The following is a 55965-nucleotide window of genomic DNA, read 5'->3' on the forward strand; positions in this document are numbered from 1 at the left end:
CTCGTGCACTATCCGCCGAAGGTCGCCCTGTCCAGGCTGGTCGGCTCCCTCAAGGGCGTATCCGCCCGCAGGCTCCGGCAGGAGTTCCCCGCCCACATCCGCAAGCACCTGTGGGGCGATCACTTCTGGTCGCCGTCCTACTTCGCCGCGTCCTGCGGCGGCGCACCGCTCAGCATCATCCAGGAGTACATCGAGAACCAGAAACGCCCCAGCTGAGGTCAACAGTGCAGACCCGTGCGCCCATGCAGGTCAGAGCAACCCAGCGAAGCGCTTCCTCCCAGGCGTGAACGCCTGGGGTTCCGCGCTAGATCACGCTGAACATGAGTTGCATCTGTTCTTCTCGCCGACTCGCGACGAGCTGGAATGGGCGGTCGAGGCGACGGACAGCGGCGGGACAGCAGGCATCCGGCCAGCGCGGCGGCGAGGCCGGCCAGCCCGGCCGCCGCGAAGCCGCCCGCCGGCACGGAGACGTCGATCGCCACCCCGACGATCGGGGATCCGAGCGCGAAACCCGCACTCTGCGCCGAGGATTGCAGACCTGTCGCCTCACCCCGCACGCCGGCCGGCGCCAGTCGGCTCACCGCGTCGGCCACCGCGGAAAGGGTCGGCGCGGCGAGAAACCCGGTGCCGACAACGGCCACGCACAACCAGGCCCAGTCGTGGGCAAGCCCTGCGGGAATCGTCACGAGCCCGAGCAAGCCGAGCAGCAACCACGTGGGCAGCGACCGGGACAGCGCGCCGTAGATCAGCCCGCCGGCGACAGAGGTCACGCCGAGCACAGCCACGACCAGGGCGGCCCAGGACACCTGACCCGCTTCTTCGAGCGTGGCAACGATGGCGAGGTCGACGCCGCTGAGCAGCGTCGTCGTACCGAACGCCATCGTCAGTACGGCAATCATGCCGACGCTCAGCCACTCCTTTCGCGGGGGCCGTCCGGCCGCGCCGGCATCCGCCTCGTCCTCGGCGCGCAGCGGCGGGTTGAGCAAGGCGATCCCGGTTCCGCCGGCCACGATCGCGGCGCCGAGCGCCCACGCCACCACACCGGGGGACACCTTCGCGGAGCACAGGATCACGACCGCCGGGCCCACCATGTACGACAGCTCGCCCTGCACCGACTCCAGCGCGAACGCGGCCCGGCGCTGTTCCGCCGTCGTCCTCGCGGCGATCGCCTGCCTGGTCACCGGCTGGGCCGGCACCGTCAGCAGACCCGCCGCAAAAGCGGCGCCCAGCAGGATCCTGTACGGCAGGATCGGCACGCTCAGCCAGAACACGAGCTGCGCTAGGACAGTTACCAGCAGCACGGTACGCAGGCCCCGCCGATCGATCATGCGGCCAAGCAGTGGCCCGCCCAGCGCCAGCCCGGCGGTCAGAGCCGCCGCGACACCGCCGGCCGCCACGTAGCTCATATTCAGGCCCAGCACGACATACATCGTCAGTGCCATCACGTCAGCCGTGATCGCGATCCGGGCAAGAAAGGAAACGCCCAACAGCGATGCCATCCCTGGCACGGCGAGTATCTGTCGGTATCCGGTCACTCACGTGACGCTAGATGCTCCGTCAGGTCATAGGTAGTGGTTCATTTGCTGCGACTGACATAATGAATCGTTATGGCCAGGGATCTAGAAACCGCATTGCTGCGGTCCTTCGTCACCATCGTGCAGGCGGGCAGCATCAGCCGCGCCGCAACCACGCTCGGACATACCCAGCCCGCGCTCAGCCAGCAGGTGCGCAAGCTCGAGAGGGTCATCGGCCGTCCACTGCTTCACCGATCGCCGTCCGGTGTCTCGCTGACCCGGGCGGGCGAGGAGCTCCTGCCGTACGCCGAACGCATTCTCTCGCTCTCCGCACAGGCACTCACCGAGACCGGGCGCACGCTCACCGGCCGCTGCGGCGTCGGGTTGCTCGAAGACCTCGCCGCGTCCCAGCTTCCGCAGGCCCTCGCCGACCTTGCCCGGCTGCACCCCGGAGCAACCCTGGAGGTGCTCAGCATGTCCAACGCCACGATGCGGGAGGCATACGACACGGGCCGCGTCCAACTCGTGCTCAACGAGGTGCCGGCCATTCCCGGACCGCCGCGCTGGACCGTACGCCGCCCGCTGGTCTGGGCGAGCGGCCAGGGTGTGGACGTGGCTGCCGATCCGCTGCCGGTGGTGCTGTTCTCGAACACGTGCTCCTGGCGTACGTCGGCGCTGGAAACCCTGGAACGCGCAGATCGGCCCTGGCGGGTGGCCTTCGAAAGCAACAGCCTGGTCAGTGTGCTCGCCGCGGTACGAGCAGGGCTCGGCATCGCGGCGCTCATGCCCACGAACCTTGAACCGGCCATGGCCTGCCACGACGCGGACGCCCTACCCGCCCTGCCGGACGTCGAACTCGGCCTCGCACGGCACTCACGATCCGAAGGTGATCCGCTGATCGATGCCGTTGAGACCGCGCTACGACGCATGATCTGAGTTTCGCGGCCGGCCAGCGCGCCGGTTTGCCTCCAACTGCCCGGCTGGACGGGGGTTCCAGCCGGGCTTGCACTTTGGGGGGCGTCCGCGCGTCGACGCGTGCCGGCCGGTCAGTGGTGGCCGTGGGCGGAGCTTGAGGCGCCGCCGAACAGCCGGGCCACGGCCCGGAACGGCAGCGTGACGACGGTGGCGATGGCCCCGCCGATGGATCGAAGAACAGCTGCGATTGCCGTCAACACGGTGGACCTCTCTCCTCCAGCGCAGAGCGCTCGACGGTCGCGATCGGGGGATCCCTAGGTGGACCGAGGGGCGCTGCGCCCGGCGCCGGCAGTCCTCCTGCTGGGAACGGAGGAGGGTGAGTGTGAGATCGATGCCTTCGATCTCGCCAACCCAGCCCTCGGCATCGGCGCGAACCCGGCGGGCGGGCGTCCCGACGCCATCGTTCCGGCTTCACGGCTACGTCAGGGGACTCGCGGACCAGTGACATCCCCTCTTGCCTTCGGGTCGAACAAGGCCGAAGGGCGCCAAAAAGGATCACGCAAGTGTTTGATATTTTGTACCGTCAGAAGACCACTGATCAGGGGGATTTCCATGTTTCGTCGTGTCTCACTGGCTGCCGCCGCGTGTGCGGCCGTCGGTTTCTCGCTTCTCACTGTTCCGGCTCATGCGGCTGGAGCCGAGGCTCCGCCCACCCAGGCGTCGCAGAAAGTGATGTCAGGGTCGGACCATGTCAAGTGCACCACCTTGACCAAGGGACAACTCTGCATCGCCATGAACAGCCGGCCCCAGTCCATCGATGTCTTCTTCACCAAAAAGGGTGGCTCGAACATCAAGGCGCAACTCGGATATCTGATGGGTGGTTCGTCGTCGTACGACAGGCTGGAGACCATCAGCGACGGCGACCGGGCCACCAGTACCTGGAAGATGAGCTGGCCCTGCAAAAAGGCCGTCGGCGTGATCAAGGTCAAGGGGCAAGGGACCTTCAAAACCCCGGCGGCAGTGTTCCCGGGCTGCTGATGAGGTAGCACAGGACACCAAGGGGGAAGTGCGCTGGGGAGCAAGGCGGAGGAGTGTCCTCGTACTGGGCGTACTCGGGCGGCTCCGACAGCTCAGCGAGGCGCCGTAGCTGTCGTCGCGGCTCCGAGAAGATCGGTCGGATAGGGCTAGCACACGCCACCACCCCAAGGGGCCCGCCAGGAGCGGGCCCCTTTCGCATGTCCGCACGCGCCCGCCAGGAGCAGGCGCCCACCGCACCAGGAGTGCACCGGAAGCCGGCGTCCACTAGACGGCTGCCGCCTGACGTGTCACGAGCCCGAGCAGACAATCGGGCGGGCGGGCATGTCGTAGGTGGCTCCGTGGTGGGCGGCGGTGATGGCAGCCAGGCCGGGCATCTCTGCGGCGATCTGCGCTCACAGCCGTGCCGTCTCCTCGGCATCGGATGCGGCCTGCAGCGCGTCGGGTTGCGGGCGCAGCAGGTGCCTGCCGGGCGGGTGTCCGAGCGCTGGTCGGTGTAGTTGTCCTGCTCAGCGTGGGCGGCCGCGGCGGTGTGGGCCGTGAGCCAGGCGGTGCAGCGCTGGACGAGAAGGTGCTCGGCGGTGCGGCTTCCACGACGTCCTCAAAGGCCAGCTGCTGCAGACCCGTGCCGAGAGGTTCCGGCGGCTGGATGTCCTAGTTGTAGAGCAGGCCGCACTGGCCCGCACGCTGACTACCGGCGTGCGGGCCACCCAGGCTGCTCACCCCAGGGTTGACCACCACGCCGGCCGAAGTCGAACTGCTCCGGCAGCGTTGGCAGCCAGTGCCACCCGTCTCGGGCTCTGGCTCAACTTTCCCGGCCGTCGGCTTCAGCCCGGCGCGGCCACAGCAAGGCCGGCCATGTCGAGCTGACGACGCCGGTCAGCCGCCGCCGAGGCCACCACCCTGTCGAAAATGGGTCTCCGGCATCCGATTGTCGTGCTTCAACGGTTCCTTCGTCCCCAGGCGAGCCCAGACCAAGAACGCCCCCAGCCCCACAGCCAACAGACCGACCGGAACGAGTATCGCAAGAACCCACTCGGGCATGCCGCCCCCTCAATGTCCCCTGACCTTCCAAACACCGTGCCACCACGGTAGAGCCCACCACTGACAACAAACCCCAGAAAATCGAACAGCCCCTCAAACGACCGATGTCTCCTGCCGAGACGAAGGGGCTATGCCGGCTTGTAGTCCACGGTCGTGTCGGCGCAGGAGGCGGCTCCGTTGAGGGCCTTGCCCGCCCTGAGAGGATTGAGGCATGGCGGACTCACCTATGCGGATGAATGCCCTCATCGTCGATGCCACCGACCCCGCTCGGCTGGCGGCGTTCTGGTCGGAGCTGCTCGGCAGGCCGGTCGTGGGACGCACGGGACCGTACGTATGGCTGCGGCGCGAGAACGGCCTGGGTCTGGGTTTTCAGCAGACCCGCGAGCCTAAGTCGGGCAAGAACCGCATGCACTTCGACATCAGCTCGCCCGACCCAGCCGCCGAGCAGCAGCGGGTCGAGGCACTCGGCGGGCACAGGTTGGAGCAGTACGCCGATGGCGGGTTCCTGGTGATGGCCGACCCCGAGGGCAATGAGTTCTGCATCATCCCCGAGGGCCCGGTCGGGCTCGACGACGAGGGGCGGGCGCACTACCACAGCTGACCGACAAGCTGCCTTCGCCTGACACGGGCAACGGGCGGTGACCCAGAGAGTCTCCTCCGGGCCACCGCCCTGCCAACTGTGCGAAAAGGGGAAAGGCCCTGGCAGACTGTGCCCCTAAACCACTATCTGAAGTCCGCGTCCCTGGCCTTCTCCGCGGCCTGATGCAGGTCGCGCTCGGCCCACTGGGAGTGGCCGTTGCCGGTCTTCCGCTCCCTGTCCACGACACGGACCGCAGTCTCCTTCGCAGCACCTATCAGCTGCTCGGTCTTCGCAGTCATCTTGTCGGTAGCGGTCATGGTGACACTCCTCCTTGCGTCGGTGTGTTTCCCTGACGCAAGATCACCTGCCCCTCCCCATGCGGCACAAACAGGACTTACCGCAAGAGATTCTGTCGTCACCGCAATGGCTTAAGCGGTCCCTCTCACTGGGCGATGGGGCCCGCTGGCTTGCTCAGTGGAAGGTGACGTAGCCATTGCCGTCGCGGTCGTTTGCGCTCTTGGTGTAGGAGTGGACGTCTGCGCGGCTGCCGCCGGGCTTGTAGAGGTAGATGGTGTCGCGGTCGTTGTTCCAGAGGAAGTTGCAGTTGTCGCGGTAGACGACGTTGCCGCCGTCCGAGTCGGTGCCGTTGCCGCCGCGGAGGCTGATGTAGTCGCCGGGCTGCAAGTAGTGGTTCGCGGTGAACGTGAAGCGGTTGCCTGTGGCGTCCTTGACGACGTAGCCGCGGAGGTTGACGGTCGCCGTACGCGAGTAGTTCTTGATCGTCAGGTACTCGTTCCGGGTGTTGCCTGTGGAGCAGCTGTTGGAGTCGCGGCCTGGTGCGTCGTACTGAGCTCCGCGGACCTTCAGGGCGGAGGAGTACTCGGCGGCCTGGGCCGGGCTCGCGGTCACCGCGGCGAGCGTTCCAGCAGCAAGAGCAGCGGCAAAGGCTGCGGTACGGGTACGCATGGTGAGGTCCCCCCTCAAGAGCGCTGATGAGGGACAGGACACTACAGACATCACGAGCAGCTTGTTACGCTTTCAAACTTTCCGATCCCGGACATCGCGGGCGTGAAGCCGGTACACGAACCCCAACACCACAACCGCCGCAGCAACCCACCCACTATCAATGGGGGGACGGTTTCCAACGGAGGACAGGGTCTTGCCCGGGGATACCCGCTGCGGGAGGCAGCGCCTCACGAGTGGGCCGGAGTCCTGCGGGCGGGGGGGGGGGGGGGTCCCCCCCCCCGGGTGGCCCCCCCCCCCCCCCCCCGCCCGCAGTGATGACTACTCGTCCTCCGCCGACCGACGAGGGGCATTCACGGGCGGCAAGGCAGTCAGCCGCGGCAGCAGCTGCGCGGTGAGCAGGGTGGAGAGCGCCGAGGTGTCGGTGCCCGTACCGTCGGTGCGGACGACCACCGGCTGCGGGGCCTTGCCGGCGAGGATCGCACCAACTTCCAGCCGCCGGCGGGCCAGTTCGTACTGGAGCACCGCGCGGTTGTCGCGGTACGCCTGTGCGAGGCGACGTTGGGCGCGGGCCTCGTTCTCGGCGGAGATCAGTCCACTGCGGCCGCGGGTCTCGATCTCGAAGCGGACCTTCTGCGCGTTGGTCTCCTGCTCCTCCAGGAGCTGGGCCACCGCCTCACGGGCCTTGTTGAGTGCGGCCTTCACCTCGACGATGCGCGCGTCGCGCACCTTCTTCGCCCGCTCGATGTCCATCTGCAGACTGTCGATGCGGCGCTTCCGGGTCAGGCCCCACTCCTGCTCGTAGGCGGTCCGCTCCTTGGCGACCCGCTCCCGGGTGGCGAGGTGCTGCTGGTACTGGGCGGGCAGCTGGACGTCGGGGATGTTGGAGCCCGTGATGCGCACGCCGTACCGGGAGAGCTGGCGATTGAGCAGCTCCTGCATATCGGCGACGTCCGAGCCGCGCAGGTCGTAGGCACGCTCGGTCTGCACCTGACGACCGCGCTGGCGGATGGCGTCCTGCACCGCACTGGAGAGCACCAGGTCGAAGTTGCCCGCCCCGATGGTCCGTACGAACAGCACCGCATCGGTGATCTTGAACTTCAGGAAGAACTCGATCGACCGGAGCGGCACATTCTCGCGGGTGGGGCAGGCCACCACAGGGGCCGAGTACGGGATCTCAGTGGCGGTGTCCACCACGAAGTCCACACGCGACCACGGGTGCCACAGGTAGTGCCGGCCGGGGTCCAGAGTGCGGGTCACCGCGCCGTAGCGGGTGAGGACGCCGTTGGTGCCCTGCTCGATCTCCGCGATGGACGAGCGCCACCACCACAGCAGACCGGCGAGCACCAGGAGCGCCCCACAGACGTAGCTGACGGCGGCCAGAGCGCCGTAGGCAATGCCGGCCGCGCCGTCCGATGCACCGAGGTTCAGCATGAGACCGGTCAGCAGCGCGAACACCCCCAGCCACAGCAGCAGCAACCACCACAGCCTGCGGTGCTGGCGGGGGATGATGACAGGAATCAGCTTGCCCGCCTCGCCGCCGCGCAGCAGCTGGCGGATCTCACTCCACGGGGCCACTTCCTCGGAGATGACCGACCTGCGGTCGCGTGCCGTGCTCACTGCGCATCCCCCTCAGCTTCGTTCCCATGCTCCGGTCGTGCCGATGCCTGCTCTGGTTCTGCGGGCCCGCCGCCGACGGCGGGTACGGTCGGCCGTTCGGCCTCCAGCAGAGCGGCGATCTCTTCCTCGCGCCCGGAGATCCGGCCGGCGACCTCCGCCAGACGGGCGCGCGCGGCGGCCATGTCCGCATCCGAGAACAGCTCCGTGCCCCGCTCGCCGACCAACTCCCGTGCGAGCGCCAGGAAGTCCACCCCCGCAGCGCCGTCGGTACCGGACCCGCCACCGATCCGCACGAGCCGCGGCAGGTGATCCGCGATCTCCTCCAGCGTGTCCAGTACCTGCTGCTGGTAGCGGTACTCCAGAATCTCCGGGGCCTCGGCCGCGGTCACCGCGCGGATGTCCAGCGCCTGAGCCTCCAGCAGCGCCGCATTGGCCTTCGCTTCCGACTCGGCCTGCACATATCGCTGCCGGGCCAGCGCCTCGGCGCGGTTGGTCTCCCGCTCCTCGGCCGTATCCATCTGCGCCTGGTACTGCGCGATATCGGCCATGATCGCGGAGAGCGTCTCCTGGCGGGAGGCCAGCTCCTTGGTCAGGTCACCCTCGTCCTGCTCCTTGCGCAGGTGAAGCGCGTACTCATGGGTGTAGGCGTCCTTGGCCACCCGGACCATTTCCGGTGCCGCCAAGTCCATGCGATACGCACGGTCGGAGGGCTCGGCATGCGTGATGTTGGCGTTCGTCAACTCCACCGCGGGCCGGAACTGCTGGTTCAGCTGCTCCAGCAGCCGACCGGTGTCCTCGCCCACCATGTCGTAAATCCCCGCGGCCTCCTGCTCATAGATAAGGCTGCGGATGGTCTCGCTGACCGCATTGCTCAGCTTCTCCTCGAAGCCGCGCACCGCACCGAGCGTGTAGACGAACTCCACCGGGTCGCTGATCCGGAACTGGATGAACAGGTCGATGGAAGCCTTCACCCCACCCTTGGTCGGCGCCTCACGCACCGGCGCGTTGAACGGGTACTCGCGGGTCGTGTTGATGATGTACGAAACCCGCTTCCACGGGTTGAGCAGGATCACCCGACCCGGACCGACCACCTGCTCCAGCTTCCCGAAGCGGGTGATCAGCGCCTGACAGCCGTCCGGCACCATCACCATGCCCTGCCGCCACCACACGAAGGCGACCGCCGCCACCGACAGCACCCAGTAGTGGATCCCGAAAAGCGGATGCGTGAACGCACCGGCGCCGGCCGCGGCAACGACAGCGCTGCCCACCACTCCCAAAACCAACAGCAGCAACACCGGCAGCATGCTCAGGAACGAACGGCCACGCGGAATGACCATCGGACAGATCGCATGGACCTTCTGCCCGCCTTCGCGCCGCTGCTCACTGCGATTGAGCACCTCCCGCGCCTCATCCAGAGGCACGGTCTGCTGCGTCATGATCGTGTCGATGCCGCCGCCCTGCTCCCGGGCGGCAGGAAAGTCGGCGGGATCCATGCCGTCGACTTTCGACTCCCTCGCCTCACGCGAGGCGCCCGCGCCGCCGGACTCCTCCCTCGGCACGTCGGCGTCGAGTCCGCTGCGGCGTCGCAGCTCCTCCTCGGCCAGTCCCCGTAGTTCCTCGTTTTCGGACACCGCCCGTGCGAATCTCCGCACGCTCTGGCTCCCTGCCACAAATCCCCCTTTGATCTCTCCATGTGCGATCGGCTGCGCATACAGCGCCACCTCCATCACATCGCATGCCCAGTGGGCGGAAGGCGGCGGGTGTACCGCCCACCCTCACGTTGCTCGCGGGCCTGTTCATCACGACCGGCGCCCTGCAGGACCCCATCGGCAACGGCGTCATCAAGGAGGCTCCTTCGCCCTGGCGGACGCGATCGCCGACAACCCGACATGGACGGCAATAGGCGACAGGCCCGCCCGGCATCCATCTGAAAGGGGCCACGCCAGCGGAGTCGCCGGCCGCGCCGGGACCTTCTCGGATACCTCCCGGCGCTCCTGCGGAAGTGGCGGAGTGAGGCTGTCGCCCCCGGTGAGGGCTGGACAACGGCGTTCGGAGCACCGAAGACGATCACACGGGAGATCAGGACGGCACCCGCGCGGCCGTCTTCATCGCATTCGCGGATCTCAAACTCCAGCTAGTACCACCACGCGCCCACCCGTGATCGTTCGCTTAGCCGGTCGGTGGGGGCTCTCCGCCAAAGACCCAGGGCGCCAGTACGACCAGCCAGCCGTCCGGGTCCTCGAAGAGGACGGCACCGCGTTCCGGCCAGTAGGGGTTCGCGGCGGGAACCGGGCTGTGCCCGTACCCGGCGAGCCGTCGGCAGGCGACGGCGACCGCTTCGGGGCCGCGGAGGTAGAGCACGAGCTGGTTCTCCGGGTGCGGCTCGGGGATACTGGGCGGGTCGCCGTGCTGTAGGAGTTCCATGTGCACCGGCGTGCCTGGCAGGCCGAGGACGACGCCGTCGTAGCCGTGGTGGCCACGCCATTGGGCGAGGACCGGCAAGCCGAGGACGTCGCGATAGAAGACCAGAACGTGAAGCCATCCCCACCCTCAACGACACGCCCCAGAGAGACCAGGTAACTGGCGATCTCAGATGACCCAGGGAACACGGATGCCAACGGCTACTCACTGCCGGATGGAAGGGCATGGGGGCAACTGCGGAGAAGACGAGTACCATCCAGCCAACCACGGATCAACCCGGGGACAGAGAGCAGGCTGTGCCATGTCAGACGCGCAACTCGCCGAGCACGTAGCTGCCAAGCTGCAAAGCATCGCAAAACAGATCGACGACCTACAGCAGCTCAAGGCGAAACTGGAAGACCTACAGCAACACCTCGGAACAGAACCCGACAACGAAGCCGACACGCCACAGCTTCCGGAAACCGGCACGGAGCCCGCGAAGCCGGCAACCGTGCCTGCCGCACGACGCGCGAAAGCAAACGGCGCCAAGACCAGGCCAAAGAAGGCTGCGGCCAAAACAGCAGGAAGCACGAAGAAACCTCGTGCGGCCACACGGGCTGCAGGCAAGGCACGGCACAAGAGCCCCACCCGCGCCGACCGCCTCCTCGAACTGCTCAACGAGCAGCCGCGCACAGTGGCCGAGTTGACACAGTTGCTAAAGCAGGAGCAACCCGACCACGCTGCTCCCGAGACCGCCGTACGCAACACCCTGGAGAACTCCCTCGTCGCCAAAGGCCTGGTACACCGCAGCAAGCAGGGCAGGAGCGTCTTCTACTCCCACCCCACGCCGGCGCTGGAGAGCGGCACCGACGCCCAAGAGGCCGACGCCGTCAACAAGGACGCCGCACCCGCACCAGCCTGAACCGCGCCCCCAGACGCAACGGTGCAGGGGCCTCGGCTCGGGGATAAGCAAGACCGTGTCCACCGAAACGGGTCAAGCCCCCCGGTCGGGAACGCCGCCCATGGCATCTGCGGACCGCGATGACGGAAGGCCCCACATGTGAGGGGATCACACGATCTCGCTGAGGAAGTTCTTCCGGGTGTCGGGAAGAACGTCACGGGCATGGGGACGAGAAGCGCAGAACAAGTTGGCCGCTGGTCGCCAGATCTGCAGAGCCAGGCGTCTGTAAGCCGTTGGGTGAATCGATCCTGCTGAAAATGGCGCGGACGTCCTCGACTCCTTCGCCCCCGGCCTATGCACCGGACGGCTCCGCCCCTTCGCCTGATCACGTGCAACAGGGCGGTGGCCCGGAGATGTCTCCTCCGGACCACCACCCTGTGCCTGGGACTGGCCGCCAAGGCAGCCGAACAGTCGGAGCTGTTGCGCAGGATGTCCTTCCTTACGTTCTCGGACGCTGATGCCGGCAGCACGCCCCCATCTCGGGGTTCTCCCTCGTCGCCCTCCGAGGGCGCCCGGCCTGAATCCGGTGGCTACGCGACCAGGCCGACGCTTCAGGGCCGCTGTACACCGACTTCGCCGCAGAAATGACCGGGGACACCTAACAGAGAGACCAGCTCGACCGGATCAAGACCACACCGGAGCAGACCCTCGACTTGCCCAGTGCTGACGCTGGGCGAGGTCGCCTCATTGCCTGGACAAGCCTCGCCGGCAAGGAACCGCCGCCATCGTGCCGGGCGCGCACAGGGGCTCCGGACTGCAGGGCCTGACGCACCGCGGCCCTGGGATGCGGGGCGTCCGGAAGTGGTCGACGCTGGAGGCACGGGCCCGCGGATCCTGTACGGCCGTCTCCCGGCCAGGGCCCGCCCTCCCTCCCGTGACCCTCCCGCCGGGGGGCGTCGCCCCACGTGAGGTGAGCGCCGGTCACGGGCCACTCCCCCGGCGGGACCGGCGCCATCCGCCGAGCGTCGCGGACCGCTTCGTCGGTGCAGCACAGCCCGCAGATGCTGATGTTCCGCTCAGTGGCGATCCGGGAGCCTCCGCCAATGTCGCCGGGGAACCTGGCCAGGGGGCCGCGGCAGCGGGGGCATTCTTGGGCCGTCTCCGGGCCGGACGCGTTGTCGTCCATCGAGCAACCTTCTCCGTATCAAGGGGAGTGCGTCGTCAGAGGTCTGCGGTGCCCGAGACCGGGCACCGCGCGATCAGTGCGTGGAACGCGGACGGTCGAGATTGCTCCGTCGGCCGGGAGCCAGGTCAGCCGTTCCGTGCGCTGGCCGCACAGCGGCCGAGCGGCATGAACCTGGCCGGGTAGGGCGACTGTATTCGGTGAGACAGGGCACCGTTGTCCAGTCTCACCGGACCTTGACCGCCGCTCCCAAGCCAAGGCCGCCCGTCGGCTGTCAGGCGGCGGGCCGCGAAGCCGCTACGCGCGGCCAACGGCAGCGGGGGCGGGAGCGGCAGCCCGGCGTTTGCCCCCGCTTCGTCACTTCCGAACGTTCCGGAGCCCGAAGGCTCCCTTCGAGGCGGCTGAGCCTCCGCCCATGATCCAGGGCCGTTGGCCTGTGCGAATGCCCGCGAACATCCGTGCCAGACTGCTCCCTTGTTCGTGCGGGCAGGGGCCCGTGCGCGACGTGAATCGGGAGACCTGTGCGCAAGGCGAGGTGGGCGGCCGCGGCCGCCGGTGTGGTGCTTCTGGTGGCGGGATGCAGCGGTGCGAAGGACGACAAGTCCGGGACGTCGCGTTCCGGCTCGTCTGCCGCTCCGGCGGAAGCGGGCGGGAGCCTGGACGCCGCTGCGGCCACCAAGGAGATCGTGGACGCCGCCAAGGCGGCAGGGTTCACCGAGGATCCGTCGGAGGGTCTCCCGGCTTCCCTCGAAAGGTGCGCGGTCTCCTGGCAGGCGGATGTCAAGAAGGCCGCCGATCCGCAGAAGTCCTACGAAGGGACACTGGCGGCCCTGAAGGAGGGCGGCTGGAAGCAGGCGCGGGAACTCAAGCAGCAGGGGTCGGTCATCAGTTCCCTGGAAAAGAGCGGCTGGACTTTGAGGGCGAGCTACCACGGCCAAGCCGAATCGTTCCTGGTGATCTCCTTCGAGGCTACGGACAACAGCGCCCAGTGCGAGAAGGCGTTCAACGAGGAGCTGGCGAAGAACAAGACGTCGTAGGGCACAGGCGGGGGACGCGCTTCTCATGAACTGGCAGAGGAGGGCACGGGAGTGAGCGAGAAGATGCTGCCCCAGCGCCCGCGTGAGAGGGAAGAAGACGGACTCGTGCACCGGGAGGTCTTTGCCCAGATGCCGCCACGGGTGGAGTACTCCCTGACTGAGCACGGGCGCACGCTCAACCAAGCGCGCGACCCGCTCGGTGCCTGGGAAGGTGAACTGCGTTCCGCGGATGAGGAATTGTTCGGCGTACGCGACACCAGTGGCCTGGACGCCGCTTTCGTACGGCCCGACGAGCACCTCGACATCGGTGCGCTGACGCAGACCTTCGTCGACGCCGACGACCTCGACGAACCTGGTGTCGCGGGCCAGAACGCCTGCCTCTGGGCGGCACACCTGGACGTGGCGGCCACCGACTCGCACCAGCTGCTCGTTTTGCTTCACCTCGCCCTGTGGGCTGCCTCGGTCCTCGACCTGCCGCACGGGGTGGGGCGCGAGGCGCGCACTGTTGCGGGGTGTCGACCCTGAGCCGCTCGACCATGACTGCCCGGACGGCGACGCCATCCGGACGCGGATCTGCGGGAGACCGGGCACCGGCGCAAGATGCTCAAGGCGCACCTCGATCACCTCTACGCACCGACGAAGTTCGGGGCGCCAGAAGGCGCGTACCCGTCGACGTATGGCCTGTGCAAGCCTGCTCGCCGACTGGGCGCGGGGCCCGGTCGTAGCGATGGACGAGCGGTACGGGGAGATGGACGAGGAGGATGACGATGACGGATCGATTTTCTGCTGAGCGGGCGGACGAACTGGTCGACGCCTGGGAGGAGATGAGGGAGTACGTCGACGGCGAACCGCAGACGTACGAGCGGCTCGTCGTCGAGTGCGCCCATGAACTGGCCGCCGATCCGCGCGGGCCGCTCGCGTACAGCTGGACGCTGGGTCTGGTCCTTGCGCTTCCGTACCTGGCTACGAGGAAACCGAAGGAGGATGACGTCAGGGCGGCGTTCGATGCGGCGCAGGCCGTGGACCGGGCGCTGCGGGATGTGCTATGCACGCACCAGGGCCACCCCTTCCAGGGCGACTTGGGGTGGGAGCTAGGGAGCATGGCGGACGTCCTGCGGGAGCTCGCCGATGACGGGAGGTGCTGGACGGACGTCAGACCGCGCGACGAATGGCTGTGCCCGCGCAATGTCGCTGGGTACGCGCGCGTGGTGATGGAGTCGCTGCGGGCCGGCTCGGCCGGCGATGTACCGCCGTTCCTGCCGTTCGAGGACCGGTACGAACTGGAGGGGCTCACCGCGATCATGGAGGGCTATCCGCTCGCCAGGACTTTCGACGTGGCTTGGGACCTCTCCTTCGCGGCGTCCGCGCTGCAGGAGGCGGCGGGCGACGATCTGGCTGGCCGGGTCTTCGTGGCCACCGCCGTCGCGTGGTACGTCGAGGTTGAGGCGGGGGCATCCGACGCGCGGGAGCTCGTCGGGGAGCTGGTGGATGCCTTCGAGCGCGCGATCGGCCCCCTCGACGACGGGCCCTGCTCCCATGGCGCGCACCCGGATCTTCCGAGCGACACTACCCAGGCTCTGTGGGTGGGCATGCACCTGGCGAGCGCCCGCGGCCGGGCGGCGTACGAGAAGTGGCCCGAGCGCTGGGCCCCGCCCCTCGACACCGCCCTGTGTCCGGCGTTCGTCGCAGCCACGGCCCGTGACTCCCTGGCACGGCTGAGGAACGTTTGATTGCGTCGTTCGGGTCATCCGGAGCCACGGCTCATCGGCGCGTTGTCCTCGCGTGCAGATGTACGGAGGTGTCCCATCGGCCTTCACGCACGCGGAGGCCGGTCAGTCATGCCCCTAGCTGATGGATTCAGAAGGAGTGAGGTTTCTGGACGAGGGGTGTCCTGCGTCGTCAGTTTTCGAAGATGGGCTCGCGAAGCCCTTACCAAGAGCAGTCGGCTTGCAGGTCGTGGATGCTGTCGGCGAGTTCGGCCGGCCGGGTCGGCCAGCTTGTCGCGTGCCAATGAGCGATGCGCCAGGCCAGTCGCTTCGGCCAGACCGGGGAAGTGGACAACTGGTCTACCGGAACCCACGTTGGCGTACCGCCATAGTTGTCGAGCTCTTCCAGGGCACCAATCTCCCCTTCGGCCCTCAGAAGGAAGTAATGCTCGCGGCGATTGTCCTTCCAGACGCGGGCAATCTCCCTGACCACGTTTCCGGTCAGGCCGGTCTCCTCTCGCAGCTCGCGAACTGCCGCCGCGTGCAACGTCTCTGCGCCCTCGACTCCGCCGCCCGGGATCTCGTAGAACGGCATGCCGTCCTCCTCGAAGCCGATGAGCAGCATCCGCTCATCACGAATCACGACCGCGCCGGCCCGGACGCGCACGGGATCAGCGGCCGCCGGGTCATCCCAGAGCGCCGTATCACGCGCCGGGCCACCTCTCACCCAGTCCCGCAAGACGGTCTCAGCGGTCCCGACAGGCCGAATGCGCACGTGCAGTGCCTCGGCCAAGGGGAGAGACAGCCCTGCGCTATCCGTTACCTGGTCATGGCGAGGGAAGTAGTAAATCTGATCCTCATCGGGATCCTTCGCCAAGACAAGACCAGTACCGTCCAACTGCACGCTCACCGTTATGGGCTCATCCGTCATCCTGAGAGATTAGCTGTGACCTTGAGGGCGCCGAGGAGGCGAGGAGGCGACGGAGACAGATGAAGCTGCAGGCCAGTTCCAGCAGACTCTGGTGGGGTTAGGCTCGGCGCTCGTAGCGGATACGAAGTCGTTGTCGTTCAGGTCCAGCCCACCGTGCACCGTCAGCTCGGTAAGCAACGCTTCGTGAAGACGGGGCCAGACGCCGGCCTCGGTCCAGTCCCGCAGTCGACGCCAGCTCGTGACCCCGGAACAGCCCACCACCTGGGCGGGAACGTCACGCCAGGCAACCCCCTTCCGCAGCAGGTGGACGATCCCTGCCGGCGCCACCCGGTCTGGCACGGGCAAACGTCCCGGATGCCGGGCCGGCCGCACCGGACGCGGCGGGAGAAGAGGCGCTACGCGTCCCGAAAGCTGTGCCACCGCGGACGAGTACCGCGTCTTCCTCTACAGGGTCCGCACGCGCAGGGGGAACGATCCGGCCAGTTGCTTCGGCTGCGGCTTGATGGACCTGGCCGGAGACCGACACCGATTCGGCGTGGTGCCGAGGCGAGCAGTGCCGATGGGGTGAGATGGGATGCCGTTTGCGCGAGTCGGCCGGGCGCAGCTAGAGGCTTGATGTGATCTAAAACTTCCTCGCTGCGCCCACCTGAACAGGGGATGGCCATGTTGGATCCGGTGATCGAGACTCCCAAACCCGGGCACCAAGCCTTTGAGGAAGACGGCGAAACCGCTGCCTGGTCACGGGCCGCCCAGGTTGTGGGCTTGGGCTTGCAACTGGCCGGGCGCGTAGATTTGCTGGACGACGACGGCGCCCGCGACCTGGACGTTCCGAAGGTTCAGGCGCTGATCAGCCCGCTCCCCTCCAACTACGTCGGTATTCATATCAGTCAAATCCAGGGGGAATTGGAGACGATTCTCTGGCCTGAAGTGCCTGGATGGTCGCAACCGATCGAGAGCTACGCCAAGAGACATGCCACACCGCCCCAACAATGGTGGGAGGAGTTCGACGGGCTGGAACGGTACCTGGCACCGCGTCTATATGACGTGATCAGCCACGGCGAAAGTGGACCCGGGTGGGCGGCCACTCTGCTCTATATCTGCCAGTTCAGCCATCATCAGATCGTGCGCGTCACCGCAGCCGCATCGCTGGCCGGCCTCCGCACAGTGCTCTCCTGGCCAACCATCGAGGCACTCGCCGAAGGCTCCTCCTCCACGAACGACACGGTCCAGCAAATCGCGGTGGATGCGCTGATCAATGTCGCTCCTGGCCATCCGGCTCTCACCGAGCTCAGAGGCACGCAGGGGCCTGAAGAGGAAACCGGCTCGGACCCCGCTCACACTTCCGTCATCGTGCCCGGCACATGGACTCGGTTCAAGCGCCCCTCATGGTGGCGTCCCGGGGAACCGCTCTTCAAATACCTTCAGGAAGAGCCCGGCGGAAAGGAGCCATCCGACGGAACTTTCGACCCCATCGGCAATGACCTCTACTCCCGCGATAGCTACTACCGCTGGACCACAAGGTTCAGTGGCGAGGACCGCATTCATGGCGCCCGCGAACTGGCCAAATGGGCGGCTTCGCATGGCTGCGCAACCGGGTTTTCCAAGCTGTTCGCCCACAGCCACGGTGGGAACGTCGCCCTCCTCGCAGCAGCCAGACACAAGCTCAACATCGGCCTACTCGTCTTGATCGCCACACCCCCGCACGAACGCACCAAACTGGAATGGGAGGTCATCTCCCAGAACGTGCGCGGAATTGTCTCGCTGCGTGCCCGCTTCGACCTGGTCGTGCTACTCGACCACGTCTGGTCACGCACCAGACGCATCTCGGCGACAGGCGACTTCCCCTCCTACCGTGTGCTCGACTTGAAGGTGCCGGTGTGGTTCGGGCACTCCGTGCTCACCCAACCCGAGGTCTGGACACAGAACGGCCTGGCACACGAGGTGGCTTACGAGTACAAGATGAGCCAGTGATCGTCGACCTACTTGGGCCCGATCGGCGGCCTCTAGGTATGGCGCAGTTGCGCAGTTGTGCAGGCCCGAACGTCGGCTGCGCTCCCTGTGATCTCTAGCGGCGTATCCAGGCCCGCCGCCGGTCTTGTTGCTTGGGGGGTGGTGGTCTTGTCGTGGTAGATGGAGGCCCCCGCGACGGTGGGAGCCGGCGTCGCTGACCTCGCACGGGCGTTGCCTGGCAGTGCGCACCTACAGCCAAGACATCACCGACGCGCCGACCCCCGGCGACGGAGCACGGTGTGCAGCATGTCGGTGCTGACTGTCGGCCGGCCCTCGGACGACCTGCCGCAGCGTGTGGTTCGGGTGGACCTGGTCGTCCATGCCGGTGGGCGTCGGCCAGGGTGAGCCAGCTGGCTGGGCCCGTGCGGGGCTACGCCGCTCGAACCTGTCTACTGGGCCGACTCGGCCGCGTCAGCCGACCCGGCCTGCCCGCCGCCGAACACCTCCTTGACGAGCCTTTGCGTCGCCTTCTGGAACGCCTCTGCCAGGGACAGTGCGGCGTCATCGACATAGTTCAGCGCGGCGGTCAGGGTCTTGCTGCCGTCGGGCGTGCTGTACATCAGCGCCCCGTGGCCCGCCATGCCGCCGTTGTGGGTGATGACGGTGCCGCCGTTTTCGCCCGCGTCCTGTACGAACACCCCCAGCCCGTAGCCGACCTTGGGATGCGGCTTGCACATCTCGGCCAGCAGCGGCGCCGGCAGGAGCTTGCCGCCCATCAGCGCGGAGATGAACATGTGGAGGTCCAGGGTGGTCGAGATCATGTCTCCGCCGGTGGAGATCCAGGAGGGGTTCTGGCGGGTGACGTCGACCGTCTTCTGCCGGCCGGCGTCCGTGTACCGGTAGTAGGCGTGGGTATGCGGCTCGGGGATCTCCGGGCTGGTGTCCGGCACCACGGTGCCCGACAGCCCGAGCGGCCCCAGGATCAGCCGCTGCATCTCTTCGGCGAGCGAGCTGCCGGTGACCTGCTCGATCAGCAGCTTGGCCAGCACGTAGTTGGTGTTGGAGTAGCTCCAGTCCGTCCCCGGCTCAAACCGCGCCGGCTTGGACAACGCCAGCTGTACCAGCTCTTGTGGCCGGTAGGTCTTGAACCGGTTATCCACCCACTCCTTGCCCGCGGTCGTGGCGGGGATTCCCGGCGCGAAGGTCCCGTCGTCGTAGTACTCGCCGGTGAAGTTGAACACCCCGCTGGTGTGCTGCAGCAGCATCCGCACCGTGATCTTCGGGTCCAGCCCGAACTCGGGCAGGTAGTCGGCCACTGAGACGTCCAGCCCGACCGTGCCCTCGGCCACCAGTTGCAACACCACTGTCGCGGTAAAGGTCTTGGTGTTGCTGCCTATCCGGACATGACCGTTCGTCGTCGGCTTCGCGGTCTCGCCCAGCTTGCGCTGCCCGGCGCTGCCGACCCACTCGCCCCGCTCGTCGTGCACGCGCATCGTCACCCCGGTGAAACCGGACTCGACGATCTCCTCGATGGCCTTCTGCAGCTCCGGGCGGTCCTGGTCGGTAAGAGTGATGGACATGGTGGGTGCTCCTTGAGAACTGTTACGAAAGTCAACTGAACGGACGGGATCGCCGCGGGGCGCCCCCTCTTACAGGCTGCGGGCACTGATGTCGCCGTAGGCGGTGGTCGCGTGGATGGCCAGGGCGGCGTCGGCGCCGCCGGTGTTCTTGAGCGTGTCGTGGATCCGGCCGTACGAGGTGCCGGCGTCCAGGGAGGCGGAGACTCCGCGGGCGGCGCCGACCGAGATCTCGCCGGACTCGGTGCGCAGCGTGACAGTGCCGCGCACGGCCTCGGTGATGCGGAGGTCGCCCTTTTGGGTGCTGATCTGTGCGGGGCCGCCCAGGCGGCCGACCGAGACATCGCCGGACTGGAGGGTCAGGCGGGCGCTCGCGGCCTCGTCGAGCTTGACCGAGCCCTGCGCGCCCTCGAAGGAGACGTCGCCGAGCCGTCCGACACCCCGGAGCTCGGCGAGGGGCGCCTTCGCCTCGATGCGGGAGCCGGCGGGCAGTTGGACGGTCACCTCAATGGATCCGGAGGAGCCGAGAATCTGGTTCTTCGCCTCCGGGGCCTTGATCCGCAGGACGCCGTCGCCATATGAAACCTCGGTCTGCTCCGCCGCCTTCACGTCGCGGCTCTTGGAGGTGTTCGCGGGGAGGACCTCGACTGCGGTGTCGGCCCGGTCGGCGGCGATGAACTGGATGCGGCCGGCGGGGATGTCGACGACGGCGGTCACGGGGGCGGGGGTGTCGAACTTCTGCATGGTTCATTCCTTCGGCTCGTTGTTTCTGACATTGGAAACGCTACGTTGCATTTCTTGATTCAGCAATCACCTCGTTGCGCACCAATGCCATCGCTGCAGCTAGACTTAGCGAATTCGTTGCAATGGCTTTGAGTTTAACGCAACAGCCCTCACCCTGAATGTTGCAATGACTCAAAAGTGAACGCTATTCCGGAGAACACCACAGACCACGAAGGGCTGGCCTACGCGGAGATCGCCAGACGTCTCGACGTCCGACCTCGACGATCACGCGTGAGGTGATGCGCAACAGCGGCCCCACCGCCTACCGTGCCGAGCTCGCCCACCGCGCCGCCGAACACCGCGCCCACCGCCGGAGAAAGGCCGCGCCGGGACCCCAACACGCCCCCGTAGGCCCACGATCGCGATGCCGAAGCCGTGCGCGAGTACGAGGAACTCGGCATGCCCCTCATGCACGAGCACGTCTTCATCGACCTCGCCCGCGTCGCCGGCGACAAGAGTCAGAAGCTGTTCGAGGTCCCGCGCCGGGACCTGTCCTCGATGAGCGGCATCCTGGCCGACAGCGCCTACCGTCTGCTGCTGCCCTGACGGCCCGGCCTCACTTCAGGTGTCGGTCCAGGAACCGGCACCCGTCCTCCAGCTCGAACCACGGGGTGCCGGTGTGCCCTCCCAGGTTGGCGTGCATCGTCTTCTCCTTGCTGCCGAAGGAGTCGAAGAGGTCCAAGGCCCGTTGCCGGGGGTTCCCTTCGTCGTCCCACTGCAGCAGGAACAGCAGCGGAATGGTGACCTGCCGGGCCTCCTCGCGCTGGGCACGGGGCACGTACCCCCCGCCGAAGAAGCCCGCGGCCGCGATGCGCGGCTCGACCACCGCCAGCCGAATGCCGAGGGCGGTCCACCCCCCGGAGTACCCGACCGGGCCGCCGATCTCGGGCAGCTCAAGGAGGGCGTCCAGAGCGGTCTGCCATTCCGGGACCGCGTTTTCGACCAGCGGGGCAATGAAGGTCTCGAAGATCTCGTCGACCGGTTCGCCGGCCTGCATCGACCGCCGGAGGTCGGCACGGGCCTGCTCGCCGGCGGCGGAACGGGGCCGGCCACCGCACCCGGCGGCATCGATGGTGGCCACCGCGTAGCCGCGCGCCGCGGTGTACCGGGCCCGCGCCACCAGCCGGGGGTCCGCCTTGGGCAGGCCGTTGTTGTGGGCCATCAGGACCAGCGGAGCCGGTGCGAATCCAGGCGTCCACAGGGTGCCGGGGATCTCGCCGAGGGTGAATTCGCGCTCGAGGACGCCGCCGTCGAGGCGCTGTTCAGAAGTGAAATGCATGGTCGTGCCTTTCGGGAGTGCAGTGGAACGGCGCTCCCGGACGACCTATCGCCCGACCGTGACCCCGGAGGGAAGCACCCATGTCGATACTGCGTTCACGGGTACCACCTCCTCGTTCTCTCGCACGGCCTCCGAGAGATTAGCAACGGACGCCGTGGTCCACCAACGGGTTTTTGCGGAGGCTCCGTGGCCGGATGCCGCCTCACCACATGAGACAGGGTCTAAGACCCTCGTTGCCCATGCCGGATCCCGCCTGGAACGAACCCAGTTGCACGACCAAGCAGGAAGCCGAGCCCGGCGCATGACTGCGCTCCGAATGGGCCGAGTACTTCGCATGCACTCGTCCCGCTCAATACGAATCCCGTAACTCCTACTACTTTCCAGACTGTCAACAAACCCCAGGTCAGAGCTGTCCTCTCAATCAGCATCAGCACCGGCAAAACATGCAGTGAGGACCGCATCTGACGTTGGGGTCGAGAATCCAGTGGTTCTCGCAAATGCTGCTGATCAGGACGCTGAGCAAGTAGCAACTATCTCCGGATTCTTCACACGGCACGGAAGAGCGGACACAGGTAGCGTGGCCGGACAGGTGGTGTTCCTGTCCGGCCACCATGGCTCGACGGTGGTGGGAAGCACTCCAGTCGACTGCTCAACCAGCGAGGGCGTCACGCGGCCTGCCGCAGTCCGCCAAGGCTTCGGCGGCCCGGCCCCGGTAGCCACGGAAGCGGCGCAGGTACGAGCGTGCCATGGGGCCCGGCGGGACGCCCCGGGCGAAGGCCCGCATGTTGCGTTCGCCCGCGTTGTAGCCCAGGGCGAGGAGTTCGTCGCGGGTGTAGCAGCCCACGTGCCGCTTCGGGAGGCTCCGGTCGAGGTCCTTCAGGTGCAACGCCGCCACGTGGACGGCGAAAGCGGGATCGTCGCGAAGGTCTTGCCACCGCCCCGACAGGCCATGCGTACGCCGAACCTGCTCGAACGCCGCACGGTGCATATTGGCCACTCCGAAGGACGCCCCGGGCTTCCACCACTGCCACAACCGCTCCAGCAGCGGATGGTGCGGCTTGTACGCCTCGTTGTGGAGCACAGTCATCACCAGCAGGGGCGACACGCCCACCTCCCCGGCGCAGCGCACCACAAGTACGGCGTAGTCGGCCGGCTCGTAGCCGCCCGGCCGCAACGGTGGCGTGCCCACGCCACCGCCCTCCGCCGGTTGGGACCATTGCCCCGACACTGCCGCCGAACGCTCGGCCATCCTCACTCACCTCTCCCCTACCGACCGCCTCACCCGAACGGCAAGGCGCCCACCCGCTGAGGTGCACGTGCCCACACCGCCCGGCCGCAATCCACCCCGCCAAGCACCTCGCCCTTTGTCCACAGCTCAAGCCGGAAAGCCGACCAACCACTGGCTTCGTTCACTTCCGGTTGTCGGGGTCCCCCTGGGGGCCGCTGGGAGCACCCCGGCCGTCTCCGCCGACGTGCGCACGGCTGTGCGGGGCAGCCCCACGGGCGGGCGAGCGTGGACGAAACGACGGGAGCGGCCGCGGGACAGGCCCGGCTCCGCCCGGGCTGCCGACCGCGTCATCGCTATTTCATGGAAATTTCAGTGCCTCCCACGACAGTGGAGCGGACGGCGTCGGAACCGACGCCCGATCCGCTGAGCAGCAGTCCCGCGCAGCACGGGAAACAGCGGGAACGTCCCGATGAGGAGGCCGCGTTGAGCGAGCACCGCCCCACCCGCAGGGGTGTCCTGAAGGCCGTCGGCGGACTCTCCGTGGCGATGACCTTCGGCGGGGCCGGTGTCCTCGCGACGGCCGGCGGCAATCCTCCGCGACCTGGACGGCATCATCGCCCAGCTCCGTAGGGCGTGGCTGGGGCTGACGACGGGCCCGGTGCGGCGGCGGGGGCAGTGTTCGCCCCTGGCCGCACGTTCCGCCGGATCCGCGTGGAGTGTGTGGGGTTTTCGATGAGTGATGGCCAGTCAGGGGGAGAGTGGGAAATGGGTATGGCGGATACGTCCGGCGCGTCACCGCCGGAGTCGGCGGTGGGCGACACCGAAGGCGGGGAGGTGGGTCCCGGCCGGGTAACGGTCCGGCTGGTCCTGGCGGGCGGGCTGGTTGGTGCGGCGCTGCTTACGGCGTCCCTGGTCGTCGGCCTCACGAGTTCTCCCACCATGGGCGTCCCACGGCTGCCGAAGATGCCCTCGCTGCCGACGGCTCCCGGCTCGATGCCGACGGGATTCCCCACGGGCATGCCCTCGGGGCTCCCCACGGGCCTGCCGAGTCTGCCCCCGATGCCGACGTCCCGACCGTCGGGTCCCGGCTCGATGCCCACGGACTTTCCCACGGACTTTCCCACGGGCCTGCCCACCGACATGCCCACGAACATGCCGAGCCTGCCGCCCATGCCGACCGATCTGACGGGAGGTGCCTCGTGAAGGGCCTCGCTTCCTTGCCGTTGCGGGACGACCGACTGGCGCACACCAGGGCGTTGATGATCGCTCGGATGGCGATCTTCCTGTACCTGGTCGAGTTGCTGTTGAACATGACCCGCCCGCGGGTGCTGCCCGACGAACCGGCCTTGTCGATCTTCTACGAACTGCCCGCGGGCCTCGGCAAGATGCCCGGATTCGCCGGCTCGCTCGACCGGCTGCTGTCCATGCCGCGCGCCGTCTTCTGGTGCACGCTGGCGGGCATCGTGGCGGGGGTCGTCATCCAGATCGCGGCGGTCGTCCTGCGCCGATCCGAACGGGGCTCGGTGGCGCTGACCTGGCTGACGCTGGGGTGCCTGCTGTTGCCGTTCGGTCTGTTGTCTCTGGTGGTCGTCGTCGAGTACTTCCCGCTGGTGCTCGCCTGTGTGCCCAGTACGGCCCTCGTCCTGCTCCTGCTGCGCGGCGGGGTTCGGTTCGCCCGGGTCCCGCTGGCCGCACTACTGGCCGCGTTCGCCTGGGGCGCGTTGATCGTGTTCGGACTGGGCCGCGCCTACAGCGGGCTCGCGTTCGGCACCCTCTTCGGCTACCTGGGAAAGTCCTCCCCCACCGACATCAGCCGACTCGCGGAGAACCAGTTCCGCACCATCGACATGCTGATCGTGCACCTCAGCGTCGTTGACACGCTGGCCGTCGCGGGCGGCGTCGCCTTGCTCTTCCTGTTGTTCCGCCACCGCGTCACCGATGCCGTGAGCGGCCTGGTCCTCGGCGCCGCCGTCGGACTCGGCTTCAACTTCGTGGAGAGCGCCCTGTACATGAAGATCTACGGCTCGCTGGGCGGCATGCTCGGATCGACCGGCGGCTTCGAGTACTGGATCCGGCAGTCGATCGGCCTGCTCGGTGGGCAGGTGGCCTACGGCGCGCTGCTGGGGGCCGGGCTCGGCGTCGCAGTCCGGGCACGGCGGCGCGGGCTCATCGCGACGGCCGCCGTGGTGGGGGCGACCGGCGGGGCCACAGCCTCCGAGCTCCTGTCGGGATGGCTGTCCGGGCTCGTCCGGGATCAGGTCGAGGTCGGCAGCGCGCTCGACGTCCTCGTAATCTCCCCGTTCCTGTGGCTGCTCCCCCAACTGCCCTTGATCGCCCTGGCCGTCGTATTGCTGGTCCGTGGCCTACGGGCGCGCGCACCCGCTCTGCGGGCGGCCGTGGCGCAGGAGGTCGCAGCGGGCCCGGCGATCACCCAGGCGGAGGTGCCGGTCCTGACCTCGCCCGCGCTGCGGCTCTGGGCGGTGGTGGGCACCTGGCGCTGGCACGGCTGGCGAGCGGCCCGCGCGCTGCACCGCCTGCACTCCGTCCAGTTGGACCTGGCCGGCCACCACGTGCACACCCATCCCACAGACAGTGCTCACGCCGACGAGTTGCGCGCACGGATCGCGCGGCTCAAGGGCGTGCCCTCGGAGGTAACCCCATGAACGGTCTCAGAATTACCTGGCGGACGGCCGCCAGCGCCACCGCCCTTGCCGCATCGGTGCTGCTCCTGACCCCACAACCGGCCTCGGCCTGCACGGTCGGGATCGGCTACAAGCCGTCGTTCAACATCCGCGACTTGAGCCATCCAAAGACCTGCTCGACGGGCGCGTCGCTCGGCGGCGCCGGCGCGGTCGCCGTCCTGGTCCCCGGCGCCCTCGTCGCGGCGAGCTGGTGCGCCCATCGGAAGGCCGAGAGGGGCTTCGGCGCACCATCGGAGAACGGGAGCACCGGACCGAGCCAGGCCCTGGTCAGCTACCTGGACGCCACTGGCATCGCGGTGGGCCGCCGGCGCGACGGCTCGGCCGATCCGGTCTCCGGCTCCGCGCGCCGGACCGAGCAGGAAACGGGTGGGCACAGTGCGGAACGGTCGCTCTAGCCGCGCCGTGCGAGGGGGCCGGTGGGGCGCCGCCTTACTGGCCGTCGGCCTCCTGACCATCAGCCTGCCGGCACCCTCGTCGGTGGCTTCCGACACCCCCGAGACCAGCCAATCCGCGACGCCCGAGGCGGGAGGCGAGTTCGCAGACATCGTTCACGAACTCCTGGCCGACCCGATCGGCCGGGCCGGATACGAAGCGCACCGAACACTCAACATGCATGACGGCAACCGCAATCTGGCCGTCATCTGGTTCGATGTGAGCAATTATCAGGCCACACATTTGAAGTCGATCACACGGCTGTTCAACGAAAACCCCTCCCCCTCGGACTATTACATCGGGTACGGCAAACTACTGAAGAGCGAGGGAAACGAGGAGCTCTTCAAGCGGATAGGCATTCAGGGAGACGGCCCACTTCTGGAGTTCGCCGCAGTCAACGATCCACGCCTGGACCACTCCGAAGCCATCATCTACAAAAAATTTCTGTACACCGTCCTCCGAAGCCTCGGCCTTGGCCATAAGGCGATCGAAAGGCTGGAGAATCGGGCGAAGGCCGGCTTCTCGGACCGTGGCCGGTGTGCGAAATGCCGCAAACTCACCAGCGCCATCGACGAGAACAACAAGGGCAAGAGCAAGAGTAACTTCGTATCCGGAACGGGCTACGCGACCAAGCAGGAGAAGGCGGAGTCCGCGAACCGGGTGAACGCCCTCAACAGCAAGGCCAAATCCATACTCAACCGGGAGCATGAACTGGCGGGGCAACAGGCCAATACAGCCCTACCGGTATCGGGCGACACACAAACCCCCTGTGTCTCGATGGGAAACAGCAACAAACGTCCCATCATGGCGATGACCACACCTCTTGCCGCCGGCCCATGTGACGACGACGAGAGCGCGCAGCCGGGCGCTCTCGGCCAAGCACTGTCTGCCAACCCGGGTGCCGACGCTTACGGGGGCGTGGACTTCTCGACGTTGGAGATGCGCTACATCTCCGACAGCTCAGACGGGGTGCAGTACGCATACAACTCGCAAAGCCTACCCAAGGGGTACCAGCAGGACACCGCACTCGGAATGCGGATGGTGAAGAACCTGGGATCCGATCTGCGGACGTGGCTGGTACTCGATCCGCAGAAGTTCTGGGTCAATCTCAACCCCACCGAACCGGACCGCATCGTCGACTCCGCGCTCGGGGAGACCAACGCCGGACGCGCCATGCTGGAGGCCGACTTCCAGATGAAGCGCACGTCGGCGAAGATCCTGCACCCCGACTCGGCGACGGGAAAACAGTACTGGCGGCAACTCAAGAGCTCCGCGGACGGTTCCCTCTGCTTCTCCTCCCGGATGTGGATCGTGCCCGGAAAGGTCGAGGTGCGCCAGGACGGCGATGCGCTCTACATCCTCAAGGCGCAGCTCGACGTGAAGACGCAGTCGGACCACATCGACGACCCCTACGCCAAGTCGTGCAACGCCGATCCGGCCACCAACGCCCACAACGAGAACCTGGAGCGCACCCTCGTCCTGCCCAAGGTCGTGCAGGCGGTCAACACCGCCCCGGAGTACGCGCCGCTGCGCCGTGCGTTCATGGCACGGATCATCGCGCAGTGGGTGCGCGAGCGGCACCAGCAGGGGAACCGGACCTCGTTCGACTCGCTGATCGGCTCCAAGAACCTGGGCCCGGCCAAGATGACCGGCGACTGGCGTCCCAGGAAGGTCTTCGACGACTACGTCCGCTCGTACCGCAACAAGGAGTTCGACATCACGCGGGAGACCAACGACGGGCGGTTCAGGCGCGTCACCCGCTACGTGTACGGCGGCGCGGACCTCACGAACGTCCGGCTGACCGGCGTCTCCTCGACGGAGATGCGCAAGCGGTACCCACAACTCGCCCAGTCCGCACGGTCCTCCACCGACCGCCGGGTGACCGCGGCCGACGGCTCGATCTGGCTGGGCGGTTCCGTCCAAGCACCGGAACGGGGCTTCTGGGACGACCTCAAGGACCAGGCCACCCGCCTCAGCGGCGGAAACGGTCCCCTCCTCGTGGTGATCCTGCTCGCCCTGGGAGCCATCCTGTTCGGCTTCCGCAACCGCCCGAGCCGCACCAAACGCCCCGCCGCGTAAACCCGGCCGGATTCCTACGGCCGACCGCCCTGGCGAGCTTCCGCGACGGTGCGATCACGATGCTCGCGTCCTCACAAGCACTGTGCAGGGCCTCCGGCGGCTACGGCGCGAAGAAGGTCTGCACAACCTGAACCTCACGGAAGGCAGGCGCTACCACTTCAAGGCCTCCCTTTGGAACGGCAGTGGTGTGCCGGGCGTTGGAGGACTTCTACAACCGCGCCTGACCGTCTCCGGACTGTGTGAACCGATAACAGCCTGCATCGCCCGCGTCAGGCCGCACGCCCGCGTGCGGCCTGACGCGGGCGCGGTTCCGTAGGCGAGAAGGACACTACTTCCGACCGAGCATTCGCTTCTCGGGTGTCGTATGGTCACCGAGTTGGGGAGTAGATGTGTCCGCCGTCACCGGCCGACACGCCCCACGCGGACCTCCCGGCATTGCGCTGTCGGCAGCTGGCCGAGCATCTCGCTAACACGTCACGACCCGCGTGGCAGGCTCAGCAGTGATCTACAGGCGTTCGGACGGCGGTTGAGATCACGCGATGTCAGGGCCTGCTGGGGCCGCACCACGGGGAGCGTTTCCCCGCCATGATGACGGGCGTTCCATGCGCTCTCTCAAGCGCCCAACTGACCCGTGAATACCGAAGTTTCATCAAGGCATGGGGCATGGCACTCCGCCATCGGATGGCTGAAGGCTGCCCCCGTGAGGACACGGCTTCTGAGCAGCATGTTTGGATGTGTCGGTGATCGTTAACGCACCGGAAACATCCGAGCCACGGACGTACTTAGACCGCATTCTGGAGCACTGGTACAAGGACGAGGACACCGAGGCGCTCGTCCAGGGTGCACAGCGGCTGACCAGAGGGGAGGCTCGACGGCGGCTGTTCAAGTTGGGGCATGCACTGCGCGGGCAGGGGATCGCGCCCGGCGATGGTGTGGGGCTGTTCCTGGCCAACCGCGTGGACTCCGTCCTGGTGCAGCTCGCCGTCCATCTCATAGGTTGCCGCGTCGTGTTCCTGCCGCCCGAGCCAGGGCCCGGCGAGCTCGCCGCGCTGGTTGAGCAGTCCCGGGCTCGCGCCGTGGTCACCGACCCCCTCTTCGCACAACGGGCCGCCGACGCGGCCGGCCGCAGCCTCCTCGCCCCCGCACTGCTCAGCCTCGGGCCCAGTGAGCAGTCGTCCACGGACCTGCTGGCCCTGGCGGCCGAGTGCCCGGACGTGCGCCCCGACGGCGTGCCCGCCCCGGGAGCGGACGAAGCCGTCACCGTCCTCTACACCGGCGGAACCCTGGGTCGCCCCAAGCTCGCCGCGCACAGCCACCGGCTCTACGACGCGCTGGTGGACCTGCTGGAAGACACCCCGCAGAACTCCCTCCCCGCGCTCTTCCCGACCATGAACCAGGGCACGGACAGGGTGCTCGCCTCCACGCTGCTCACGCACGGCAGCGGCCACCTCACCTCGGTCCAGGCTCTGGTGACGGGGTCCGCCCTCGTCGTGCTGCCCGAGTTCGAAGCGGGCGCGGCGCTGACGGTGCTGCGCGAGGAGCGGATCACCGCCACCATGTTCGTACCGCCCATGCTTTACGCGGTTCTCGACCACCCGGAGTGCGAGCCGGGCGCCCTGCCCGCGCTGCAGCGGATCGTCGTCGGCGGCGCGGCCACGTCGCCCAGTCGGCTGCAGCAGGCGGTCGAGGTGTTCGGGCCCGTGCTCAGCCAGGGCTACGGGCAGTCGGAGGCGCTCGGCATTACCGCTTTCGGTGCGGAGGATCTCGCCTCGGAGGCAGCCCGGCGCCCCGAGCTCTGGCGTAGCTGCGGTCGCGCGATATCCGACGTCGAGATCGAGATCCGTGGTGAAGACAGCACGGAGGCACTGCCCGCCAGGCAGGTCGGCGAGGTGTGCGTCCGTGGCGAGACGGTGATGCTCGGCTACTACGAGGACCCGGAGCGCACCGCGGCGGCGCTGCACGACGGCTGGCTGCGCACCGGGGACATGGGCTATCTCGACGCCGAGGGGTACCTCTATCTCGTCGACCGGGCCAAGGACATCATCGTCACCGGCGCCACCAGCGACAACGTCTACTCCCGGGTCCTGGAGGATTTCCTGCTCACGCTGCCCGGTGTGCGCAACTCCGCAGCGCTGGGTGTGCCGGACGAGGAGTACGGGGAGGCCGTACAGATCTTCCTGGCCACGGCCGCGGGCGCTGACGTCGACCCCGAGGCGGTCAGTGCGGCTGTGACCGCCGAGTTGGGAGAGTTGTACACGCCCCGGAAGACGGTGCTGCTGGACCAGCTGCCGACGACCAAGGTCGGCAAGGTGGACAAGAAGGCTCTGCGCGCCGCGTGGACGAGTGGGGCCCTGGGCACGCCGTAGGCTCCGTTGTTGAGGAGCACCCCGGCCGATGCGGGGTCAAGTGCGCCGGGAAGACAGGGTCTTTGCGGCCGCACCTCGACGGCCCCTTCCCCCTGTGAAGGGCGGAAGTGCGGCGCCGCTGTCCTCTGGGTGCCCTGTCGGGCGGTCGCAGGGGCTTTGTCCGCGCCAAAGCCCCCCGGCCTCCATCTCTTCACCGAGGGGCACGTCGCCGTCCGGCTCCCGGACGGGTGGATAACCCTCGGCGAAGAGCGTGCTGACCTGGGGGAACCCATAAGGCGTTCCACGTCGCCCTCGGCTCCCCCGCCCCCGGCCTGTGCCCGGACTCCCCCACGGCCTCCGGCTGATCACGTGCAACAGGGCGGTGGCCCGGGGATGTCTCCTCCGGGCCACCGCCCTGCCAACTGCGCGAAAAGGGAGAGGCCCTGGCAGGCTGCCCCTAATCCGCTATCCAGCCGTGTCCTTGGCCTTCTCCGCGGCCTGATGCGGGTCGCGCTCGGCCCACTGGGAGTGGCCGTTGCCGGTCTTCCGCTCCCTGTCCACGACACGGACCGCAGTCTCCTTCACAGCGCCTATCAGCTGCTCGGTCTTCGCGGTCATCTTGTCGGTGGCGGTCATGGTGACACTCCTCCTTGCGTCGGTGTGTTTCCCTGACGCAAGATCACCTGCCCCCCACTCTGTGGCACAAACAGGGCCAATGGCACAAATTCCGCCGTCACCCCAACGGCCTACGGCGCCGGGGTCAGCCGCGCGAACGCGTAGGGCCGTGGACGCTTGGCGGGAGTAGAACGCTCTACCTTCGGACCCCAGCCTGGCGCCGGCGACCTGGCGTGGGGCATGCGGGTGGGCATGCTCCTGTCTCCGGCATCCGGCTGGCCGGTGCGCGGGCGGCTTTGCTGCAGGTGCTGGGTGGTGCCTCCTCGATCAGGGCAACGAGGGCCACGAACACGTCAGCGACCGCTGTTTGTTGGTTCTAGTGGTCATGCATAGCCGGCGCCGATTCACCCCATCCGCGGGGCAGCTTCCCCAGGTCGTTCCGGACCGTTCAGGGAGAAGCTGACGACCACTGCCGTCGACGAGAACCCTGCCGCCACTGCCACATCCATTTCTGTCTCAGATGTGCTCCAGGAGCTGGCCGCCGCGACGCGCAAAGCCGCCGGGAGCGCCGCGACCATGCAGGCGCCCCGGCGACGAGGGAGCACTGCTGACGATGCTGACCCGCCTGGTCAATGCTCGGTTTGCCGTGGAGGTGGGCACTGTCGCCGGCTATTCGTCCGTCTGCATCGCGCGGGACCTGGCCGACGACGGCCACCTGCTCACCTGCGACATCAATGACTCATGGACCTCGATCGGCCGCCGTTCTGGGAGCGGGCCGGCGTCGCCGGCCGGATCGAGTTGAAGCTCGGCCCGGCCATCGACACCCTGCGAGCCCTGCCGGACGAGCCGGTCATCGACATCGCCTTCATCGACGCGGACAAAGCCAGCTACCGCGCCTACTACGAGGAGATCGTCCGGCGGCTGCGCCCGGGCGGCCTGCCCCTGGAGAGAGCCGGACAAGCCGCACGAACCGACGAACCAAACACACGGCGGCCTGCCGGCCGGGCGATCGCCGCAGGTGTCGGTGACCCCTGGGGTCGCCGGACGGTTTCGTTAGACAGGCGAAGAGTTTCGTTACATAATCCTTAGGCATGGGAAAGACTTACGAACGCATCGACGGCCGGCTGCGCACCTTCATAGAGCAGCAGCCGATATTCTTCACCGCGACCGCCCCGTTGGTCGGCGACGGCACGGTCAACCTCTCCCCCAAGGGCCTCAAGGGCTCCTTCGCGGTGCTCGACGAGGAGCGGGTCGCCTATCTCGACTTCGCCGGCAGCACTGCCGAGACCATCGCGCACCTGCGGGAGAACGGTCGGATCACGGTGATGTGGTGCGCCTTCCAGGGGCCGCCCAACATCGTTCGGGTGCACGGCCGGGGCGAGCCCGTCTTCCGTGACGACCCGCGCTTCAAGGAACTGCTCGCACACTTCCCGGGCATCGACCCGGCTCTGCACGGGCTGCGCGCGATCATCGTGGTGACGGCCCAACTCATCCGCGACTCCTGCGGATACGGGGTGCCCTTCATGTCGTACGACGAAGAGCGCGACCTGCACGGCAAGCGCTTCTCGCGTGAGGACGACGCCTCGCTGAGCGCGTACTTCACCAAGAAGGACCACATCGCACAGAGCATCGACGGCCTGCCCGGGCTGCCCCTTCCGCTGCCGCCCAGCAACTTCTGAGCAACCGCCCCTCCCCCTACGGGGGTTGCCGTAGCCGACGCACCCGCACCGGCGCCGCGGCGGTGACGCTGACCAGGTGGCACCGGCAGGGCCGCAGGTGGATCGCGGCAGGCGACGCACCCACCCGGTTCGAGGCGAAGGGGCTTTTCGAAGGCGGCAAGCACAGACAGGGCGCCGATACCGGCCCCACCGGCCTGCACGACCTCCCCTGCGGCTTGGAATACGGGCTTCAGATTGGGTGATGTGGTCCTGGGAGGGTGGACGCCGGATGCCGTCTCAGCTGATCCGTCCGGCTCCGCCGTTTCGAACTCCCACCACCATGCCTGGGTCGTCAATCACGACTGGCAGTCGCGATATTTCTGGCGAGGCAGCACTTCAAATCTGCGGTCCTCTCCGGGCGGTCGAGCTCGATCCGGCGCGGGGCACGGTGCGGTAGGTCAGCCGCGCGGTCGTTCGGAACAGATGCCGGACCAGTTCCTGTTCCTCTGTCGATCCTGAGTGAAGGTTCTCCGGCTGCGCCAGGACCGCAGGAACGGAACAATTCAGGGGCCGCGCCGTGGGGTAACAGTCGCTCATCACCCACTGTCAGCTGTGCCTGATACGTCTGTTGTTACTGACGCCTGCTGCACAAGTTTGCTCCTCAGTCTGTGACTTGACCTACCAAGAGGTGGGCCCCGGGCCCAAGGCGTCGCGGACGGAGGCCAGGATGTCGTCGGTGTCGGCGCCGAGCGCACGAGCGGCGGATGTGAAGTCCCGGGCCAGAGTGGTGAGTTGGTCGGCATCGTGCGCGTGCGGCTCGGACGGGAGCCCCGCGACCCGGGTGCCCGCGCCACGGCGGGTGCGGATCAGCTCGGCGGCCTCCAGCTCACGGTAGGCGCGAGCTACGGTGCCGGGCGCCAGACCGAGGTCGACGGCGAGCTGGCGCACGGTCGGCAGGCGCTCCCCCTCGGCCAGCCGGCCGGTGCGGATCAGCGCGGCCAGCTGGGCGCGGATCTGCTCGTACGGCGGTACCTGGCTGGTGGTGTCGACACGAACGGCGGGGTCAGTCATCGCCGAAGGCCATCGTCGGCTACCTCGTCGTCGACCGCCCGGGGTGCCACCACGGTGACCAGGGACCATCCGAAGGAGAATAGGCTCAGCAGGCCCAAGGGGCAGATCACCACGATGGTGGCGGCACCCAACGGGCCGGCGCAGGTCTCCTTCTCCGTGAGCGCGACGAAGATCATCAGCACGATGAGCATCACCTGACTCGACACCAGCAGCCCCCAGGCTCCGGTGATCGCCCATGCGCGGTCGCGGCGCTGCTGGTCGCCGCCCGGGCCGTGGGCGATACGGCGCAGGGCCCAGACGCAGACGGGGGTTCCGACGGCGAGGGCGGCGAACATCGGGCCGCTGTAGTACAGGCCGGGCCAGGGGCCGAGGGGTGTGCGCATCCCTTCGCAGGTGACGGTGATGACATGCCCCGCTCTGCCCATCCGGTCGAGGTCGGAGGAGGCCGTGACCGCACCGATCACCAGCAAGGTGACGAGGGACGCCGCCTGCAGAAGAAGCAGGGGCGCGATGCGGGGCGGCACTTGGTCTCTGACCAGGCGCGGGGCGACACTCGCCGTGCGTACCGCTTCCTGGGGACGCAGGGTCAGGGTGTCGCCGAGCAGGACACCACCCACCGCGCACAGGCCGAAAGCGGTGATGGCGAACACGAGGGGCATCGTGATGTCGCCGCTCTCCATGGTGACCAACTGCTGTGCGGCCACGATGCCGATGGCCAGACCGGACCAGCGGGCGTAGTAGTCGGCGTGGTCGAGGAACCGGGACTGGAGCGGGGCCGTGTCGAGCATATGGAGATCCCCCCAGATCGTCTTGTATTAAGCGGTGGGTACAAGATGCCCTGGTCGGGATCTTGTGTCAAATGCTCGATACAAGACGACGCAAAGGAAGACGGCTTCTGGCACAAGGGAGTTCCCTCCGGCGCAAAGATGGGGCGCCCTCCGGTCCAGGGGTGCCCTCTGCGCCGGCTCAGCCCACGGTGACGACGTGGGATTCCACATCGCGCGTTCCCTCGTGCGCCGATCCGCGTTGTGTGCATGACCGCTTCCCGCGCGTCGCACAGATCACCTGAGCCCCAGAGACGAATCGGACCAGATCACTTGAGGCGCAGACCATCGACGGAGACGGGGCAACTGGTCTCACCGAAGTGCGACAACGGTCCTGTTGGCCTCATCAATGTTTGATCACCGCTCCTTGAACTTGTGGATCGGCCGTACCCTCGGCTCCATGCCCCGCCATCCGAAGAAGCCCCGACGGCTGGTCGCCGACGGGCGCACGTACCTGTGGACGCTCCGCCACAGTCACCGCGTACCGGACAGCGGCCGCGCTGAGGACTGCCGGGAGACCCTGACGCTGTACCCGCAGCCGGCCGGCACCGGCGGCCCACTGCGCATCGCCTTCGTCAAGGGCCCTGGCCGGTACGTCCCGGGAGGATTTCCCCTGGGCTCCGGGGACGTGGGATTCGTCCGGGGCGGCTCCCTTAACCTGCACGAACCAGGCGCCGTCCGGGCCCTGCTGGACGCGGCTTCGGCCCGCGGGTGGCAGCCGGGGCAGCGGCGGGCGGTGGAGGTCGACGGCTGGACCCTGATGGAGGCGGCGGCCGCCTCGCGAGCCGGGGACGCGGCCCCGCGGGCGCATAGGGAGTGACTCCGCCCCACTTGGATCGGCCCACTCCTGCGCGACGGACGGCCCTACGAGCCCATGCCGCCGACAACTCACGTGGCTTGACGCGGCTTTGGGAGCGAAGGCGCAGGCCGGCGAAAGCTTCACGCGTGCTACCGAAGTCCAAGTGCCGTCGGCTGTCGGCTGTCGGCCGAGCGGGGCTCCGAATCGCGCTGGACTAGGCGTAGATATGCCACCACCGGTCCGCCTCCACGCAAGCCAGTTCGGCCTCGTACTGACAGGCTTCAAAGCGGAACTCCGGAGGAGCGACCTCCAAGGATGGAACCTGCCAGTCCGACCACTGCACGATGTCCCCGATTCGCTGTATAACCACGGACAGGAAACCGCAGCAGCCACCTGTGCACTCCGGTTCCCCCAGATCCATACGCCGCGGCTCACCAGTCGCACGGAGGGGGCTGGGACAACCGGCGGGCAGCACGTCAGACGCGAATGGGCCGCGGCCCCCTTCGCCAACCGCCCCTGCCACCATTTCCTCACCGTTGACCCAGAACCTCAGATGGACTCCGAAACGGGGCCCCGGCGGCAGCACGCTGATCTCCAACCGATCGAACATCAGGCGACTCTACGGCGAGTGCCGGCGGCGGATTCCGCGGCATGACTCCGAGCCATCACCGCGCAGCAGCGTCCGTTGAGACGGGACAGCCATGTTGCCTCGTCTTCACCCGACCCGGCCTTGGTTGGTGTCATTGCACTTCGATCGGCTGCCCGCCTGCGACCTGCGTGTGCTGTCGATGTTGCCGTGGAGTGCGGAGACGACGAGCGCACGGCGTCCCCCCGAGGAGCCTCGGCCGTCTCGGTCTCGGCCCACACAACGGAGCGCGAGGTCGGCTGCTCGCGATCCGTCATACGCGGCAGCGGATCCACAAAAAGTCCTTCATGGCGTGGGCCGATGACGAGCAGTTTGTCCCCGCAACGCCAAGCGGCGGGTGCCAGTCGTCATCTCCCCTAGCCAGGGTGCCGCCTTCGGCCGTGATGTCCTTCTCCGGTGGACCGAGCCGGTGGGCGAACGCGGCGACAGCCACGTCGATGTGCGCGTCGAACACCTCACGTCCGGCGTTGGCGTGGCTGGACCAGCCAGGCAACGTGCCCCAGAGATCTTCGCCCCAGTCCTCGACGCCGCGCCGGCGGCCAACCGGGACTTGACCAGAGCTCTGAACCGACGCGGCCGAGTCGGCCCCGGTCGACCGCCAGGGTCGTTCACGAGGCCGTCCGAACGCGCGCGCCGGTTGAGGCGGTTGTCCGGCAGGTCCCGGCCATCGCTTTCGGCTACATGGCGGCCTGATTCGAGGTGGCGTGGATGGAGCCGAGCAGGTCGAGGGCCTGGGCGCTGGGGCTGCCGGGTTCGGCCTGGTAGATGACGAGTTGCTGGCCTGGAGCGTCGCGAACGTCGAAGGCCTGGTAGGTGAGGGTCAGGGGTCCGACGTCCGGGTGGAGGAAGTGCTTGGCGTCTTGAGTCTTGCCACGCACGGCGTGGGTGTTCCACAGGCGGGTGAAGTCCGCGCTGTGCTCGGTGAGGGCGCGGACGAGTTCCCGCAGACGTGGGTTGTCCGGGTCGAGGCCGGCCGCCTGACGCAGATGGCTCACGGTGGCCTGCGCAGTGCGACTCCACCTGGTGTAGAACTGTCGGCCTGCCGGGTGGAGGAAGGTCATGCGGGCCAGATTGTCCGCCTGGCTGAAGGGTGAGTACAGGGCCTCGGCCAGCGCGTTGGTCGCCAGGACGTCCAAGGTCCGGTTGATGACGAACGCCGGGGCGCCCGGGTAGCCGTCCATCAGCTGGCGAAGGGCGGGACTGACGCGGTCCGTGGTGTGGGTGAACTGGTTGCTCGGCGCTGTCCCGGCAATCTGATGCAGGTGCATGTGGGCGTCGGGGCCCAGGCGCAGGGCTCGGCCGAGTGCGTCGAGTACTTGGGCCGAGGGGTGGCGTTCGCGCCCCTGTTCCAGGCGCGTGTAGTAATCCGCGTTCACCCCGGCCAGGACCGCGACCTCCTCACGGCGCAGTCCGGTGACCCTGCGCACGCCATAGCTCGTCATGCCGACGTCCTGCGGCCGCAGGGCCGCCCTGCGTGCGCGTAGGAACTCTCCCAGGTGGTTGTCGGTCATGTCCTCAGGCTAGGGCGCGGGGGCGGTGTGCTGCCTGGGTGCACCGCACCCAGGCAGCACACGTCCTGGTGGGCGGTCTTCGACCTGTCCAGACTCGGTCGGGCAGAACAGATCCGCATCCATGGACGAGGGGAGTCCGTCATGACAGGGACCAGGGATGAGGGCCATGTCGGCGTGGTCGGAATGTGGGTGACCGCGGACGGTCACATCCGCCAGGAGTTGCGGGCGGACGGCCGGTACGACGAAGCCCGCGGTATACAGCGCAGCGCGTACACAGGCCGCTACACGGTGACCGGAAGCCACATCGACTACGTCGACGACTCCGGGTTCACCGCGACGGGCGACATCCGCGACGGTGTGCTCCACCACGAGCACCTCGTCCTCTACCGAGAGGAAATGCAGGCATGACAGACGCAGCCAAGGTCGTGGCAGTCACCGGAGCAAGCAGTGGGATCGGAGAGGCGACCGCCCGCCGACTCGCCACCGATGGCCACAGGCTGCTCCTTGGAGCACGGCGCACCGATCGACTCGAAGCGCTCACCAAGGAGATCACCGCCGCAGGCGGCACCGCGGCGTTCCAGCGGCTGGACGTCACGGATGCCGACGATGTCCGGGCCTTCGTGTCCGCCGCCCGCGAGCGCTACGGCCGAGTGGACGTGGTGGTCAACAACGCGGGAGTGATGCCGCTCTCGCCGCTGGAAGGCCTGAAGGTCGACGAGTGGGACCGGATGATTGACGTGAACGTGCGGGGGGTCCTGCACGGAATCGCCGCCGCCCTGCCCGCGATGCGCGCTCAGGGCGGCGGGCACTTCGTGAACATCGCCTCCGTCGGCGCGTACGAGGTCTCTCCCACCGCCGCCGTCTACTGCGCCACCAAGTTCGCCGTCCGCGCGATCTCCGAAGGGCTGCGCCAGGAGTCCACCGGGAACATCCGAGTCACCCTCGTCTCCCCGGGCGTGACCGAGTCCGAACTCGCCGACAGCATCTCCGACCCTGCTGCCAGGGAGGCCATGAAGGCCTACCGCGCCGTAGCACTGCCTGCCTCCGCCATCGCGGAGGCCATTGCCTACGCCCTTTCCCAGCCTTCGCAGGTCGACGTCAACGAAATCGTCGTCCGTCCTGTGGCAAGTGCCCAATGACCTGCGGTAGCGCCAGATCATGCTGCGCCCGATGAGGGTGGTGTCGAAGACAGTGAAGGTCTCCAGCGGCCACATGGTGCGCGAGGCGGTAAAGGGGATGACGCCGAAGGCGACGGAGGGAAGCGACATCAGCGCCAGCAGCCTGCCGAGTTGGCCGGCCATCACATCCGGTGCGGCGATCCGGACAGCAGCGCCTCGGCGTAGCCGTGGGTCTGCAGCAGGCCTGGGATGACGTTGGAGTAGTTAGAGGCGGAAGAGTCGCGTGCGCTGGTAGAGCGGGCACCTTGGACTGCTGGAAGTGGCGGATGCCGGTGCGGTGGAGGCGCTTCCACTCGACGGACCTTGCAGAGTTGACGCTCGTCGGGGGGGCGCCGGAACGGCGTCGATCGACGCGGCCCGGCGGATCCAGCGCTCTCCCGTGACGGTTCCGCACTTGCTCAGGCTCGGCGGGCAGAGGGTCGGCCCGACGTCCAGGTGCACCTTGCGAGGCGATGACCGTCTCGTTCTCGCCTGCGGGCGGTGTCCGCAGCGCACGTCCAGCGCGGTGGCCGCGGGCGGATCCGCGGCGGCCACCGCACAAGCCGAACCGTCAGAGGAGCCCCAAGCCCAGATCCAGGTCCAGGAGACCGTGGTCGTCGTCGTGGTCGTGGTGGTGATGGTGGTGGTGGTGATCCCTGCTCGCGGCCTGCTGTACGGCCGACGCGGTGGTGGCGGGCGTCGCGGCGGCGACGCCGACGGTCGGGACGGCCACGGCCGTGGTGATGCCGGCAATGATCAGGGCGTGGGCGATGCGCTTCATGCTCAGTCCCTTCAGTTGTGGGGCGTACGTACGCCTTTTCGGGCGTACACGAACGCTCACCACGCTGCACGGCCCTTCGCCGGCCCGCCCCGCTAAACGCCGCCGGGAGGGTGACGTCATCGGAGGACGGGGAAGTTCCCGCGACGCCCTCGCTGGGCGTGCGTCGCGGGAATGTGGCCTGCGACGCACGCCTGGTCGAACCACAGCTGCGATTCCTCCCCTCGCCCAGGGCCTGTGTTCAAAGCCCCGTCTGCCTCGCGGCCCGCTCACGCCCCTACGGGGAGCCCTGCCCAGCCGGTCAGTGCATGGGCGCGCTCGGCGCGGCGGGTCTGCACAGCCGTGGTGCGGGTGGCCCAGGCGACATGGCCGTCGGGGCGGACGAGGATTTCCCGCACCCCGTCGAGGTCGGTGCGGGAGTCGTGCCCTGTGACGGTGAAGGCGGCCACCCGTCGCCCCCAACCCGTGTCGACGGCCCTCTTCATCGCGTCGTCGTCCCCCGCGAGGTCCAGCAGGACGAACCGCCCGTGCGGGAGGAGTTCGTAGACGCGGACCGCCGCCGATCCGGCCGCAGTGAGCGCGACATCGGGCATTCGCCGTCCCACCAACGGATGGGCCCGGTCGTCGGCGGGCGGATAGCTGGTGTCGAGCGCGGAAACCAGCCCGGCCAGACGGCGGTTGACCTCCTCGATGCCCAGCAGCCCGGCTATCAGGTTGCGCAGCGCGGCGGCCGGCCGCTGATAGGAGGGCAGCAGGGTCAGCTCCGCCAGCAGCGTCTGGACCTCAGTGTTCTCCGTTACCGCCTGTCCGACCGGATGCCGCTCGGCGTGATAGCTGTCGAGCAGGCCAGTCGGCGCCCAGCCGTTGATCTCGGCGGCGAGCTTCCAGCCCAGGTTCATCGCGTCCTGGAGTCCGGTGTTCAGGCCCTGACCGGCCGCCGGGAAGTGGATATGGGCGGCATCTCCCGCCAGCAGGACGCGGCCGGAGCGGTAACGGGCCGCGAGACGGGTGGCGTTGCCGAAGCGCGACAGCCAGCGTGCCCCCGCCACCCCGCAGTCGGTTCCGCAGATCCGCAGCAGGGAGGCCCGGAACTCGTCGAGCGTCAACGGCTCGGCGGTCGGTGTCCGCATCCGCTGTGGATCGAGAAGGACGATCCGGGTGAGGCCGCCCGTCCCGCCCACTGCCGGATCGTCCGTGTCCGTGTCCGCGTCCTCCGGCTCCAGCGGTGCGGCCAGTACTCCATGGGCCCGCGCGCGGTCGAGGGCCGCGGGATCGACGGTCGCGAAATCGCCCAGCGCACCGCTCAGCGTCTCGTCGGTACCGGGAAAGCCGATACCGACGGCCCGCCGCACGACGCTCCGCCCGCCGTCACACCCGACCACATACCGTGCGCGTACGGTCTCCACGACGCCGTCGGGCCCGCGGACGTCCACCTCGACACCGCCCGCGCCGGAACTCCCCTCGCCCGCCGCGTCGCCCCCGGCGTCTTGGCGCAGCCCGACGACCTCGTGTCCGCGCCGGATCGCGACATCGAGTTCCCTCGCGCGCTCCTCCAGCAGCTGCTCGGTGCGTGCCTGGGCGAGGAGGAGCGTGTAGCCGTGCCGGGTGTCCAGCGCGCTGAAGTCCAGGGGGGTGTCCAACCCCGCGAAGTGCCACCCCGGTATGGGGCGCCCGCGGGCCAGGAACCGTTCCACCAGGCCCCGTTGGTCCATCAGCTCGATACTGCGGGGGTGCAGTGTCAGCGCCCGTGAATTCCGCTGCGCCGCGGCGCGCCGTTCGATGATCTGTACCCGCACGCCGGCCAGCGCCAGTTCGGCACCGAGCAGCAGTCCGGTCGGGCCCGCGCCCACCACGATCACCTCGGCATCGCTGTCGGGCCGGGTACCGGCATCGGCGGCAAGATCCCTGACGGCATTCATTCGTGGCCTCCGGTCGAGTTACCGCCCACCATTTAATGAACGATGTTCACGTGAACGTTGTTCACTATAATGAGCCCCATGAGTTCCGCGTCAACCCCCCGCTCCCCCGCCACCGCGACACGGGGCCGTCCGCCGAAGCTCGACCGGGCGCGCACCGTCGAGGCCGCCTTGGCACTGCTGGACGAGGTCGGGCTCGATGCGCTCACCATGCGGCGACTGGCCGAGGCCATGGACGTACGGGCCGGTGCCCTGTACCGCTACTTCGCGACCAAGCAGGAGCTGCTCACCGCGATGGCCGAGGCACTGCTGGCCGACTGCCTCAACCGGCCGCTCTCGTCCCCGGACTGGAGCGAGCGCCTGGCCGAACTGGCCCGCCGGATGCGTACGGCCCTCCTCGGCCGCCGTGACGGTGCCCGCGTCTACGCCGGTACGCACTCCACCGGAAGCCACACCCTCGGCTTCGCGGACACCCTTGTCGGCGTGCTGCGGGAGGCCGGCTTCACCGCGGGCGACGCGGCCCGCGCCGCCCTCACGCTCGTCCACTTCACCATCGGCCACACCCTGGAGGAGCAGGCCGCCGGTCAGGTCACGGGCGACGGGCCGGCGGACCCCGACCGGCTGCACGCCGCGGTGACACCGGAGCGGCACCCCCATCTCGCAGCCGCGTTGCCGGTATTCGCCAGCACGGACTTCACGGCCCACTTCGAATTCGGGCTGGCACTGCTCATCGAGGGACTGCGCGCGACTGGGCCCGGCACCACGCCCTCAGGGAGCGGCGGCTGACGTGCGCATGGCTAGTTGTGGAGGGTGCTGGAGCGCGGTTCGGCGGGACCCTCAGCACTCGAGCCCAAACGCGGCACCGTGTCCGTCGCAGCTCGTCGCCTCTGCCTTTGCGCATGACCCGCCAGACGCCTAGCGCGAGCCGAGGAACTCGATCGCCCGCCGAGTCAGGAGCTTGGCAGCGTCCGGGTCGTGGGACGGCAGCGAATTGTCCGCGAACAGGTGCTGGTCTCCGGGATACAGGAACATCTCCGCGTCAGCGCAGTCAGAGACGAGCGCGCGGGCAGCGTCGAGGTCCTCAGCGAAGAGCGGATCGGTTTCCTTCGCATGCACCTGCACCGGCACACGGTCAGGCCACGCCGCACCGAACTCCGACACGGGGATGCAGGCGTCGAACAGGAGCGCGCCCCGCGCTCCCGCCCGCGTCTGTGCCAGCTTCTGGGCGGGCAGCACACCGAGCGAGAAGCCGACGTAAACGGTGTCCTGCGGCAGAAGTTCGGCCGCGCGGACGCCGCGCTCGGTGATCTCGCCGAATCCGACCTGCTCCACGTAGCCCAGGCCCTCTTCGAGGGAGCTGAAGGTACGCCCGTCGAACAGATCAGGCGTGTGGACGGTGTGGCCGGCCGCGCGGAGTTCGTTGGCGAAAGCGACGACTCCGGGGGTCAGCCCCTGCGCGTGATGGAACAGTACGACCTCTGTCACGCCCAAACCCCTTGCCGGCAGGCAGCGAATGATCCGGAACATTAGAACAATCGAAGAGTACCGAACAACACCCGCCTCCCCGACTACTACCTCGCCGACGTCACAGATGTGACAGCCCACGGCCCCAGCTCCGCGGTGTCCGGCCGTCCTGGTGGCCGCCCAGCTGCTGAAGGTCGTGCGGACCCGCCGGGTGCGGGCCGTCGACGAGCGCTACTACGGCCGCACCGCGCGCATCTTCCGCGTCGGCACGGTCAGCCCGACCGACAGCCCCGCCACGCCGTACTGCAGCAACGATCTCGCCACGGCCGCCGCCGAGTTGCCCCCCCACGCACCAGGCAGACCAGGCAGACCAACTCTCCTCGATCGTGCGGCACGTGCGGATCCCCCGGGAGCAGGCGCGCGAGTTCTGGGCGCGGGTCCTGGAACTCGCCAACGACTACGCGCAACTGCCGCGCGGAGGCGAAGTGGTGTACGGCTTCGCGGCGGGCTCAACCCGACCGACTATCCGGTGTTGCCAGAAGCTGAGTCTGCAGCGAAGGACCCGAACTGCCCTGAAACCCAGGTCATGGCGTCCGCAGCCGCGACCTACAGCACCCGAACCTTCACGACCCTGGCCCCGTCTCAGGCAGCAACCCACCAAGTCGCATGGCCTATCGGACAGGCCCTGGCCGGGTCACGGTCCGCCGAGGGCCCAAGTAGGCGGTGAGGCCTGGGCGGAGTCGCGGCTGGGAGTGTGTTCATCAGTCCCGCGTCTGGTCAGCGCGGTCCTCGAATGCTGTCGATGATGCGGGTCCAGTTGTCGCTACCGTGTCCGTTCTCGATCGCGCGACGGTAGTGGGCCTGCACGGCGAGGGGGAGCGCGAGGTCGAGGCCGAGTGACGCGCTGGTTTCGACGATGTGGTCGGACGTCGCGCCCATCATGGTGACCGTGCTGAGGTCGCCTGGATGCTCGCCGACATCCAGCGCGGCGCCGGGGGTCTCTTCGCCAGCCCTCAGGATGGCGCCGATCGAGTCGGCGGAGGAGAGCAACTCCGGCAGCGTCTCCTTGGCCTTCATTCCTGCGGTGCCCAGCATCGCGGTGGCGTGCATCAATGCGGACAGGGTGGTGAGGAACACCGCGAGTTGGGCTTGGTACATCATCTGGGCGAGGCCCGGATCCTCGCCCAGATACTTGGGCGTGCCGAGCGGTGCCAACGCTGCCCGGTGGTTCTCCATCACCTCGTCGGGGCCGCTGTAGTAGACATGGGCCGCCTCCGTGCCGACCAACGGCGCCGGGACCATGACACCACCGGTGAGGAAGGCGGCGTTGTGGCCCGCCGCCCAGGTTGCCGCCTTGCGTGTGCGGTCGGGAGTGTCAGAGCTCAGGTTGACCAGCGTCCGGCCGGCGAGTGATGCGGTGGCGCTGTCGAGGATGTCGTACATCGCCCGGTAGTCGGTGAGGCTGAGGATCACGAGGTCACTCGCTTCGACCGCCTCGCCGGGTGTTGCCGCGAGCGTCGCTCCGTCGGCGACGACGCCGTCGGCCCGGCCAACGGTGCGGTTCCAGACGGTGACCGGGTGGCCGGCGTTGAGGAGGGTGCGGGTCATCGCCTGGCCCATCGGACCAAGCCCGATCACGGTGACAGAGCTGTATTTCCTGGTGGTGTGGTTCTGTTGTTCGTTCACCCCTCCATGCTCGGAGAGCGCCGCTACTCTCGGAAGTACCCACTATTTTCTGCGGTACTTACCTTTTCGTAAGGAGGTCAGTAATGGCCAAGGGGCCGAGGTGCGGGCCTTACATCTGTGGCATCGACGCTGCGCTCGACGTGGTGAGCGGCAAGTGGAAGGGACTGATCCTCTGGGAACTGGAAGCCCATCGCGTACGCCGCTTCGCCGAGCTCCGTCGCGGTCTGCCTGGAGTGAGCGAGAAGATGCTGACCCAGCACCTGCGTGAGATGGAGCAAGACGGACTCGTGCACCGGGAGGTCTATGCCCAGGTGCCGCCACGCGTGGAGTACTCCCTGACCGAGCACGGGCGCACGCTCAATCAAGCGCTCGGGCCGCTCGGTGCCTGGGGAGGTGAACGGATGCGTCGCGAAGGCTTCGAAGTGGCCGACGTAGCCGAGACATCACACGGCTAAGCACCTCGGCGACCAACCCCGTGCGTGCGCGCCACTCCTGGGGGCTGCATGCTGCGAGGCGCCGCGCTACTCATGGACCCACCCAGCACTTGCGAGCTGTAGCTCCGCCCGGGACAGCCGCTTGCCCGGCGGCTGTCCACGTCCACCTCCGCGTGCTGCAGACGGCCGCCTCATGATCGGCACTTCGACCGGGAGGGCATGGCGCCCCTCAACCCCATCGGCCCGGTGTGGAGCTGCGGAATCGTTGAAGCAGTTCAAGGGCCGGAGGGCTGTCCGGTTCAAAGCCGTGGATCCCATCCAACTCGGCGGGCACGCCCGGCCCCCACAGGCGGGCGCCATGGCACTCGAAGCAGAATGCGATCTGGAAGAGCAGCTCGGTGGCGCTATGCGCACGGATACCCCAGCCCGGGATGAAACAGCGGTGTAGCTCACTGTCCGGAGCAGAGCTGATCAACGTCAAGGCGTCGCTGACCTGAGTGGCCTCCCAGATCGCGACATCGTCACCCACCAAGTTCGCGGCGCTGCGATGCCCCATTGAGTCGGTGATGCGGACGACCTCGATCAGCTCGGTCTTATCCTGAACGGGCGGAAGCATCATGCGCAAACACTTACTGATCAAGGCGCCGCGCACCAGAGGCGAGCAGACCCGGCGACACTCAAGATCCGCTTGGTCCGGAAACCACTTCGCTTCTGTCAGCCTCCGGCGAACTCGGGCGTTTCACCCATGCCGACCTGGTTCAACCTCGCCGAGATGGCCCGGCTGCCGTATCAGGTCGCCGGTTACCAGCCGGTCCTCTTAACGGTCGACTCCCTGACCCACCTCGCCGAGCCCCTTCATGCATTCCTCGAATACTTCGACGAAACCACCCAGGATCGCTACCGCCTTCCGGTCCTGCCCAAGCGCGGGTTCATGGCGCGTCCCGGAGGCAGATGACGGCGAGCGGCCGCAATGCCGCCCTCGTGAACCCCAGACACCCCAGACTTCGGCCGCTACCGCCACAGCCCCGAGTTCACCGCATCCGCAGCTACCTGACAGCCGACATGCTCGACGACGCGCCCTGACTCCAGGCTGCTCGCCTAACGAGTGACGAACACCAGCATCAGGTAGCCACGACCAAGTGGCTTCCTAGGCAACGGCGGGCTCTCCACCCCCTGGCACACCCCCGGCCAGGCCGGCGTCACCGTCCGGGCCACCGCCGGCTACGACCACGTCGTAGGGCTGGAACACGGAGAGCTACCCTTCTTTCTTCCCCTCGAGCGGTGCCGGTTCGGCGATGGTGGGAAGAGCGGCGATCTGCGCCGAGTGTCCAGGGCGGTTTTCGCGGATGGCGAGCATCATCAGCATGCCGAGCAGCGGACCGACGGCCAGTGTCGCGAACGCGGCGAAGAACGAGTGCGTCGCCTGGAACACCACACCCAGCACCACGGGCACCACGGTGCTGCCCAGCTGCCAGAACGCGTTTGTGACGCCGGCCGCCGATCCGGCCAGGCGTACCCCGGACAGTTGCGGAATGAGAGCGACCATCAGCGGGCTGTACACGTAGGCAGCGACACCCAGGAAGGGCGCTATCCACAGGTACGCGGTGAGACTGTCCGCCGTCCCGAACAGCAGCAGCGTCACCACGAACGAGCCGAGCACAAGCACCGTGGGCACCTTGCGCCGCCCGCCGAAAAGATCGGTCACCAGACCGATGAAGGGCTTCGCGGCAACGGCCGCGACGGCAAAGATCGCCACGACGCCGCCCGCCTGCACCGGCGAGAGGCCGCTGCCCTTGGCCATCAGCGCATTGGCCCAGGTGATGAAGCCGTAAGTGCCCCACAGGCCACCGAAACCGGCAAGGCCGAGCAGGAGCAGATCGCGGTTGCGCAAGAGCGGACCGACCTTCGGCAACCGCCTCGGCTCACGCTCGGCACCGGTCCCGTTGCGCAGGAAAGCGAAGCACAACACTGCGACCGCCATCGAGGCCACACCGAAGACGTGGTAGGAAGCACGCCATCCGGAGGATTCGATGAGACTCGGCACGACGGCGTTGGCGATCACCGTGCCGAGCGATGTGGCCGTCATGAAGACACCCATCGCGAATCCTCGGTCCTCCGATCGGAACCACTGGGAGATGAGTTTGACCCCGGCCGAGTAATCACAGCCTGCAAAGAAACCGATGCATGCCTGGAATGCGATACCGAGAGCGGCCGACGTGCTCTCACCGAAAAGGATCATGAAGCCGCCCGCGGCGAAGAGCGTGCTGGAAATGACCACGCGCCCGCCGATCCAGTCGGTCAGCACACCACCGCAGGCATTGGAGATCACATAGCCGATGTAGTAGCCCGTGGCGAACACACCGAGCCCTGCCAATGACACGCCCAGGTGCTCGCCCACGGCGACCGATGCGGGCCCCCACGTTGAGCGGTCGACGGCCGTCATGGTGAAAGCCGCCCATGACAGCAACAGCACGGCCCAGCGATACGGGCGGCGCGCAGCCACGGATGTGGAACCCACCGTCACGCACTCCATTCCTGCGGACAGGGTCCGCTCAACACTCGCCTGTCCCGCGCCCGCCGTCGCGCAGCGAACCGAGAAGGCCGCCATAAAGCCTCATGGCTCACAACCAGCCACAACGCGACTACCCACAAGAGCGAAGTCTCCCCCCTGAAGGCCGTCGATCACGGTAGTTCCAGGTGCAGCGCAGATTCCCGGACCGGCCCCGCACACCCCGGAAGCTGCCTCCTTCTGCCCAGGTGTGGGGGAATCGAGCCTCGACTCGCCCGCCGCCGCGGCAGTGGCTCGGCGGGTGACTCCATGGGTCCGCGACGCCATGGACATACGGCGCGCGGGCCCCGAATTTGCCCTCTGGCAGGGGCTCTGTGCCACAGTGGGTCGTCCGGTCGGCCGGAGCGCGCCGTGTGCGCAGCCGCTGCCGGGCTCCCCATATTCCAGACGGATGGTTCGAGTCGCGCCCCTGCGCGCGTCCGGCCGCCGCCCTCCCCCTTACGTCCCTTTCAGAGAGCGATGCAGGCAACGACTCTTGCCCCCAGGGCCGCAGACATGTTCCACCAGAACCTGGAGTTCCGGGCTGGTTCCGCCCTGCTGCGTTTCGGCGCGGCTCGGCAGCGTACGGCCGACCGGATCAGCTGGTCCGGAGACGGCGCCGCCGCCTGGCTCGACGACGCCCGCGGCCATGTGTGGAGCGTGGGCGAACCCGAGTCAGCCGCCGGCCTCGTTCTGCGTGCCGCCCATGGGCTGCCGGGCCAGGTGCGGGAGTTCACCGGTCCCCGAGGCACCGACGTGCTGACCGGCCGCCATCTGCCGGTGACCGATGCCGTCGAGTGGGTCTTCCGCTGGACGCTGGAGGAGCCGCCGCTCCAACGGGCCGAGGAGCGGGTGACCGAGCTGGACGAAAGTCGGCACGAAGAGCTGCGAGCCTTTCTCCACAACCACAGCCCGGGGCACTCGACCGGCCCCGGTTCCGCCGCGGTCAGCGTGTGGGCCGGAATCCGTGACGCCGACGGTCACCTGGTGGCCTGCGGTGCCCTGAGCAGCCTGCGGGACAGCGGCGCACCACTGATGGCCTCCGTGGCAACGGATGCCCGTCTGCGCGGCCAGGGGTTCGGTGCGGCGCTGACCTCGTGGCTCACCCGGTACGCCGTTCGCCGGTACGGGTTCTGCACGCTGTGGCAGCTCGCCGAAAACGCCCCGGCCGAACGGCTCTACACCCGACTCGGATACCGCAACGAGGACCCCTGCGTGGCCGCCCGAATCGGCACGCGCTGACGCTCCCCCCTCAGGGAGCCCACAGCGGCGCGCAGTGCGGGGCCGTGCGGGCCGGGTGAGGACGGCTGGGGTGGCTCCTCGGCGCGCTGGACCGTGACGTGGTCGAGCTTGTTGCCGGCGAGAAGGCGGGTCAACTCCAGGTGCCCGGTCCGCCACACGCGGTCCGGGTCGGCGCCGGTGGCCGGCAGCAGCCGTACGCGCAGTGTCGACGGGGCGGTCTGTTCGAGGCTGGATCAGCACCGGGTTGATGCGGAGGCGGCCGGCTCCTGCTCGGCGGTGAGCAGCATGATCGTCCTGGCGTAGCCGATCATGAAGGCGGGGCGGTAGTCGTTGAGCTCGGCCATCAACTGCGGCAACGGTGTGTGCACCGGGAACGCCCGCAGCAGCTTGCTGGCCCCCGCCCCCTTGGAGCGTGCGGGAGTACACGGCAAAGCCGACGTAGTGCCCACCGGTGGCCACGAGTTGGGCGAAGCGCCCGCCATGAACGGCTGCCCGGAGGGGGCGGGCAGAACCCAGCCACGAGGCGAGCGCGCGGGAGGTGAGTGCGGCGCCCACGTCCATGTACCGGTCGTCGAGGACGAAGAGGCAACACCGGCCGCTGGTGCCCCGAGGTGCTGGCCACCATGTGCTTCCCGAGGAACCGCTGTCCGGTCCGGCCGGGTTCGTCGCTGCAGGCGCGCACTCTCTCGTACGTGATGGCGCGGTCGGTCACCCAGTCGTCGAAGTTCCCCATCAGTCTCTTCTTGAAGAGGTGCGGCAACGTCGACTCAGAGACTGCGGTTCCTACCCGCTGACGGTTGCCGGGGGCGGGGTCCAGCGGCTCGTGGGCGGCACGGTGCTGCTGACGCCGAAGTCCTTCTTGAGCTCTTCAGGGATGGCGTAGTGCATGACGCGGCCTCGGGTGAGCGAGCTGAGTTCGAAGAGGGTGGTGAAGTGGCCGAGGCAGTCCAGGGCCCAAGCTCCGAAGGGGGATCTGTCCTCGATCGTCTCGAAGATATTGAGCAATGCGGGAGCGGCTTTGACGGCGGTGTCCCAGCGGGTGCGGGGTACTTGGAGCCAGTCGGCGCAGGTGTCACCGATGAGGTAGCGGATGAGAGCGCCGACGATGGGGTCGAACAAGGTGCCGGGGACGACTTCTTCGTAGAGGTCGATGAGTTGGCGGGTGAGCTGGGCGCCTTCCGCACTGGGCCCCATGTGGCGGGTCATGTACAGGTCGGAGAACTCACGGGCGGCTTGGAGGTCCTTGGGCACATGGTTCTGATCGATGCCGAGCATGGCACCGACGACCCGCCAGGCGTAGTAGTACGCCTCGGCGCCTTCGGTGCTCATGTGGATGCCGAGGCGGTGCAGGGCGTCCAGGACCTGGATGGAGAACATCATCTGACCGCCGATCATGTCCTCCTGGCAGATCGGTGTCCCCAGGCCGGCGGTGTCCCACTGGTTTTCGCGTGTGAGGTGGTGGCGGATGGAAGCGTGCAGCAGGCGGACCTTCTGGGCGGCGGGGATGAAACGGCTGCCGGCCTCGAACGCGTCGGGCTGCATGAGGTAGACGGTGAACTGCCCGGTCTCCGCCATCCGTTTGGACGGGTACTTCAGCGCATGGGTGGCCGACAGCAGCTTCGCGACGTGCGGCACGACATAGCAGGCGGGCATGGAGGCGAAGGACAAGGCGGTGGAGATGTGCACGTTGTTGTCGATGAAGAACAGCCGGGCCCGCTCCATCTCGTCCCAGTCCACCCAGGCAGGGGGAGCGCTCGTCTCGTGCAGGTACTCCCGGGCCACGTCCGGCAGGTCCTCGGGCAGTTCCTGGCCGTCGGTGGAGACGTAACGCATGAGGGTGTTGAATTTGCCCACCTCGCCGCGCTCGAACAGGGTTGCCACGGTCGCGTCGGCCAGCTCGTCGCCGGCCAGACGCAGTGCGCCCATGGATGCGTGAGTGTAGGTCATCGGTGTCGCTCCCAGGGATACGGCGGTCAGTGGTGGCGGGCGGTGGCGAACGTCGCCAGGCCGGACAGGGCACGGCGCGCTTCGGCGGTCAGGTCGGCATCGGCCAGGACCTCGTGCGCTTCACGCAGTCGGGCGGTGACCATGTCTTCGACGCGGGCGACGGCTCCGGTGCGGTGAGCGATCTCCCGCACCCGCTCCACCTGCTGCTCGCTCGGGTTCCCGTGCCCCAGCAGATGGCGCAGTTCGCGGCGCTCTCCCGGGGCGGCGGCCCGCAGGGTGTGGGCCATCAGGGCGGTGGGGCGGTTGCCGGCCAGGTCGTCGGCCGGGTTCTTTCCGGTGCGTGCCGGGTCACCGAACAAGCCCAGCAGGTCGTCGCGCAGTTGGAATGCCTCGCCCAGCGGCAGGCCATAGCCGCTGTAGGCCTCAAGCAACCTCGGTGGGGCGCCCGCCAGGAGCGCGCCGATGTGCAGGGGATGCTCGACGGTGTACTTGGCCGTCTTGTAGCGGATCACCTTCACCGAGGCCTCCGGGTCCGGTTCGCCGCCGGTGCGCAGGATCTCCAGGCACTCCCCCGCCACCAGTTCGCGGGCCAGCACTCCCCACAGGGGCCGAGCCCTGCTCAAGTAGGCGCTGGGCAGGCCGCAGGCGGTGAACAACTGGCCGGCCAGCGAAATCAGCAGATCGCCCGTCAGCATGGCCAGAGCCCGGGCACCGGCCTTGGGACGCGCGTGGCGGCAGAGCACGTCGCGCAAGGCGATGTGCGCGGTGGGCCGACCGTGCCGGATACGGCTGCGGTCGATCAGGTCGTCGTGGACGACGGCAGCCGCGTGCACCAGCTCGATCGCACTGGCGGCACGTACCAGCGCCTCGCTGTCGGGCTGGCCCGTCCCGCGCCAGCCCCAGTAACAAAACGCCGCCCGGAACCGTTTGCCCTGCTCCGTCGCCACACGTAACTGATCAGCAACCGGCGCCAGGCAAGGATCGATGTCCTCCAGCGCCTGCGCTTCAGCAGTGACGAACTCGTCGAGGACTTCATCAATGCGGCTTTTCAGTACGGCGTGCTCATCCAGTTCAGCCACCGCTGCTCTCCGCCTGGCTGCGAGCGGTGACAGTGCGGGCAAGCACCTCCATGTGAGCCGGCGGCGCGGCCGCATATCGGTCCAGGACCAAGCGGCCGCGCGCCTTGGTCTCCTCCTGGCCCTCAGCCAACAGATCCCCGAGGTCAGCTCGGCGCAGTAGGCCGCTTACTCCGCTCAGCGTGCTGCTCAGCCCCGACACGGCCAGATCGGCAAGGCCGGCTACCAGAGCCACGGCATCCCCGGTCAGGCCCGGTCCGCGGCCATCGTGATGTGTCACAGCGTGTCCCCCCTGCATGGCAAGTCCGCCCAGACTTAGGTCGGTTGGACCAGAGCAACTCAGGCGGCCTTCGGCGAAGTCCGATTCGAGTGTGACCGCCGAGCCATAGCCATGCGACCCCTATCCCCTATTGAGTGATCTTTCTATAAAGATCCCAGGATTTAGTACCAGACTGGGAACATGCAGAGCCTCAAAGGGAGTGGGCGGCTCAGCAGACCACCAGCCCGTTCAGGTTGTTCACCGCGTCCTTGCCCCGGCGGTCGCACCCACCAGCGCCCTTTCCGCAGCACGCCGCCAGCGCAACGTCGTGCTGCGCTCCGACGACATCGATCCCCTTCACAGCCCACCTCCTGGCGGTAAGGGCTCGCCCCTCCAAGTGGTGCTGCAGCGGGCTGAGTTCACCGTGGCTCGGCGGACCACCTGACGTGGAGCTGACGCGAGGCGGACCGGCCGGATATTGCTTCGGCGACGGTCCGCCGCGCCGCGTCCGGCGGCGATGGTAGACGGGTGGCTGCTTGATCTCCCGGCCAGCGGGGCGTCCGCGTCGAGCTCGTGGGAGACCTACGCGCAAGTCCGCAGGGAGTGGATAGAGCCCTGGCCGTACACGGAGTGGGCCTATTCGCCTCGCGGGAACGGCGGAAGGCCGGGCTCAGCCGGGACGCCGAGCACCGGGCCGCGGGCCGGTGAAGGACCGGTTCGCGGCGACGACGTGGGGCCGACACATGAGCATCCTGTCGTTCCCGAAGCTCAAACCACCCGCCTCAAAGCGCGGAACGCGAAGCTCAAGGAGCGGCTGGCCCAGTCGGGGCGGGCGATCGACGAGCTCAGGGGCTTCCGCAACCAGGCCCTGGCCCGCCTCGCCGCCCCAGGGCGAGGAAATCATTCGACTCCGCGAAGCCGCCGCCGGCAGTCGTATCAGCCGCCTGCCCCCGACCATCGTCATCGGGACACGCAGCTGATGCCGCATACCCGACCGGATGCCGGCTCTCGTATGGCGAGAGTTGGACGTCACCAGCGATCAGATCGAAGCCTCGTCGGTCAGCGAAGGCACGGCGCACGGACGGAGGACCATGAGCGAGTCTTCCAACGTCGCCACCATGGCAAAGGGGAACCGGTCGACCTCAAGACAGAGAGCGACGTCATCAGGATGGGCTCCTTGACGCACCCCCTCCGCCAGTTCGGCGGCGGCGCGCGACTCGGCAGCGCGGCGGAGGAACTCGGCAACATCCGCCCCAGCCTCGGTGACCCTCCGAGCGATGTATTGAGCACACGCCAGATCTTCATCGGCCTGCCCATCGTCGCCAGTGACCACGAACGTGACACTGTCACTCTTGCGTGTCCGCAAGAGCCGAGCCGTTGCCTCCGCCACCACGAAGCCGGCGCACAGCACCAGCGGCGCCTCCTTGACCGCAAGGGCCCCGACTGTCCCTGCCGTGGTTTTTTGCACAACAGTCCGTCCGCCAAGGTCAATAGACCGCATATGGCCCGGCGAGTTGACGGTGTCGAACCCGGGCGCGGGTGGGCCGTCCTTGAGCGCCACCCAATCCGGGTGACGAGCTTTGAGCGCCAGAGCGTCGTCCAGCGACTCAGCAAGAACGATCTTTTCCGCCCCCTGGGCAAAGGCCCAGGCAGCCACGGTGAAAGCACGCATGACGTCGACCACGACCGCCACGGACGGGGCTTCGACCAGATCGGCGATGCCAAGGAAACGAGCGTCCATCCGGTCATGATCGCGCATGCCCGACCCGAGGCACCCATCGAGTGATACGCATCACATCGATGGTCTCGGAAGGCAACACCTCCGGTTCCCCGCGACGCGAAAGCAGTGCGCAACGACACGCCTGCTCAATCGCCACATGAAATCACCCGGCCACGGCCTCTGCGGGCCCAAGCCACGCCTCACTCACTCACCTGGGCGAGCAGGGCGCGCCCCTGCTGACGCTGATGGCCAAGTCCCGCAAGGCAGCAGGCGCTCGGCGAGCGGGCCCTGTTTGACCTTGACACGGTGACAAGGTCTTCACTGCTCGCCAAGGAGGTGGTCTCGATGACAATCACGAGACAGGACACGGATGCGATACGAGCGCTCCAGGGGTTGGAGGACGCCCGTTCGTCCGTACGACTGCGGGCCGCTCTGGCGGTCGGCACGACGCCTGACCCGCGCTTCGTCGACAAACTCATCGAGCGATGCGCGATCGAGCCCGAGTTTTTCGTCCGCGACATGCTCACCTGGGCGCTCACCCGCCACCCGGTGTCCATGACGCTTCCCGGGCTGCTCCGCGAAGTCCGCGCGGAGCGTGCGCAGGCACGGAGCCAGGCGCTGCACACGCTGTCCAAGATCGGGGACCGGCAGGCGTGGCCGGCGATCACACGGGCGCTCCTGTCCGACGCCGACGACGAGGTGGCGCGGAGCGCCTGGAGGGCAGCGGTCCTGCTCGTGCCGGAAGGCGAGGAGCCCGCGTTGGCCACGGTGTTGGCGACGCAGCTCGGGCGCGGTGGGCGGGAGACGCAGCTGAGTCTCAGCCGGGCGCTGGTCGCGCTGGGTGAAGCGATTGTGCCTGCGCTGCTTGCCGGGACGACGGCGCCTGACCCGCGCATGCGCGCGCACGCGCTCGCCACACAACGCCTGCTGCGCGACCCGGACGCCGGATTCGAGTTCGCGATCGAGGAGGCCAAGCGCGCCGTGGTCCTCGGCGGGTCCGGCCAGGAGGGACGATAGGACGTCAGGAGGGACGGTGGGACGTGTTGATCGGTGAAGTGGCGCGACGGTCCGGGGTCAGCGCCCGCATGCTCCGGCATTACGAGTCGCTCGGTCTGGTGCGTCCTGCGGGCCGTACGGGCTCCGGCTATCGGGAGTACTCCGGGGAGGACATCCAGCGGATCTTCCATATCGAGAGCCTGCGGGCGCTGGGGCTGTCGCTGCGTGAGATCGGACGCTCGCTCGACGATCCCAGCTTCACGCCCTCGGCGCTCGTCGACGACCTCATGCGTCAGACGCGCGAACGCATCGCCGCGGAGACCGAGCTGCTCACGCGGCTGCGTCGGATCCGTGCCGCGGACCCCGCCGGCTGGGAGGACGTCCTCCAGGTCGTTACGCTCCTCCAAGCCCTGGGATCGAAGAGCGCCGACGTGCGCCAGCGCGCGGCCCTCTCCTCGGCCGACGAGGTTCCGGTGCCGGTGGAGGCCCTGGTCGAGGCGGCACTCAGCGAGACGGAGCCGAACGTCGCCGGGGCCCTTCGATGGGCGCTGGCGCGGTCGGGCGAGGGCGGCCAGGCGCTGCTGGTGGAAGGCCTCGGCTCACCGGTGGCCGAGGTGCGGGAACGCGCCGTTCAGTCCCTCGCCGAGATGCCCGGTGGTGCGGCGACCGCGCGGCTGCGGGATGCCCTCGCGAGCCCGGACGTCGTGGTCCGCGGGTATGCGGCTTTGGCGCTCGGGACGCGTGGGGTGGCCGATGCGGTCCCAGTACTCGTCGAGATGATCGTGGAGGGAAGAAACGACACCGATGCAGCCGATGCACTCAGCGTGTTGGCGAGCGACTCCGTGACGGCGGATCAGATCGCGACCAGGCTCGTCGACCGCCTCGCCCACGACACCACCAAAGCGCCTGGGCGCGGGCGGCTGACCCAGGCGCTGGCGGACATCCCGGGGACGACGGCGTCATGCGCACTCGTGGAGCTGTCGCATGACGCGGACCGTGCCGTTGCGCTGACTGCGACGTACCTTCTCCAGCTACGAGACGCACGGTGACTAATCTCCCCCGGGATGCCGCGTACGCAACCCGCAGGGCGGAGGGCTCCCGGACCTACCGCAAAGGGGAAGCGGATCCCCTGGCACGGTTCCCGCAGCACTACCCGACGTCGCGGCGGACAACGAGGTCACGGTCGTCCACTTCAGGTTGCCGTCCCAGCGCCATGGCAACGGGACGTCGTCATCTCAGCACACCTCAACTGACGTTCAAAGAGCACCCACCGCACGGCCCAACCCCGAAATGGCCGGTCAACAGGCCCCATCCCCCCCTCTGGCGGGCCAGGTCAAGGGGGCTGAATACCGTCCCGGTTCTCGGTAGCTCCCAGAGCTCGGAGCGGGGCAGGGCAGGGCGCCGAGCGAACTCA

The 55965-nt window shown here is 68.0% G+C and carries 52 protein-coding genes and 5 pseudogenes; 27 read left to right on the forward strand and 30 right to left on the reverse strand.

Translation table 11 applies throughout. From position 1 onward, the window contains the following. On the forward strand, positions 1-216 hold a 216-nt coding region (gene tnpA, locus ACH4FH_RS34990), incomplete at its 5' end, for an IS200/IS605 family transposase (RefSeq protein WP_398559994.1). Positions 217-218: 2 nt separating this feature from the next. Here the strand turns inward: tnpA and ACH4FH_RS34995 are convergent. Then, positions 219-1535 carry an MFS transporter gene (locus ACH4FH_RS34995; RefSeq protein WP_398559995.1) on the reverse strand — a complete coding sequence of 439 codons (1317 nt, stop codon included), beginning with the start codon at positions 1533-1535 and terminating at the stop codon, positions 219-221. A 72-nt stretch (positions 1536-1607) separates the two neighbouring features. On the opposite strand from ACH4FH_RS34995, the gene ACH4FH_RS35000 reads away from it, so the two are divergent. Next, positions 1608-2450 (forward strand): LysR family transcriptional regulator, encoded by an 843-nt coding sequence (locus tag ACH4FH_RS35000; protein WP_398559996.1) that lies wholly within the window; start codon positions 1608-1610, stop codon positions 2448-2450. Between the two features lie 110 nt (positions 2451-2560). Here ACH4FH_RS35000 and ACH4FH_RS35005 read toward each other — a convergent pair whose 3' ends face one another. Then, entirely contained in the window at positions 2561-2689 is a 129-nt protein-coding gene (locus ACH4FH_RS35005; protein ID WP_398559997.1) for an LPFR motif small protein, read from the reverse strand. A 352-nt stretch (positions 2690-3041) separates the two neighbouring features. On the opposite strand from ACH4FH_RS35005, the gene ACH4FH_RS35010 reads away from it, so the two are divergent. Further along, complete coding sequence (locus tag ACH4FH_RS35010; protein WP_398559998.1) at positions 3042-3467, forward strand: hypothetical protein; 426 nt, start codon at positions 3042-3044, stop codon at positions 3465-3467. Positions 3468-4719: 1252 nt separating this feature from the next. Further along, positions 4720-5109 (forward strand): VOC family protein, encoded by a 390-nt coding sequence (locus tag ACH4FH_RS35015; RefSeq protein WP_398559999.1) that lies wholly within the window; start codon positions 4720-4722, stop codon positions 5107-5109. Between the two features lie 122 nt (positions 5110-5231). Here the strand turns inward: ACH4FH_RS35015 and ACH4FH_RS35020 are convergent, their stop codons facing one another. The 5 genes from ACH4FH_RS35020 to ACH4FH_RS35040 form a co-directional block, all read right to left on the reverse strand. Further along, complete coding sequence (locus ACH4FH_RS35020; RefSeq protein ID WP_398560000.1) at positions 5232-5405, reverse strand: CsbD family protein; 174 nt, start codon at positions 5403-5405, stop codon at positions 5232-5234. Between the two features lie 154 nt (positions 5406-5559). Further along, entirely contained in the window at positions 5560-6054 is a 495-nt protein-coding gene (locus ACH4FH_RS35025) for a lamin tail domain-containing protein (protein WP_398560001.1), read from the reverse strand. 318 nt (positions 6055-6372) lie between these two features. Next, entirely contained in the window at positions 6373-7671 is a 1299-nt protein-coding gene (locus ACH4FH_RS35030; protein WP_398560002.1) for an SPFH domain-containing protein, read from the reverse strand. Then, positions 7668-9398 (reverse strand): SPFH domain-containing protein, encoded by a 1731-nt coding sequence (locus ACH4FH_RS35035; RefSeq protein WP_398560003.1) that lies wholly within the window; start codon positions 9396-9398, stop codon positions 7668-7670. The genes ACH4FH_RS35030 and ACH4FH_RS35035 overlap by 4 nt, the downstream gene beginning before the upstream one ends. Positions 9399-9840: 442 nt before the next feature. Continuing rightward, on the reverse strand, positions 9841-10200 hold the full coding sequence (locus ACH4FH_RS35040) for a VOC family protein (protein ID WP_398560059.1): 360 nt from the start codon (positions 10198-10200) through the stop codon (positions 9841-9843). Positions 10201-10393: 193 nt separating this feature from the next. On the opposite strand from ACH4FH_RS35040, the gene ACH4FH_RS35045 reads away from it, so the two are divergent. From ACH4FH_RS35045 to ACH4FH_RS35060, 4 genes and pseudogenes are all read left to right on the forward strand, one after another. Further along, positions 10394-10993 carry a hypothetical protein gene (locus ACH4FH_RS35045; protein WP_398560004.1) on the forward strand — a complete coding sequence of 200 codons (600 nt, stop codon included), beginning with the start codon at positions 10394-10396 and terminating at the stop codon, positions 10991-10993. A gap of 1683 nt (positions 10994-12676) precedes the next feature. After that, on the forward strand, positions 12677-13192 hold the full coding sequence (locus ACH4FH_RS35050; RefSeq protein WP_398560005.1) for a hypothetical protein: 516 nt from the start codon (positions 12677-12679) through the stop codon (positions 13190-13192). A 9-nt stretch (positions 13193-13201) separates the two neighbouring features. Next, positions 13202-13408, forward strand: a pseudogene (locus ACH4FH_RS35055) (winged helix-turn-helix transcriptional regulator); the annotation flags it as partial. 551 nt (positions 13409-13959) lie between these two features. Continuing rightward, on the forward strand, positions 13960-14922 hold the full coding sequence (locus ACH4FH_RS35060) for a hypothetical protein (protein ID WP_398560006.1): 963 nt from the start codon (positions 13960-13962) through the stop codon (positions 14920-14922). A gap of 199 nt (positions 14923-15121) precedes the next feature. Here ACH4FH_RS35060 and ACH4FH_RS35065 read toward each other — a convergent pair whose 3' ends face one another. Together ACH4FH_RS35065 and ACH4FH_RS35070 are read right to left on the reverse strand one after the other, a co-directional pair. Further along, a complete protein-coding gene (locus ACH4FH_RS35065) occupies positions 15122-15829 on the reverse strand; it encodes an NUDIX domain-containing protein (protein ID WP_398560007.1) in 708 nt (235 codons plus the stop codon). A gap of 135 nt (positions 15830-15964) precedes the next feature. Continuing rightward, a pseudogene (locus ACH4FH_RS35070) lies at positions 15965-16249 on the reverse strand (transposase); the annotation flags it as partial. A 243-nt stretch (positions 16250-16492) separates the two neighbouring features. Between ACH4FH_RS35070 and ACH4FH_RS35075 the strand changes: the two are divergent. Beyond that, the gene (locus tag ACH4FH_RS35075) at positions 16493-17800 is read left to right on the forward strand and encodes a hypothetical protein (protein WP_398560008.1); all 1308 of its coding nucleotides are present in this window, start codon (positions 16493-16495) and stop codon (positions 17798-17800) included. Between the two features lie 428 nt (positions 17801-18228). Here ACH4FH_RS35075 and ACH4FH_RS35080 read toward each other — a convergent pair whose 3' ends face one another. Then, positions 18229-19359, reverse strand: coding sequence for a serine hydrolase domain-containing protein (locus ACH4FH_RS35080; RefSeq protein WP_398560009.1), 1131 nt, complete (start codon positions 19357-19359; stop codon positions 18229-18231). A gap of 69 nt (positions 19360-19428) precedes the next feature. Continuing rightward, a complete protein-coding gene (locus ACH4FH_RS35085; protein WP_398560010.1) occupies positions 19429-20100 on the reverse strand; it encodes a DUF4097 family beta strand repeat-containing protein in 672 nt (223 codons plus the stop codon). Positions 20101-20277: 177 nt separating this feature from the next. On the opposite strand from ACH4FH_RS35085, the pseudogene ACH4FH_RS35090 reads away from it, so the two are divergent. Both ACH4FH_RS35090 and ACH4FH_RS35095 read left to right on the forward strand, forming a co-directional pair. After that, a pseudogene (locus tag ACH4FH_RS35090) lies at positions 20278-20532 on the forward strand (helix-turn-helix domain-containing protein); the annotation flags it as partial. 6 nt (positions 20533-20538) lie between these two features. After that, the gene (locus tag ACH4FH_RS35095) at positions 20539-20685 is read left to right on the forward strand and encodes a hypothetical protein (RefSeq protein WP_398560060.1); all 147 of its coding nucleotides are present in this window, start codon (positions 20539-20541) and stop codon (positions 20683-20685) included. 10 nt (positions 20686-20695) lie between these two features. On the opposite strand, the gene ACH4FH_RS35100 is transcribed toward ACH4FH_RS35095, so the two are convergent. Both ACH4FH_RS35100 and ACH4FH_RS35105 read right to left on the reverse strand, forming a co-directional pair. Further along, positions 20696-21418 (reverse strand): dienelactone hydrolase family protein, encoded by a 723-nt coding sequence (locus ACH4FH_RS35100; RefSeq protein ID WP_398560011.1) that lies wholly within the window; start codon positions 21416-21418, stop codon positions 20696-20698. Positions 21419-22067: 649 nt separating this feature from the next. Next, entirely contained in the window at positions 22068-22667 is a 600-nt protein-coding gene (locus ACH4FH_RS35105) for a lytic transglycosylase domain-containing protein (protein WP_398560012.1), read from the reverse strand. Positions 22668-23417: 750 nt separating this feature from the next. Here ACH4FH_RS35105 and ACH4FH_RS35110 point away from each other — a divergent pair. The 5 genes from ACH4FH_RS35110 to ACH4FH_RS35130 all read left to right on the forward strand — a co-directional run bounded on the left by ACH4FH_RS35110 (position 23418) and on the right by ACH4FH_RS35130 (position 30225). Then, positions 23418-23849, forward strand: a complete 432-nt coding sequence (locus ACH4FH_RS35110) for a hypothetical protein (protein WP_398560013.1) — start codon at positions 23418-23420, stop codon at positions 23847-23849. 68 nt (positions 23850-23917) lie between these two features. Further along, the gene (locus tag ACH4FH_RS35115) at positions 23918-25309 is read left to right on the forward strand and encodes a PrsW family glutamic-type intramembrane protease (RefSeq protein WP_398560014.1); all 1392 of its coding nucleotides are present in this window, start codon (positions 23918-23920) and stop codon (positions 25307-25309) included. Next, positions 25306-25743, forward strand: a complete 438-nt coding sequence (locus ACH4FH_RS35120) for a hypothetical protein (protein WP_398560015.1) — start codon at positions 25306-25308, stop codon at positions 25741-25743. The genes ACH4FH_RS35115 and ACH4FH_RS35120 overlap by 4 nt, the downstream gene beginning before the upstream one ends. 82 nt (positions 25744-25825) lie before the next feature. Next, a complete protein-coding gene (locus ACH4FH_RS35125; RefSeq protein ID WP_398560016.1) occupies positions 25826-27859 on the forward strand; it encodes a hypothetical protein in 2034 nt (677 codons plus the stop codon). A 734-nt stretch (positions 27860-28593) separates the two neighbouring features. Further along, on the forward strand, positions 28594-30225 hold the full coding sequence (locus ACH4FH_RS35130) for a class I adenylate-forming enzyme family protein (RefSeq protein ID WP_398560017.1): 1632 nt from the start codon (positions 28594-28596) through the stop codon (positions 30223-30225). A 444-nt stretch (positions 30226-30669) separates the two neighbouring features. On the opposite strand, the gene ACH4FH_RS35135 is transcribed toward ACH4FH_RS35130, so the two are convergent. Continuing rightward, on the reverse strand, positions 30670-30840 hold the full coding sequence (locus tag ACH4FH_RS35135) for a CsbD family protein (RefSeq protein ID WP_398560018.1): 171 nt from the start codon (positions 30838-30840) through the stop codon (positions 30670-30672). A 592-nt stretch (positions 30841-31432) separates the two neighbouring features. On the opposite strand from ACH4FH_RS35135, the pseudogene ACH4FH_RS35140 reads away from it, so the two are divergent. Next, a pseudogene (locus ACH4FH_RS35140) lies at positions 31433-31908 on the forward strand (O-methyltransferase). A gap of 2 nt (positions 31909-31910) precedes the next feature. Continuing rightward, positions 31911-32498, forward strand: a complete 588-nt coding sequence (locus ACH4FH_RS35145) for a pyridoxamine 5'-phosphate oxidase family protein (RefSeq protein ID WP_398560019.1) — start codon at positions 31911-31913, stop codon at positions 32496-32498. Positions 32499-33155: 657 nt separating this feature from the next. Here the strand turns inward: ACH4FH_RS35145 and ACH4FH_RS35150 are convergent. Both ACH4FH_RS35150 and ACH4FH_RS35155 read right to left on the reverse strand, forming a co-directional pair. Continuing rightward, positions 33156-33548, reverse strand: a complete 393-nt coding sequence (locus tag ACH4FH_RS35150) for a GntR family transcriptional regulator (RefSeq protein ID WP_398560020.1) — start codon at positions 33546-33548, stop codon at positions 33156-33158. Further along, on the reverse strand, positions 33545-34336 hold the full coding sequence (locus tag ACH4FH_RS35155) for a hypothetical protein (protein WP_398560021.1): 792 nt from the start codon (positions 34334-34336) through the stop codon (positions 33545-33547). Before ACH4FH_RS35155 ends, ACH4FH_RS35150 begins: the two co-directional genes overlap by 4 nt. Before the next feature lie 436 nt (positions 34337-34772). Here ACH4FH_RS35155 and ACH4FH_RS35160 point away from each other — a divergent pair, with 436 nt between their 5' ends. Continuing rightward, entirely contained in the window at positions 34773-35192 is a 420-nt protein-coding gene (locus tag ACH4FH_RS35160) for a hypothetical protein (protein WP_398560022.1), read from the forward strand. A gap of 1302 nt (positions 35193-36494) precedes the next feature. Here ACH4FH_RS35160 and ACH4FH_RS35165 read toward each other — a convergent pair. Then, positions 36495-37328, reverse strand: coding sequence for a helix-turn-helix transcriptional regulator (locus ACH4FH_RS35165; protein ID WP_398560023.1), 834 nt, complete (start codon positions 37326-37328; stop codon positions 36495-36497). A gap of 141 nt (positions 37329-37469) precedes the next feature. Here ACH4FH_RS35165 and ACH4FH_RS35170 point away from each other — a divergent pair, with 141 nt between their 5' ends. Then, positions 37470-37736 carry an Atu4866 domain-containing protein gene (locus ACH4FH_RS35170; protein ID WP_398560024.1) on the forward strand — a complete coding sequence of 89 codons (267 nt, stop codon included), beginning with the start codon at positions 37470-37472 and terminating at the stop codon, positions 37734-37736. Then, the gene (locus tag ACH4FH_RS35175; RefSeq protein WP_398560025.1) at positions 37733-38467 is read left to right on the forward strand and encodes an SDR family oxidoreductase; all 735 of its coding nucleotides are present in this window, start codon (positions 37733-37735) and stop codon (positions 38465-38467) included. Before ACH4FH_RS35170 ends, ACH4FH_RS35175 begins: the two co-directional genes overlap by 4 nt. A gap of 72 nt (positions 38468-38539) precedes the next feature. Here ACH4FH_RS35175 and ACH4FH_RS35180 read toward each other — a convergent pair. The 3 genes and pseudogenes from ACH4FH_RS35180 to ACH4FH_RS35190 all read right to left on the reverse strand — a co-directional run. After that, a pseudogene (locus ACH4FH_RS35180) lies at positions 38540-38629 on the reverse strand (DNA-binding protein); the annotation flags it as partial. A 427-nt stretch (positions 38630-39056) separates the two neighbouring features. After that, entirely contained in the window at positions 39057-39266 is a 210-nt protein-coding gene (locus ACH4FH_RS35185; RefSeq protein WP_398560026.1) for a hypothetical protein, read from the reverse strand. A gap of 266 nt (positions 39267-39532) precedes the next feature. After that, complete coding sequence (locus ACH4FH_RS35190; RefSeq protein ID WP_398560027.1) at positions 39533-41182, reverse strand: FAD-dependent monooxygenase; 1650 nt, start codon at positions 41180-41182, stop codon at positions 39533-39535. Positions 41183-41260: 78 nt separating this feature from the next. Between ACH4FH_RS35190 and ACH4FH_RS35195 the strand changes: the two genes are divergently transcribed. Further along, entirely contained in the window at positions 41261-41965 is a 705-nt protein-coding gene (locus ACH4FH_RS35195) for a TetR/AcrR family transcriptional regulator (RefSeq protein WP_398560028.1), read from the forward strand. Positions 41966-42094: 129 nt separating this feature from the next. On the opposite strand, the gene ACH4FH_RS35200 is transcribed toward ACH4FH_RS35195, so the two are convergent. Beyond that, positions 42095-42664 (reverse strand): dienelactone hydrolase family protein, encoded by a 570-nt coding sequence (locus ACH4FH_RS35200; RefSeq protein WP_398560029.1) that lies wholly within the window; start codon positions 42662-42664, stop codon positions 42095-42097. A gap of 756 nt (positions 42665-43420) precedes the next feature. Then, entirely contained in the window at positions 43421-44329 is a 909-nt protein-coding gene (locus ACH4FH_RS35205) for an NAD(P)-dependent oxidoreductase (protein WP_398560030.1), read from the reverse strand. Positions 44330-44412: 83 nt separating this feature from the next. Between ACH4FH_RS35205 and ACH4FH_RS35210 the strand changes: the two genes are divergently transcribed. After that, positions 44413-44784, forward strand: coding sequence for a winged helix-turn-helix transcriptional regulator (locus tag ACH4FH_RS35210; RefSeq protein ID WP_398560031.1), 372 nt, complete (start codon positions 44413-44415; stop codon positions 44782-44784). 208 nt (positions 44785-44992) lie between these two features. On the opposite strand, the gene ACH4FH_RS35215 is transcribed toward ACH4FH_RS35210, so the two are convergent. Continuing rightward, on the reverse strand, positions 44993-45382 hold the full coding sequence (locus tag ACH4FH_RS35215) for a hypothetical protein (RefSeq protein ID WP_398560032.1): 390 nt from the start codon (positions 45380-45382) through the stop codon (positions 44993-44995). A gap of 126 nt (positions 45383-45508) precedes the next feature. Between ACH4FH_RS35215 and ACH4FH_RS35220 the strand changes: the two genes are divergently transcribed. Beyond that, positions 45509-45718 carry a hypothetical protein gene (locus ACH4FH_RS35220; RefSeq protein ID WP_398560033.1) on the forward strand — a complete coding sequence of 70 codons (210 nt, stop codon included), beginning with the start codon at positions 45509-45511 and terminating at the stop codon, positions 45716-45718. A gap of 300 nt (positions 45719-46018) precedes the next feature. Here the strand turns inward: ACH4FH_RS35220 and ACH4FH_RS35225 are convergent, their stop codons facing one another. Beyond that, a complete protein-coding gene (locus ACH4FH_RS35225) occupies positions 46019-47287 on the reverse strand; it encodes an MFS transporter (protein WP_398560034.1) in 1269 nt (422 codons plus the stop codon). Between the two features lie 504 nt (positions 47288-47791). Here ACH4FH_RS35225 and ACH4FH_RS35230 point away from each other — a divergent pair. Beyond that, a complete protein-coding gene (locus tag ACH4FH_RS35230; protein WP_398560035.1) occupies positions 47792-48553 on the forward strand; it encodes a GNAT family N-acetyltransferase in 762 nt (253 codons plus the stop codon). Positions 48554-48786: 233 nt separating this feature from the next. Here the strand turns inward: ACH4FH_RS35230 and ACH4FH_RS35235 are convergent, their stop codons facing one another. From ACH4FH_RS35235 to ACH4FH_RS35260, 6 genes are all read right to left on the reverse strand, one after another. Next, on the reverse strand, positions 48787-48984 hold the full coding sequence (locus tag ACH4FH_RS35235) for a hypothetical protein (RefSeq protein WP_398560036.1): 198 nt from the start codon (positions 48982-48984) through the stop codon (positions 48787-48789). A 352-nt stretch (positions 48985-49336) separates the two neighbouring features. Next, positions 49337-50500, reverse strand: a complete 1164-nt coding sequence (locus ACH4FH_RS35240) for an oxygenase MpaB family protein (protein WP_398560037.1) — start codon at positions 50498-50500, stop codon at positions 49337-49339. A gap of 26 nt (positions 50501-50526) precedes the next feature. Then, on the reverse strand, positions 50527-51579 hold the full coding sequence (locus ACH4FH_RS35245; RefSeq protein WP_398560038.1) for a polyprenyl synthetase family protein: 1053 nt from the start codon (positions 51577-51579) through the stop codon (positions 50527-50529). Beyond that, entirely contained in the window at positions 51572-51811 is a 240-nt protein-coding gene (locus tag ACH4FH_RS35250; protein ID WP_398560039.1) for a polyprenyl synthetase, read from the reverse strand. The genes ACH4FH_RS35245 and ACH4FH_RS35250 overlap by 8 nt, the downstream gene beginning before the upstream one ends. Before the next feature lie 253 nt (positions 51812-52064). Continuing rightward, positions 52065-52196 (reverse strand): hypothetical protein, encoded by a 132-nt coding sequence (locus ACH4FH_RS35255; protein WP_398560040.1) that lies wholly within the window; start codon positions 52194-52196, stop codon positions 52065-52067. Positions 52197-52874: 678 nt separating this feature from the next. Further along, a complete protein-coding gene (locus ACH4FH_RS35260) occupies positions 52875-53576 on the reverse strand; it encodes a 2-phosphosulfolactate phosphatase (RefSeq protein WP_398560041.1) in 702 nt (233 codons plus the stop codon). Positions 53577-53900: 324 nt separating this feature from the next. Between ACH4FH_RS35260 and ACH4FH_RS35265 the strand changes: the two genes are divergently transcribed. Then, positions 53901-54572 (forward strand): HEAT repeat domain-containing protein, encoded by a 672-nt coding sequence (locus tag ACH4FH_RS35265; RefSeq protein ID WP_398560042.1) that lies wholly within the window; start codon positions 53901-53903, stop codon positions 54570-54572. 23 nt (positions 54573-54595) lie between these two features. Then, positions 54596-55600: a MerR family transcriptional regulator gene (locus tag ACH4FH_RS35270; protein WP_398560043.1), complete on the forward strand. Its 1005-nt coding sequence runs from the start codon at positions 54596-54598 to the stop codon at positions 55598-55600. Positions 55601-55965 lie beyond the last annotated feature (365 nt).

Source organism: Streptomyces sp. NPDC017993 (assembly GCF_044328065.1).
Taxonomy (GTDB): Bacteria; Actinomycetota; Actinomycetes; order Streptomycetales; family Streptomycetaceae; genus Streptomyces.

What these genes read in the sequence shown, in the direction of transcription:
- ACH4FH_RS35000 (WP_398559996.1), top strand. Translation starts at nt 1,608, where the DNA reads ATGGCCAGGGATCTAGAAACCGCATTGCTGCGGTCCTTCGTCACCATC.
- ACH4FH_RS35010 (WP_398559998.1), top strand. Translation starts at nt 3,042, where the DNA reads ATGTTTCGTCGTGTCTCACTGGCTGCCGCCGCGTGTGCGGCCGTCGGT.
- ACH4FH_RS35015 (WP_398559999.1), top strand. Translation starts at nt 4,720, where the DNA reads ATGGCGGACTCACCTATGCGGATGAATGCCCTCATCGTCGATGCCACC.
- ACH4FH_RS35020 (WP_398560000.1), bottom strand. Translation starts at nt 5,405, where the DNA reads ATGACCGCTACCGACAAGATGACTGCGAAGACCGAGCAGCTGATAGGT.
- ACH4FH_RS35025 (WP_398560001.1), bottom strand. Translation starts at nt 6,054, where the DNA reads ATGCGTACCCGTACCGCAGCCTTTGCCGCTGCTCTTGCTGCTGGAACG.
- ACH4FH_RS35035 (WP_398560003.1), bottom strand. Translation starts at nt 9,398, where the DNA reads ATGGAGGTGGCGCTGTATGCGCAGCCGATCGCACATGGAGAGATCAAA.
- ACH4FH_RS35045 (WP_398560004.1), top strand. Translation starts at nt 10,394, where the DNA reads ATGTCAGACGCGCAACTCGCCGAGCACGTAGCTGCCAAGCTGCAAAGC.
- ACH4FH_RS35060 (WP_398560006.1), top strand. Translation starts at nt 13,960, where the DNA reads ATGACGGATCGATTTTCTGCTGAGCGGGCGGACGAACTGGTCGACGCC.
- ACH4FH_RS35065 (WP_398560007.1), bottom strand. Translation starts at nt 15,829, where the DNA reads ATGACGGATGAGCCCATAACGGTGAGCGTGCAGTTGGACGGTACTGGT.
- ACH4FH_RS35075 (WP_398560008.1), top strand. Translation starts at nt 16,493, where the DNA reads ATGTTGGATCCGGTGATCGAGACTCCCAAACCCGGGCACCAAGCCTTT.
- ACH4FH_RS35080 (WP_398560009.1), bottom strand. Translation starts at nt 19,359, where the DNA reads ATGTCCATCACTCTTACCGACCAGGACCGCCCGGAGCTGCAGAAGGCC.
- ACH4FH_RS35085 (WP_398560010.1), bottom strand. Translation starts at nt 20,100, where the DNA reads ATGCAGAAGTTCGACACCCCCGCCCCCGTGACCGCCGTCGTCGACATC.
- ACH4FH_RS35095 (WP_398560060.1), top strand. Translation starts at nt 20,539, where the DNA reads ATGCCCCTCATGCACGAGCACGTCTTCATCGACCTCGCCCGCGTCGCC.
- ACH4FH_RS35100 (WP_398560011.1), bottom strand. Translation starts at nt 21,418, where the DNA reads ATGCATTTCACTTCTGAACAGCGCCTCGACGGCGGCGTCCTCGAGCGC.
- ACH4FH_RS35105 (WP_398560012.1), bottom strand. Translation starts at nt 22,667, where the DNA reads ATGGCCGAGCGTTCGGCGGCAGTGTCGGGGCAATGGTCCCAACCGGCG.
- ACH4FH_RS35110 (WP_398560013.1), top strand. Translation starts at nt 23,418, where the DNA reads ATGGCGGATACGTCCGGCGCGTCACCGCCGGAGTCGGCGGTGGGCGAC.
- ACH4FH_RS35115 (WP_398560014.1), top strand. Translation starts at nt 23,918, where the DNA reads ATGGCGATCTTCCTGTACCTGGTCGAGTTGCTGTTGAACATGACCCGC.
- ACH4FH_RS35120 (WP_398560015.1), top strand. Translation starts at nt 25,306, where the DNA reads ATGAACGGTCTCAGAATTACCTGGCGGACGGCCGCCAGCGCCACCGCC.
- ACH4FH_RS35135 (WP_398560018.1), bottom strand. Translation starts at nt 30,840, where the DNA reads ATGACCGCCACCGACAAGATGACCGCGAAGACCGAGCAGCTGATAGGC.
- ACH4FH_RS35145 (WP_398560019.1), top strand. Translation starts at nt 31,911, where the DNA reads ATGGGAAAGACTTACGAACGCATCGACGGCCGGCTGCGCACCTTCATA.
- ACH4FH_RS35150 (WP_398560020.1), bottom strand. Translation starts at nt 33,548, where the DNA reads ATGACTGACCCCGCCGTTCGTGTCGACACCACCAGCCAGGTACCGCCG.
- ACH4FH_RS35155 (WP_398560021.1), bottom strand. Translation starts at nt 34,336, where the DNA reads ATGCTCGACACGGCCCCGCTCCAGTCCCGGTTCCTCGACCACGCCGAC.
- ACH4FH_RS35160 (WP_398560022.1), top strand. Translation starts at nt 34,773, where the DNA reads ATGCCCCGCCATCCGAAGAAGCCCCGACGGCTGGTCGCCGACGGGCGC.
- ACH4FH_RS35165 (WP_398560023.1), bottom strand. Translation starts at nt 37,328, where the DNA reads ATGACCGACAACCACCTGGGAGAGTTCCTACGCGCACGCAGGGCGGCC.
- ACH4FH_RS35170 (WP_398560024.1), top strand. Translation starts at nt 37,470, where the DNA reads ATGACAGGGACCAGGGATGAGGGCCATGTCGGCGTGGTCGGAATGTGG.
- ACH4FH_RS35175 (WP_398560025.1), top strand. Translation starts at nt 37,733, where the DNA reads ATGACAGACGCAGCCAAGGTCGTGGCAGTCACCGGAGCAAGCAGTGGG.
- ACH4FH_RS35185 (WP_398560026.1), bottom strand. Translation starts at nt 39,266, where the DNA reads ATGAAGCGCATCGCCCACGCCCTGATCATTGCCGGCATCACCACGGCC.
- ACH4FH_RS35190 (WP_398560027.1), bottom strand. Translation starts at nt 41,182, where the DNA reads ATGAATGCCGTCAGGGATCTTGCCGCCGATGCCGGTACCCGGCCCGAC.
- ACH4FH_RS35195 (WP_398560028.1), top strand. Translation starts at nt 41,261, where the DNA reads ATGAGTTCCGCGTCAACCCCCCGCTCCCCCGCCACCGCGACACGGGGC.
- ACH4FH_RS35210 (WP_398560031.1), top strand. Translation starts at nt 44,413, where the DNA reads ATGGCCAAGGGGCCGAGGTGCGGGCCTTACATCTGTGGCATCGACGCT.
- ACH4FH_RS35215 (WP_398560032.1), bottom strand. Translation starts at nt 45,382, where the DNA reads ATGATGCTTCCGCCCGTTCAGGATAAGACCGAGCTGATCGAGGTCGTC.
- ACH4FH_RS35220 (WP_398560033.1), top strand. Translation starts at nt 45,509, where the DNA reads ATGCCGACCTGGTTCAACCTCGCCGAGATGGCCCGGCTGCCGTATCAG.
- ACH4FH_RS35230 (WP_398560035.1), top strand. Translation starts at nt 47,792, where the DNA reads ATGCAGGCAACGACTCTTGCCCCCAGGGCCGCAGACATGTTCCACCAG.
- ACH4FH_RS35240 (WP_398560037.1), bottom strand. Translation starts at nt 50,500, where the DNA reads ATGACCTACACTCACGCATCCATGGGCGCACTGCGTCTGGCCGGCGAC.
- ACH4FH_RS35260 (WP_398560041.1), bottom strand. Translation starts at nt 53,576, where the DNA reads ATGGACGCTCGTTTCCTTGGCATCGCCGATCTGGTCGAAGCCCCGTCC.
- ACH4FH_RS35265 (WP_398560042.1), top strand. Translation starts at nt 53,901, where the DNA reads ATGACAATCACGAGACAGGACACGGATGCGATACGAGCGCTCCAGGGG.